General features: G+C 69.7%; 58 protein-coding genes, 1 tRNA gene, 1 pseudogene and 1 riboswitch (2 of these 61 only partly in view). Of the genes and pseudogenes, 28 read left to right on the plus strand and 32 right to left on the minus strand.

Annotated elements, in window-relative coordinates:
• On the plus strand, positions 1-1703 hold the 3' portion of the coding sequence (locus ACIBG7_RS40465) for a LamG-like jellyroll fold domain-containing protein (RefSeq protein ID WP_397339705.1). It extends 6529 nt beyond the left edge of the window; only the last 1703 of its 8232 coding nucleotides appear in the window; the start codon falls outside the window, past its left edge; its stop codon occupies positions 1701-1703.
• Between the two features lie 30 nt (positions 1704-1733).
• Positions 1734-2840 carry a DUF4259 domain-containing protein gene (locus ACIBG7_RS40470; protein WP_357918878.1) on the plus strand — a complete coding sequence of 369 codons (1107 nt, stop codon included), beginning with the start codon at positions 1734-1736 and terminating at the stop codon, positions 2838-2840.
• A 778-nt stretch (positions 2841-3618) separates the two neighbouring features.
• Here ACIBG7_RS40470 and ACIBG7_RS40475 read toward each other — a convergent pair.
• The 6 genes and pseudogenes from ACIBG7_RS40475 to ACIBG7_RS40500 all read right to left on the minus strand — a co-directional run bounded on the left by ACIBG7_RS40475 (position 3619) and on the right by ACIBG7_RS40500 (position 8470).
• A complete protein-coding gene (locus ACIBG7_RS40475; RefSeq protein ID WP_397339706.1) occupies positions 3619-4011 on the minus strand; it encodes a hypothetical protein in 393 nt (130 codons plus the stop codon).
• Between the two features lie 254 nt (positions 4012-4265).
• Positions 4266-5060: pseudogene (locus tag ACIBG7_RS40480) on the minus strand (IS5 family transposase).
• A gap of 408 nt (positions 5061-5468) precedes the next feature.
• Complete coding sequence (locus ACIBG7_RS40485; RefSeq protein ID WP_397339754.1) at positions 5469-6131, minus strand: response regulator; 663 nt, start codon at positions 6129-6131, stop codon at positions 5469-5471.
• Between the two features lie 79 nt (positions 6132-6210).
• Positions 6211-7518 (minus strand): sensor histidine kinase, encoded by a 1308-nt coding sequence (locus ACIBG7_RS40490; RefSeq protein WP_397339707.1) that lies wholly within the window; start codon positions 7516-7518, stop codon positions 6211-6213.
• Positions 7519-7538: 20 nt separating this feature from the next.
• Entirely contained in the window at positions 7539-8126 is a 588-nt protein-coding gene (locus ACIBG7_RS40495; RefSeq protein ID WP_397339708.1) for a hypothetical protein, read from the minus strand.
• 92 nt (positions 8127-8218) lie between these two features.
• Complete coding sequence (locus tag ACIBG7_RS40500) at positions 8219-8470, minus strand: hypothetical protein (RefSeq protein ID WP_397339709.1); 252 nt, start codon at positions 8468-8470, stop codon at positions 8219-8221.
• Between the two features lie 58 nt (positions 8471-8528).
• Between ACIBG7_RS40500 and ACIBG7_RS40505 the strand changes: the two genes are divergently transcribed.
• A complete protein-coding gene (locus ACIBG7_RS40505) occupies positions 8529-8813 on the plus strand; it encodes a hypothetical protein (protein ID WP_397339710.1) in 285 nt (94 codons plus the stop codon).
• Positions 8814-8818: 5 nt separating this feature from the next.
• On the opposite strand, the gene ACIBG7_RS40510 is transcribed toward ACIBG7_RS40505, so the two are convergent.
• A complete protein-coding gene (locus ACIBG7_RS40510; RefSeq protein WP_357918898.1) occupies positions 8819-9790 on the minus strand; it encodes a helix-turn-helix domain-containing protein in 972 nt (323 codons plus the stop codon).
• 71 nt (positions 9791-9861) lie between these two features.
• On the opposite strand from ACIBG7_RS40510, the gene ACIBG7_RS40515 reads away from it, so the two are divergent.
• Positions 9862-11055, plus strand: a complete 1194-nt coding sequence (locus tag ACIBG7_RS40515) for an MFS transporter (RefSeq protein WP_397339711.1) — start codon at positions 9862-9864, stop codon at positions 11053-11055.
• Here the strand turns inward: ACIBG7_RS40515 and ACIBG7_RS40520 are convergent.
• Positions 11052-11411, minus strand: a complete 360-nt coding sequence (locus tag ACIBG7_RS40520) for a hypothetical protein (protein WP_397339712.1) — start codon at positions 11409-11411, stop codon at positions 11052-11054. The two genes, ACIBG7_RS40515 and ACIBG7_RS40520, sit on opposite strands and share 4 nt — an antisense overlap.
• Positions 11412-11454: 43 nt before the next feature.
• On the opposite strand from ACIBG7_RS40520, the gene ACIBG7_RS40525 reads away from it, so the two are divergent.
• Positions 11455-12015: an AAA family ATPase gene (locus ACIBG7_RS40525; protein WP_397339713.1), complete on the plus strand. Its 561-nt coding sequence runs from the start codon at positions 11455-11457 to the stop codon at positions 12013-12015.
• Positions 12016-12061: 46 nt separating this feature from the next.
• Here the strand turns inward: ACIBG7_RS40525 and ACIBG7_RS40530 are convergent, their stop codons facing one another.
• Together ACIBG7_RS40530 and ACIBG7_RS40535 are read right to left on the minus strand one after the other, a co-directional pair.
• Positions 12062-13492, minus strand: a complete 1431-nt coding sequence (locus tag ACIBG7_RS40530) for an MDR family MFS transporter (RefSeq protein ID WP_357918910.1) — start codon at positions 13490-13492, stop codon at positions 12062-12064.
• A gap of 299 nt (positions 13493-13791) precedes the next feature.
• A complete protein-coding gene (locus tag ACIBG7_RS40535; protein ID WP_397339714.1) occupies positions 13792-14559 on the minus strand; it encodes a hypothetical protein in 768 nt (255 codons plus the stop codon).
• 101 nt (positions 14560-14660) lie between these two features.
• On the opposite strand from ACIBG7_RS40535, the gene ACIBG7_RS40540 reads away from it, so the two are divergent.
• The 4 genes from ACIBG7_RS40540 to ACIBG7_RS40555 are packed head-to-tail and all read left to right on the plus strand — an operon-like array spanning position 14661 to position 17455.
• Complete coding sequence (locus tag ACIBG7_RS40540) at positions 14661-15470, plus strand: MBL fold metallo-hydrolase (protein WP_357918915.1); 810 nt, start codon at positions 14661-14663, stop codon at positions 15468-15470.
• A gap of 28 nt (positions 15471-15498) precedes the next feature.
• Positions 15499-16152, plus strand: coding sequence for a PadR family transcriptional regulator (locus tag ACIBG7_RS40545; protein ID WP_397339715.1), 654 nt, complete (start codon positions 15499-15501; stop codon positions 16150-16152).
• Positions 16149-16493: a hypothetical protein gene (locus ACIBG7_RS40550; RefSeq protein ID WP_397339716.1), complete on the plus strand. Its 345-nt coding sequence runs from the start codon at positions 16149-16151 to the stop codon at positions 16491-16493. Before ACIBG7_RS40545 ends, ACIBG7_RS40550 begins: the two co-directional genes overlap by 4 nt.
• A 5-nt stretch (positions 16494-16498) precedes the next feature.
• Complete coding sequence (locus tag ACIBG7_RS40555) at positions 16499-17455, plus strand: GNAT family N-acetyltransferase (protein ID WP_357918923.1); 957 nt, start codon at positions 16499-16501, stop codon at positions 17453-17455.
• A gap of 12 nt (positions 17456-17467) precedes the next feature.
• On the opposite strand, the gene ACIBG7_RS40560 is transcribed toward ACIBG7_RS40555, so the two are convergent.
• From ACIBG7_RS40560 to ACIBG7_RS40570, 3 genes are read right to left on the minus strand one after another with little or no spacing between them, the layout of a single operon-like run.
• A complete protein-coding gene (locus ACIBG7_RS40560) occupies positions 17468-17845 on the minus strand; it encodes a Rieske (2Fe-2S) protein (protein WP_357918926.1) in 378 nt (125 codons plus the stop codon).
• A gap of 44 nt (positions 17846-17889) precedes the next feature.
• The gene (locus ACIBG7_RS40565; protein ID WP_397339755.1) at positions 17890-19128 is read right to left on the minus strand and encodes a sensor histidine kinase; all 1239 of its coding nucleotides are present in this window, start codon (positions 19126-19128) and stop codon (positions 17890-17892) included.
• A complete protein-coding gene (locus ACIBG7_RS40570; protein WP_357918929.1) occupies positions 19128-19799 on the minus strand; it encodes a response regulator transcription factor in 672 nt (223 codons plus the stop codon). Before ACIBG7_RS40570 ends, ACIBG7_RS40565 begins: the two co-directional genes overlap by 1 nt.
• 125 nt (positions 19800-19924) lie before the next feature.
• Here ACIBG7_RS40570 and ACIBG7_RS40575 point away from each other — a divergent pair, with 125 nt between their 5' ends.
• On the plus strand, positions 19925-20404 hold the full coding sequence (locus tag ACIBG7_RS40575) for a hypothetical protein (protein ID WP_357918932.1): 480 nt from the start codon (positions 19925-19927) through the stop codon (positions 20402-20404).
• 16 nt (positions 20405-20420) lie between these two features.
• On the opposite strand, the gene ACIBG7_RS40580 is transcribed toward ACIBG7_RS40575, so the two are convergent.
• Together ACIBG7_RS40580 and ACIBG7_RS40585 are read right to left on the minus strand one after the other, a co-directional pair.
• Complete coding sequence (locus ACIBG7_RS40580) at positions 20421-21494, minus strand: hypothetical protein (protein ID WP_357918935.1); 1074 nt, start codon at positions 21492-21494, stop codon at positions 20421-20423.
• Positions 21495-21569: 75 nt separating this feature from the next.
• Complete coding sequence (locus ACIBG7_RS40585; protein ID WP_357918938.1) at positions 21570-22043, minus strand: hypothetical protein; 474 nt, start codon at positions 22041-22043, stop codon at positions 21570-21572.
• Positions 22044-22190: 147 nt separating this feature from the next.
• Between ACIBG7_RS40585 and ACIBG7_RS40590 the strand changes: the two genes are divergently transcribed.
• Both ACIBG7_RS40590 and ACIBG7_RS40595 read left to right on the plus strand, forming a co-directional pair.
• Positions 22191-22727, plus strand: coding sequence for a peptidylprolyl isomerase (locus ACIBG7_RS40590; protein WP_357918941.1), 537 nt, complete (start codon positions 22191-22193; stop codon positions 22725-22727).
• A gap of 20 nt (positions 22728-22747) precedes the next feature.
• The gene (locus tag ACIBG7_RS40595) at positions 22748-23620 is read left to right on the plus strand and encodes a rhomboid family intramembrane serine protease (protein WP_397339717.1); all 873 of its coding nucleotides are present in this window, start codon (positions 22748-22750) and stop codon (positions 23618-23620) included.
• 34 nt (positions 23621-23654) lie between these two features.
• On the opposite strand, the gene ACIBG7_RS40600 is transcribed toward ACIBG7_RS40595, so the two are convergent.
• Positions 23655-23912, minus strand: coding sequence for a cell division protein CrgA (locus ACIBG7_RS40600; RefSeq protein WP_357918945.1), 258 nt, complete (start codon positions 23910-23912; stop codon positions 23655-23657).
• A 137-nt stretch (positions 23913-24049) separates the two neighbouring features.
• Between ACIBG7_RS40600 and ACIBG7_RS40605 the strand changes: the two genes are divergently transcribed.
• Genes ACIBG7_RS40605 through ACIBG7_RS40615 form a run of 3 tightly spaced genes read left to right on the plus strand, consistent with a single transcriptional unit; the run spans position 24050 to position 25404 of the window.
• Positions 24050-24670: a class E sortase gene (locus tag ACIBG7_RS40605; protein ID WP_357918948.1), complete on the plus strand. Its 621-nt coding sequence runs from the start codon at positions 24050-24052 to the stop codon at positions 24668-24670.
• Between the two features lie 3 nt (positions 24671-24673).
• Positions 24674-24832: a hypothetical protein gene (locus ACIBG7_RS40610; protein ID WP_357918951.1), complete on the plus strand. Its 159-nt coding sequence runs from the start codon at positions 24674-24676 to the stop codon at positions 24830-24832.
• Positions 24829-25404: a gamma-glutamyl-gamma-aminobutyrate hydrolase family protein gene (locus ACIBG7_RS40615; protein ID WP_357918954.1), complete on the plus strand. Its 576-nt coding sequence runs from the start codon at positions 24829-24831 to the stop codon at positions 25402-25404. Before ACIBG7_RS40610 ends, ACIBG7_RS40615 begins: the two co-directional genes overlap by 4 nt.
• 155 nt (positions 25405-25559) lie before the next feature.
• Here ACIBG7_RS40615 and pknB read toward each other — a convergent pair whose 3' ends face one another.
• The 7 genes from pknB to ACIBG7_RS40650 all read right to left on the minus strand — a co-directional run bounded on the left by pknB (position 25560) and on the right by ACIBG7_RS40650 (position 34196).
• Positions 25560-27404: a Stk1 family PASTA domain-containing Ser/Thr kinase gene (pknB, locus tag ACIBG7_RS40620; protein ID WP_357918957.1), complete on the minus strand. Its 1845-nt coding sequence runs from the start codon at positions 27402-27404 to the stop codon at positions 25560-25562.
• An 83-nt stretch (positions 27405-27487) separates the two neighbouring features.
• Positions 27488-28891: a protein kinase gene (locus ACIBG7_RS40625; protein ID WP_397339718.1), complete on the minus strand. Its 1404-nt coding sequence runs from the start codon at positions 28889-28891 to the stop codon at positions 27488-27490.
• Positions 28888-30339, minus strand: coding sequence for a penicillin-binding protein 2 (locus tag ACIBG7_RS40630; RefSeq protein ID WP_357918963.1), 1452 nt, complete (start codon positions 30337-30339; stop codon positions 28888-28890). Before ACIBG7_RS40630 ends, ACIBG7_RS40625 begins: the two co-directional genes overlap by 4 nt.
• Positions 30336-31694 (minus strand): FtsW/RodA/SpoVE family cell cycle protein, encoded by a 1359-nt coding sequence (locus ACIBG7_RS40635; protein ID WP_357920372.1) that lies wholly within the window; start codon positions 31692-31694, stop codon positions 30336-30338. Before ACIBG7_RS40635 ends, ACIBG7_RS40630 begins: the two co-directional genes overlap by 4 nt.
• Before the next feature lie 26 nt (positions 31695-31720).
• Entirely contained in the window at positions 31721-32974 is a 1254-nt protein-coding gene (locus ACIBG7_RS40640; protein WP_357918966.1) for a Stp1/IreP family PP2C-type Ser/Thr phosphatase, read from the minus strand.
• The gene (locus ACIBG7_RS40645) at positions 32971-33438 is read right to left on the minus strand and encodes an FHA domain-containing protein (protein ID WP_357918969.1); all 468 of its coding nucleotides are present in this window, start codon (positions 33436-33438) and stop codon (positions 32971-32973) included. The genes ACIBG7_RS40640 and ACIBG7_RS40645 overlap by 4 nt, the downstream gene beginning before the upstream one ends.
• Before the next feature lie 17 nt (positions 33439-33455).
• Complete coding sequence (locus ACIBG7_RS40650) at positions 33456-34196, minus strand: DUF3662 and FHA domain-containing protein (RefSeq protein WP_357918973.1); 741 nt, start codon at positions 34194-34196, stop codon at positions 33456-33458.
• A 174-nt stretch (positions 34197-34370) separates the two neighbouring features.
• Between ACIBG7_RS40650 and ACIBG7_RS40655 the strand changes: the two genes are divergently transcribed.
• Positions 34371-34453: transfer RNA gene (locus ACIBG7_RS40655), tRNA-Leu, on the plus strand.
• Between the two features lie 294 nt (positions 34454-34747).
• On the opposite strand, the gene ACIBG7_RS40660 is transcribed toward ACIBG7_RS40655, so the two are convergent.
• Both ACIBG7_RS40660 and ACIBG7_RS40665 read right to left on the minus strand, forming a co-directional pair.
• Positions 34748-35764, minus strand: a complete 1017-nt coding sequence (locus tag ACIBG7_RS40660; protein ID WP_397339720.1) for a hemolysin family protein — start codon at positions 35762-35764, stop codon at positions 34748-34750.
• Complete coding sequence (locus ACIBG7_RS40665; RefSeq protein ID WP_397339721.1) at positions 35761-37086, minus strand: hemolysin family protein; 1326 nt, start codon at positions 37084-37086, stop codon at positions 35761-35763. Before ACIBG7_RS40665 ends, ACIBG7_RS40660 begins: the two co-directional genes overlap by 4 nt.
• Positions 37087-37324: 238 nt before the next feature.
• Between ACIBG7_RS40665 and ACIBG7_RS40670 the strand changes: the two genes are divergently transcribed.
• From ACIBG7_RS40670 to ACIBG7_RS40685, 4 genes are all read left to right on the plus strand, one after another.
• Positions 37325-38602 carry an LCP family protein gene (locus ACIBG7_RS40670; protein ID WP_397339722.1) on the plus strand — a complete coding sequence of 426 codons (1278 nt, stop codon included), beginning with the start codon at positions 37325-37327 and terminating at the stop codon, positions 38600-38602.
• A gap of 35 nt (positions 38603-38637) precedes the next feature.
• Entirely contained in the window at positions 38638-39516 is an 879-nt protein-coding gene (locus ACIBG7_RS40675) for a DNA-formamidopyrimidine glycosylase family protein (protein ID WP_357918985.1), read from the plus strand.
• A gap of 10 nt (positions 39517-39526) precedes the next feature.
• Positions 39527-39850: a rhodanese-like domain-containing protein gene (locus tag ACIBG7_RS40680; RefSeq protein WP_357918988.1), complete on the plus strand. Its 324-nt coding sequence runs from the start codon at positions 39527-39529 to the stop codon at positions 39848-39850.
• Between the two features lie 22 nt (positions 39851-39872).
• A riboswitch (TPP riboswitch) is annotated at positions 39873-39985 on the plus strand.
• Positions 39976-41310, plus strand: a complete 1335-nt coding sequence (locus ACIBG7_RS40685) for a purine-cytosine permease family protein (RefSeq protein ID WP_397339723.1) — start codon at positions 39976-39978, stop codon at positions 41308-41310. (Overlaps the previous riboswitch by 10 nt.)
• On the opposite strand, the gene ACIBG7_RS40690 is transcribed toward ACIBG7_RS40685, so the two are convergent.
• Complete coding sequence (locus ACIBG7_RS40690) at positions 41285-41803, minus strand: methylated-DNA--[protein]-cysteine S-methyltransferase (RefSeq protein WP_357918994.1); 519 nt, start codon at positions 41801-41803, stop codon at positions 41285-41287. The two genes, ACIBG7_RS40685 and ACIBG7_RS40690, sit on opposite strands and share 26 nt — an antisense overlap.
• Before the next feature lie 91 nt (positions 41804-41894).
• Here ACIBG7_RS40690 and ACIBG7_RS40695 point away from each other — a divergent pair, with 91 nt between their 5' ends.
• Complete coding sequence (locus ACIBG7_RS40695) at positions 41895-43742, plus strand: PAS domain S-box protein (protein ID WP_357918997.1); 1848 nt, start codon at positions 41895-41897, stop codon at positions 43740-43742.
• Between the two features lie 152 nt (positions 43743-43894).
• Complete coding sequence (locus tag ACIBG7_RS40700; protein ID WP_357918999.1) at positions 43895-44320, plus strand: ATP-binding protein; 426 nt, start codon at positions 43895-43897, stop codon at positions 44318-44320.
• On the opposite strand, the gene ACIBG7_RS40705 is transcribed toward ACIBG7_RS40700, so the two are convergent.
• From ACIBG7_RS40705 to ACIBG7_RS40715, 3 genes are read right to left on the minus strand one after another with little or no spacing between them, the layout of a single operon-like run.
• Positions 44317-44937: a membrane protein insertase YidC gene (locus ACIBG7_RS40705; protein ID WP_357919002.1), complete on the minus strand. Its 621-nt coding sequence runs from the start codon at positions 44935-44937 to the stop codon at positions 44317-44319. The two genes, ACIBG7_RS40700 and ACIBG7_RS40705, sit on opposite strands and share 4 nt — an antisense overlap.
• A 27-nt stretch (positions 44938-44964) precedes the next feature.
• Positions 44965-45198, minus strand: a complete 234-nt coding sequence (locus tag ACIBG7_RS40710) for a DUF6412 domain-containing protein (RefSeq protein WP_357919005.1) — start codon at positions 45196-45198, stop codon at positions 44965-44967.
• On the minus strand, positions 45195-45368 hold the full coding sequence (locus tag ACIBG7_RS40715) for a hypothetical protein (protein ID WP_397339724.1): 174 nt from the start codon (positions 45366-45368) through the stop codon (positions 45195-45197). Before ACIBG7_RS40715 ends, ACIBG7_RS40710 begins: the two co-directional genes overlap by 4 nt.
• Positions 45369-45466: 98 nt before the next feature.
• On the opposite strand from ACIBG7_RS40715, the gene ACIBG7_RS40720 reads away from it, so the two are divergent.
• From ACIBG7_RS40720 to ACIBG7_RS40730, 3 genes are read left to right on the plus strand one after another with little or no spacing between them, the layout of a single operon-like run.
• A complete protein-coding gene (locus ACIBG7_RS40720; protein WP_397339725.1) occupies positions 45467-46156 on the plus strand; it encodes a response regulator transcription factor in 690 nt (229 codons plus the stop codon).
• On the plus strand, positions 46153-47217 hold the full coding sequence (locus tag ACIBG7_RS40725) for a HAMP domain-containing sensor histidine kinase (protein ID WP_357919015.1): 1065 nt from the start codon (positions 46153-46155) through the stop codon (positions 47215-47217). The genes ACIBG7_RS40720 and ACIBG7_RS40725 overlap by 4 nt, the downstream gene beginning before the upstream one ends.
• Before the next feature lie 31 nt (positions 47218-47248).
• Positions 47249-47659 (plus strand): hypothetical protein, encoded by a 411-nt coding sequence (locus tag ACIBG7_RS40730; RefSeq protein ID WP_357919018.1) that lies wholly within the window; start codon positions 47249-47251, stop codon positions 47657-47659.
• A 16-nt stretch (positions 47660-47675) separates the two neighbouring features.
• Here ACIBG7_RS40730 and ACIBG7_RS40735 read toward each other — a convergent pair whose 3' ends face one another.
• On the minus strand, positions 47676-48125 hold the full coding sequence (locus tag ACIBG7_RS40735) for a hypothetical protein (RefSeq protein WP_357919021.1): 450 nt from the start codon (positions 48123-48125) through the stop codon (positions 47676-47678).
• Positions 48126-48335: 210 nt separating this feature from the next.
• Between ACIBG7_RS40735 and ACIBG7_RS40740 the strand changes: the two genes are divergently transcribed.
• Entirely contained in the window at positions 48336-48683 is a 348-nt protein-coding gene (locus tag ACIBG7_RS40740; RefSeq protein ID WP_357919024.1) for an STAS domain-containing protein, read from the plus strand.
• A gap of 78 nt (positions 48684-48761) precedes the next feature.
• Positions 48762-49475: a glycosyltransferase family 2 protein gene (locus tag ACIBG7_RS40745; protein WP_397339726.1), complete on the plus strand. Its 714-nt coding sequence runs from the start codon at positions 48762-48764 to the stop codon at positions 49473-49475.
• A gap of 154 nt (positions 49476-49629) precedes the next feature.
• Here ACIBG7_RS40745 and ACIBG7_RS40750 read toward each other — a convergent pair whose 3' ends face one another.
• Entirely contained in the window at positions 49630-50733 is a 1104-nt protein-coding gene (locus ACIBG7_RS40750) for a threonine aldolase family protein (RefSeq protein ID WP_397339727.1), read from the minus strand.
• Between the two features lie 305 nt (positions 50734-51038).
• Here ACIBG7_RS40750 and mptB point away from each other — a divergent pair, with 305 nt between their 5' ends.
• Complete coding sequence (gene mptB, locus ACIBG7_RS40755) at positions 51039-52538, plus strand: polyprenol phosphomannose-dependent alpha 1,6 mannosyltransferase MptB (RefSeq protein ID WP_397339728.1); 1500 nt, start codon at positions 51039-51041, stop codon at positions 52536-52538.
• On the opposite strand, the gene ACIBG7_RS40760 is transcribed toward mptB, so the two are convergent.
• A protein-coding gene (locus ACIBG7_RS40760) for a hypothetical protein (RefSeq protein ID WP_397339729.1) crosses the window boundary here: on the minus strand, positions 52420-54597 show its 3' portion. It continues 387 nt past the right edge of the window; only the last 2178 of its 2565 coding nucleotides appear in the window; the start codon falls outside the window, past its right edge; it ends in the stop codon at positions 52420-52422. The genes mptB and ACIBG7_RS40760 overlap by 119 nt on opposite strands.

Consider the following 54597-nt stretch of genomic DNA (forward strand, 5'->3'; position numbering starts at 1 on the left):
ATGGAGACAGCCTCTACAGCTACGACGCCCTCGACCGGGTGACAAAGCGCACCAGGGGTACGGCTCAGCAGGTCTTCTCCTATCTCGGCGTGTCGAACTCGCTATCCGCGTTGTCTTCTAGCGAAGGGCCCGTGGCGAAGTATGGCCGCGATGCCATTGGCAACATCATGAGCCTGCAGGAGGGCGCCGCATCTGCGGTAACAACAATTACTGACCTTCACAACGATGTTGTCGCTACTTTCAACACTAGCGGGTTGACGAGCTCGACTATGTTCAGCCCCTTCGGTGAGATATTGCAGCAGACAGGAGTAAAAGCCAGCCTCGGCTATCAAGGGTCATACACCGATCCGGATACTGGGAAAGTCAACATGCACGCACGTTGGTATGCACCTGAACTGGGTGCGTTCACTAGTCGCGACAGCATGTCCCTCGACCCAAGCCCTAGCGTCCAGGCCAACCGGTACGCATATGCAAACGCTGGGCCAATGACAGGCATCGATCCGACCGGCCACAATCGGGTAGCGGTCGGGGCTGGAGCTGTGAAACCGCTTGGCGCAACGGGCGGGCACGGGTCGATTGATTATTCATCTGCTGCCACGGGCGGCGGTATTTCTGCTGGCTGTCAGTACGCAATGTGTATAGGCGGAGGCGGAGGTTGGGATAGGCATCCTGTAGGAATGGCTGCTCACTGCCCTTGTGAGAGTTCTGGGCCCTACCTGTCGGATGAAGAGGCTAAACGGATTGATTATATGCCAAATGGACGGCCGGCGCCAAAGGGCTACTGGGATAATCCCAAAGCAGGTAAGTCCTACATGGCAATGTACGATCCGACCGCCCCCGACGCTGCATTGGCGAATCTTTGGAAAATCCTCACCCACAAGGGCAGCTCAAATGGTAAGGGCGTAAGGTCCTCCGCCCCTCCCGCCGAAGACAGGCCCAACAAAGGTTATAAGGTCTGGTGGAATGGGAAAGAGATTACATTCCCCTCAAAGGCCGCTGCGAAGAAATATATACAAGGGATGGCTGACTCTGGAAAAATAAATACCGGAGGTGCCGGGTATTGGTACTGGTCCCTGGACGCGGAAGAGAAGCTTCAGAAAGACATTTGTAGCAAGAACCCGACTTGGTGTCAGCCTGCCGACACTACTCGCTGGGTTCAGGAAGCATCCGTCCGGATGGCCCTCGGCGCCATTGGAATCCACGGCGTTGACACTCTCTTGTATAATGGGGACGTCGGTCTCGGCATGCAGCCTAAAAACGCAAGAGGAGGAATTTATCTGATTGTCGATCCAGATGGAGAAATATTAAAGGTCGGTAAAGCTTTCACGTTCTCTGTACGTGTTAACAACTATCAAACGAAAGGCCCCTATCGAGACCTAAATAAGCCCGGCGGTCATCGCATGATGATTCTCTGGCGCACGGGTGATTCAAACGTTGATGATGGTGGAGAGCACATCATGTATCATGCGCTTAAGAACGCTGCGCACCTGGAGTTGCCGCACAACCGCAATGAGCCACTCTCTGATCCTTCTAAGCTTAAGAAGGGGGCAGATGTGACCGAGGACTACGCTCATTCGCGAGAGCGTGCTCTCAAAGCTGCATATAGATTCTTCATGAAATACAACTATCCGATTGTGGGTACTGGCACTCCACAGCTCGGCATCAAAATGCAGATCGCTGGACAGACTATCTATCGGCGATAGGCGTTCGCCTGTCGCCTCCTGGAGTGTTGCATGTCATCGTGGGGCGTTGGTCCGTTTGAAAGTGACGTCGCACTAGATTTTCTAGCCCTCCTGGAAGGATCGCCACAACCAGGGGCGGTAATTGAATCTGTTCTAGACGCAATCTTGTCTGAGGATAACTATATTCCCGACATGGCGTTGGTGTTTGGACTAGCAGCTGTGGGAGCTATTGGGTCGTCGTTTGACAGCAAGCGAGGGAGCATTTCTCTGCTGCTATCAAATCGCGTCAGGAGCTATTCTGGGTCGCAGCGGCTCAAGTGGAAGGCGGCCAATGTAGTGGAGTGCGCACGCCACCCCTGGGGGCTCCATACTGGTTGTAACAGTCTCTATTGGAGTCATTGGCAAACTGGGGATTTGGCCGCCTATCTCGACGTGCTGCACAGCATGGCGATCAAGTTCTCAGATTTGCCACCGCCGGCATCTCCGCCATGGATACCGCATCCGAAACCGCCATCAGTGCTGGGTCGGTTCGATGATCACCTGGCTTCGTTTCCAGTACCTCCCGTCGCGCCTGCTTTTCGGATACGCTACGGAAGTGAGGACGTCGCAAAAGCAGTACACTACGCAATACTTTCGGTCATTGAGGGGATTCATCATGACGCAAAGTCTCTTGCTTGTGATGAAACAGTCCTAAGGTCTGATCTGACTCGGCTTCGGCAGTTGAACGAATTGCCATGGCGATACGCATCAATGTACGATCAAAACTTTGCCTTGAAGATGCTTTCTGTCGCTTCGCTGAGGGCAGATAGCGTCCTGCGCGGGTTGGCCAGAAGGCCGCGTTGTGTTGCCGAGCAGCTCGTCGATATACTATTTTCCACCGCAGGCGTTCGATTTATAGCTGAGCGAAGCAATCTTTCGGGGAATGAGTTTTCAGAGGCCTGCACTGCAGTTCGCGAGATATTCAACGTCACTACTCGGCGCCATGGGCTGCGCGCTTTGTTGGGTTCGAGTTGCATTCGCCAAATATCTGAGATAACCTCCCTCGTTCCCTCCAGCTTGCTTCCTCTGCCAGGAGATTTTGCGCAGGCATTTGATCGTTGGTTCCGGGCGTTTGAGGAGAGGCCGGGTCTATATTCATCGCTTAGCGATATTTGGTGACTCTGCCGAAATAAGACTTCTTCTGACGAATGCTTATATCCGTGCAATCTCGAGTGACGGTGGACTTAGTAGCCTGGTCGCGAGCTTGGACTCGATCCCGGTGCCTGTTGGTCCAATTTCATTACCAGGTTCTGGCTGGTTGGGTGCCCTATGCTCCCGGGAGTGGTCGCTGAAGTCAGCGGGCCTGCAACCAAAGCCTCCGGCCGGGCGCTCCAGCTTGGGGATGATCAGGCAGCGTGCGTGCGTTGCGTGGAGGATCAGTGGGTCAGGAGCTCACGTCGTGCCATCAACGTGCCATGGGGAGCAGTCAGTAGTGGTCAATCACGGTCACTCGAGGACTGTCTTCCACGGCCATGAAGCCGCCCGGAAGGGGCGCCTGATTTAGTGCGGTGACTCGGCATGGTTCACCGGGTTGATCGCCTGGCACAGGCATCGGTCGGCCATGTAGGTGAGTCGGCCAGGATCTCGATCCCAGCAGTTGCACGCAGGCCGGCCGACCCTCCGGGCTGTTTTAGCACCGGCTTCGACGCCCGGGTCAGGGCAGGCGGGGCGCCCGGGGTGGCCGTGGGCGGTCCACGTGACTCCAGGGATCGTCGCGGGGAGGACTCGCCTAGCCGCCGCGACGAACCTGCTGCTTCTGGAGGTCAGGCAGCGGGGTGGACGTGGAGGTCGAAGGGCTGCCTGTTGTTGGCCGGGTACGCGTCGCGGCGGCTGTACACCTGGACGCAGCCGCGCAGCGTCGTCGGGGCGCCGATGCGGAGGTCAACCCGTACCGGGATCAGAGCGGTAGCGGTCCGGAACTTGCCCAGTCCGGACGGGAAGGTGCAGCGCACCTGGTTGAGCTGGGGGAGCCCTGGCAGCTCGTCGGGAAGAACGGCCCGGCCGAGGCGACTCCTTCGGGCAGGGTGATCACGACATAGAACGGTGAGGTCAGGGGGTCAGGGCCCTTGTTGGTGACGAAGCCGCGCACGGTCGTGACACCGCCCGGCGTGGTGGCGTCCGGATCCATCCTGACCACTGCCAGGTCGGAGCGGGGGACGGCGGCGAGGGCCGTTCCGGCCCCGAGGAGGGAGAGGGCGAAGCCCACCGCGACAGCTCTGACGATAAGGCCCGAGCGTGACATTTCGATCGCCTTGCTTTCTGGGTTGTGCCTAATCAACGGCTTGATCACTTCTCCTCGGGTGATCTTCGATGCTTGGCATGGCGATCCCAGGCTTGATGCTGGTTGATCTTTGGCAATTGGCGGATGTCGATGGCTGTTCGGCATGCTTGGGGCTGGTGGGGCGGGCCCGAGTGGCGAGTCTGCTTCGCCGTACCGCATGTGCGTCGGTAGCGGACCACCTGTCGAGCTGAGCCGGTCCGGTGCTTCCAACCACGGATGATGCTCGGGGTGGGATGGCAATCGTGCTGGTGCCCTAAGAGCTCCTAACGCAATGACGTCAGACGTCGCCAGCAGATGAGCGCGCAGGCCAGTCTAAGAAAGGCCTCGTGGATGTCGGCGTGGACTTCCCAGCGGATGCGCAGGCGGCGGAAGGCGTGCAGCAGGGCGAAAGGTCTGCTCGACGACCCAGCGTTGTGTGCCCGGGCCGGAGCCGTGTGCAGTGCCGCGACGGGCGATGAGTGGGCGGATCTGCAGCTCGCGGACCAGGCGGTGGTACTTGTCGTGGTCGGCGAGTACGGCGTCGGGACGCTGGCGGGGACGGCCGCGCTTGCCGCGCACCTGGGAAATAGCCTCCAGGAGCGGGCGGAGCTGAGTGACGTCGTTGCGGTTGGCGCCGGTCAGGATAACCGCCAGTGGGATGCCGCCGGCGTCGGTGATCAGGTGGTGCTTGCTGCCGGGACGTCCCCGGTCGACCGGAGACGGACCTGTCTGCGGCCCCCTTTAACGCTCTGATCTGCGAGGAGTCCACCGCGGCCTGGGAGAAGTCGAGCGCGTCAGCGGCCCGCAGCCGATCGAGCAGCACCTCGTGCAGGCGCTGCCACACGCCGGCCTTGTTCCACTCGGCCAGCCGCCGCCAGCAGGTCATGCCTGAGCCGTAGCCCAGTTCTTGGGGCAAGAGCTCCCAGGCGATCCCGGTGTGCAGCACGAACAGGATGCCCTGCAAGGCCAGCCGGTCATCCAGCCGTCTGCGTCCCGGACGCCGGAAACGCCGCTGACGCTGCGGCAGCAACGGTTTTGATGACCTCCCACAGTTCGTCGCTGACCTCCCACGGCCTCAGCTTGGCCACTCGCGCTCCTCTCGCCCGGTTACAGCGAGAGATCAAAGCACAACAAAGATCATTCTGTGAGGAGCTCTAAGCCGTCGTCGGCAGGTCGGTGATCACTGCGTCGGGCTGCAGGGGCTGGTGAAGTGCGTGCAGGTGGGTCGAGCCGGCCGGCCTTCTTGGTCGCGTGGGGCTGCGCATTTCTCGCGTAGTGGGTCGGATGCCCGTCACTCACACTCCAGGCAGCGGGCCGTACACCCCGCCGACGTGCGCGCAAGCTGTCCATCATCGGCAGTCGTTGATCTCGAATGGCTGCTGAATTCGCCGACTTCGGGATGGCCGCATGGGGGCGCTCCGTCGTCCTGGCGGTGCCTTACAGCCGCGGAGGTCGTTCTGCGCCCGGGAAACCGTTGAAGCAGTCGTTCACAGCCGGCCTGGGACCGCGAGGCCGCCCTCGTAGGCGGCGATCACTGCCTGAACGCGGTCGCGCAGGCCGAGCTTGGTGAGGATGTTGCTGACGTGCGTCTTCACCGTGTGCTCGCTGAGGACCATGGATGTGGCGATCTCGGCGTTGGACTGGCCGAGGGCGATCATGCGCAGGGTCTCGCGTTCGCGGGTGGTCAGTACGGAAAGTTCCCGCGAGAGCGGTCTGGCGGGGGAGCGGGAGGTGAACTCGGCGATCAAGGTGCGGGTGACGGAGGGGGCCAGGAGTGACTCGCCGGCGGCTACGACGCGGACGGCGTGGATGAGGTCGGCGCGGCGGACGTCCTTGAGCAGGAAGCCGCTGGCTCCCGCGCGGAGGGCTTCGAAGACGTAGTCGTCGAGGTCGAAGGTGGTCAGCATGAGCACGCGGCAGCTTGTTTCGGAGGAGACGATGCGGGCTGCCTCTATGCCGTCCATGTGGGGCATGCGGATGTCGAGGAGGAGGACGTCCGGGTGGTGGGTGCGGGCGGCGTCGACGGCTTCGAGGCCGTTGGCGGCTTCGGCGACGACCTCGATGTCGGGCTGGGCGTCGAGGATCATGCCGAAACCGGCCCGGACGAGTTCCTGGTCGTCGGCGATGACGACACGGAGGGGGCTGTTCATGCTGGTCACTCCGTTGGTTCCGCTCAGGCCGTTGATCTCGCCCAGCTCTCTCATGCCGCGACCCCGAGGTCCTTGCCGCTCAAGCCGTCCAGCCCACTCGTGCCGCGACCCCCACAGGTAGCCGGACGACGACCTCGAAGCCGGGGCCGTCAGTTCGGGGGCCCGCAGAGGCCGTGCCGTGACAGGCGGCGGCACGCTCGCGAATGCCGATGAGACCATGGCCGCCGTGGCTCCCAGGACTGCCAAGGCCAGCAGAGCCAGCGGGACTGCCATGACCGCTGTGGTCACCGGGACCTGCAGGATTGCCGTGATCTCCGGCGTTCCCAAGAGCGCCGGAACCCACAACATCGCTGGGGCGACCGCGGCTGCCTTGGCCGCGGTAGTCGGCCGCGGGCAGCAGGTGGGCGGCGCCGCGGCCGTTGTCGGTGATGCGGATCATGAGCTCCCCGTCCGACCAATCAACGCAGACCTCAGCCCGGCTAGCACCGGAGTGCTTGACGACGTTGGTCAGCGCCTCCTGCGTCACCCGATACGCCGCGACCTCCACATCGCCAGGAATCGGAACAGGGGAACCGGTGACGGCGTAGGTGACGTGCACACCGGAGACCTGAGCAACGAGCCCGGGCAGGTCAGCCAAGGTAGGTTGCGGCGCACGCGGCCCCTCGCCCTCCTTGAGCACCCCGAGCAGCCGCCGAAGCTGCACCATCGCATCCCGCCCCGAGGCCGCGATGGCGTCGAAGGTGGCCTCAGCCCGGTCGGGGTCGGTGCGGACGACGACGGGGCCGGCTTCGGCCTGGACGACCATGAGGCTGACCGCGTGGGCCAGGATGTCGTGCATGTCCCGCGCGATCCGCGCCCGCTCCCGCTCGGCGGCCCGCTCGGCCTCGACCTGGCGTTCCCGCTGGAGCTGGACGGCACGCTCCTCCAGCGCGGCGGCGTGGCTACGCGAGATGGCGGCAGCCCGGCCGACGGCGTAGGCGGCGACGAAGAGCACGACGCCCCGCACCGCCGTGTCGGAGGAGCCGGTGACCAGGAGCCCGCCAGCAGCGGCCACGGCCAGCGCGACGAGGCGCGCCGACCGGGTGGCATAGGCAGCGGTGGAGTACATCGCGACCAGCGCGCCGTACCAGATGGGCTGGTCCGCCACCCGGTCGGACAGGTCGTACAGCGCGACCGCGACAAGGGTGGCCATGAGCACGAGCACCGGCGCGCGCCGCCGCCACACCAGGGGTACGGCTGCCGCGACCACGACCGCGTACCCCCACCAGCTCCACCACCCAGCCCGGTCGGCGAGGAGCGGCCAGAGCTGGACCGCCAGGACGAGTGCGACGAGCGCCAGGTCCAGCCGGCGAGCCGGAATGGCACGCAACCGTTCGAGAAGGGGCACAAGGCGGCATTCTGCCCGCATCACACAGCAGCCGGTACGGCAGGCCGTACCGCCGGGACGGAGACCCGGGCCACGGCCAGGTAGGAGATCAGCAGGAAGGCGGCGCCGACCGGCATGAAGTCCTTCTCCACGAACGGCACGAGCACGTCGGCGATCACCAGGACCGGCGTCCACGCCTTGACCCGGCGCTGTACGGCAAGCTGCAGGACCAGCCCGATCTGGGCGACGAAGAACAACGCCGGCCCGAAGTCGTAGATCACCTGCTGCACCCCGGGAATCGCCTGGACCTGGTCGAACTGCACGCCCATCGCGGCGTGGTCGACGGACCGGAACCCGATGACGATGTCGATGGCGAACTGGGTGATCAGCGTGGTGATGCCGACATATCCGGTCCAGGCCAGCCCGGCCGCCAGCCGCCCGCCCCCGGCCATTCGCCGCATTTCATGAAAGGTCACGGCGAAGAACACGAGCGCCCCGATGAAGGCCAGGTGCCCGGTCGTCCAGGCCAGGCCGGGACCGCGGCTGCCGTCCAGCCCGTCGAGCAGGCGGATCACGCCGTAGGCGAAGGTGAGGACAGGGGCGGCGACGAAGGCGAATTTCGGGGACATCTCGGTAGCTCCTTGGCTGCGGTGACGTCCCCAATCCTGGTTTCGCGCGGCCTTCCGGACATCGCCGAGCCGAGCGAACTCTCGTATCCCTCTTAAGAGCGATATGCGGATGCGGGCCGGGTCTCGGCCCACCAGGTGCGGATGGCGTCGAAGTAGTCGTCATCGCCCGGGTTGCAGCTCGCGATCGACGTCTCGCCCGGGTTGTCCCACGCGCCCTCGTCCCCGTAGTAGCCGCGAGGCCGCAGGCAGCGGATGACGACGCGGTGCTGGAGGCCGGTGGCGCCTTCGGCGCAGGTGGAGATCGCCTGCTTCTCGTTGATCTTCGTCGCGGTGCGTCCGTACAATAATGTGAAGTACTACATACCACAAGGCGTTGTCGGAAGCGCGTGACATCCTGGCCTCATGACTACCGCACCGACGCAGGCCGACATCGAAGCCCAGTTCACCGGGCTGCTCGACGGCACTATCACCAGGGAAGACGCCAATCGCTGGGCGGCCCGGTGGGTGAACGCCGACAAGCCCGGCGTGGACGACGAGCTCGTGTGGTGGGGCCTGATGCACCTGTACGGCATCGACCTCCGGCCCGGGCCCGGCGAGCCGTACCTCTCCAGTGACGAGCAGATCGCCGAATGGCTCGAAGAGTTCCGCGGCAACGGCAAGAACCTGCTGTTCGACGACGAGTCCTGACAAGCTCAGCGGAATGAGCGCCGGTAGGCGGCAGGAGTGGTGCGCAGGGCGGTGTGAAAGCGGCGGCGGAGGTTGACCGCCGAGGAGAGGCCGACGCGGGTGGCGATGGTCTCGACCGGCAGGTCGGTGTCCTCCAGCAGGGCGCGGGTGGCCGCGAGGCGGCGTTCGAGCAGCCAGCGGGCGGGTGGCACGCCCAGTTGCTCGGTGAACTGCCGCGTCAGCGTGCGCGGGGATACGCCCGAATAGGCCGCCATGTCCTCCACGGTGACCGGCTCGGGAAGCCGCGCGAGCAGCCATTCCAGCAGGGGAGCCAGCGAGTCCGGCATCGGCCCGGTGGTCGGCAGTGGCGGATATTGCCGCTGGCAGCCCTCCCGGTGCGGCCCGGCGGCGAGCTGGCGGCCGATGCGCATGGCGTGCGCCGCGCCGTACTCCTGGAAGACCTGGTGCAGGCAGAGGTCGAGGGTGGCCGCCGACGCGCCGGCGGTGGCGACGTCGCCGTGATCGACGTAGATGACCGTGTCGTCGGGGATCACGCGCGGATACCGGGCGGCGAGCTCGGCGGACAGCTCCCAGTGCACGGACGCGCGACGGCCGTCCAGCAGCCCCAGCGCCGCGGGGATGAACACCCCGGCGGCGACGGCGACGATGCGGGCGCCACGCGCATGCGCTGCGGAAACCGCATGCAGTACGGCAGGCGAAGGGGTGAGCGTCCAGCCGGCGATGACGACGGTGTCGGCGTCGTCGAGGGCGTCGAGGCCACGATCCACCTGGATCGGCACACCCAGGGTTGTGGGCAGCGAACCGGGCGTTTCGCTGCACAGTGTGAAGCTGTAATGCTGGGGAATGTCCGGCCCGTGATAGCCGAAGACGGCTGACGCCGAGGTGACCGGATAGAGCTCCTGGTTCGGGGCGACCAGGGCGACCACGCGGTGGGGATCGACGGGCGCGGGCGGGGTCTCCGGGCAGTCCAAGGCCATGGCGCAAATGTACCCAATGATGTCATTCAGGACACCGGTGCTCTGATCTGGAGAAATCCAGAATGAAGGGCATGTGGACGAGGAGCTTCAGCCTCTACTTCGGGGCCCGCACGATCTCGCTGCTCGGGGACGCGATGATGCCCGTCGCCTCGGCGCTGGCGATCGGCAAAGTGTACGGGATCGCCGGAGTCGGCTACGTGCTGGCGATCTGGACCGCGTCGGCGGTGCTGGTCATGCTGTTCGGCGGGGTGGTCGCCGACCGCATCGGCGCCCGGCGGTTGATGATCGGCGCGGACGTGGTCCGGGTCTTCACCCAGGGCATCGTGGCGCTCGCCTTCCTGGACGGGGCTCCGCCGTACCCCTTGTTGCTGGTGATGGCGGGTTTGTCGGGCATGGCGGCCGGGGTGTTCGAGCCGTGCGTCAACGGCATGGTGCCCCTGGTGGCGAAGGACCCGCAGCGAGCCAACGCGACGCTGAAGATCGCCGAAGCGGTCACCCACCTGGCCGGGCCCGCGCTGGCCGGTGTGCTCATAATGGTCGCCGGGCCGGTCTTCGTCTACACCGTGGACGCGGCGACGTTCCTGGTCAGCGGGGTGTGCCTGCTGCTGATCCGGGTCGCCGTGCCGAAGCCGGAGCCCTCCGACGTGCTGAGCGACCTGCGGCGCGGGTGGGAGGAGTTCAAGGCCAGGAACTGGATGTGGTCGGTCATCCTGGTCTGGGTGTTCTGGGGCGTGCTGGTGGTCGGGCCGTACGTGCCGCTGTCCTCGCAGGTCATCGGGGCCGACTACGGCTGGGTGATGACCGCGCTCGGCCTCGGCACGGTGCTCGGCGGCGTCGTGGCGATCCGCCTCCGACCGCGCCGCCCGCTCGCCGCCGGCGCGGTGGCGCTGAGCCTGTACGTCGCCGTGCCGTTGACCGTCGCGCTGGGGCTGCCGCTGCCCGCGCTGATGATCGGCCACCTGCTCGGCGGCTGCGCGCTGGCCTTCTGGTCGGTGATGTGGTCCACGACCGTGCAGACCCAGGTCGCCCCGGACGTCGTAAACCGGGTCAACGCCTACCAGGTGGCCGGCTCGGTCGCCGGCATGGCCGTCGGCCAGGCCCTCGCCGGCCCGATCAGCCTGGTGATCGCTCCCCGGGACTTCATGCTCGGATCCGCCCTGGTCACCCTGGGCGTGGCGGCGGCCTTGCTGTTGATCAAGCCCATCCGCAACCTCCCCCGAGCCGCCCCCACCCCCACCACGGAACCAGCACCGATCCCGGCCTAGCCATGGAGGCCTTGCGCAACCAGCGCCCGCTCCAACAGACCCGCGTCGAAGCCGTGCGTCGCGAAATGATCGACCAGAGGTTGGTAACGGTCGGCCCGGTCGCGCACGAGCTCGGTGGCCAGCCGCAGTTCGAGGCGGACGACCGGCACCTGGAACGGACCGCAGGGGACCAGCACGCAGTGCTCCCACGGGCCGCGGCCGACGCACTCCATGCTGTCGGAGCCGGTCTCGACCTCGACGGTGCTGAACTCCACCTGCACCCCGCCGACCATGAAGCGGGCGAAGTACTGCGCGGTGGCGGGGAGCCAGGCGGGCGGGTGCAGGCAGGGAAAGCCCGCCAGGGCGGCGGTAGCCACCGCGCCCGCGCCCCCGTCAGTGCCGAAGTGCCAGTATTCCCGAATGCCGCCTGACCATCGCCTCGTCGTCCTCGTCAACGGCCTGCCCGGAGCCGGCAAGTCCACCCTGGCCCGGCCCCTCGCCCACGAACTCGCCTTGCCGCTCTTCAGCAAGGACCAGATCAAGGAATCCCTCGCCGACCACCTCGACCCGCCCGACGGCCTCGCGCCGCGCGAGTGGAGCCGCCGCCTGGGCCGGGCCGCGGGCGAGACCCTGTGGCGGCTGCTCGCCGACTCCGCCCGCGGAGCCGTCCTCGACAGCTACTGGCCCGCCACCCTGCGCCCGGTCGTGGCCGCCGGCCTGACCCAGGCAGGCGTGCACACCGCCCACGAGATCAGGTGCACCATCCCCACCGACCTCGCCCGGCAGCGCTACGCCGAGCGAGAGCCGACCCGGCATCCCATCCACCACGGCGTCCCCCTGGACGAGCAGTCTTGGAAGGAGATGGAGTCCGGCTCAGCCCCACTCGGCCTCACCCACACCCACCAGATCGACACCACCGAGCCGATCGACCTGCACGAACTGGCCGGCCGCATCCTCGGCACACCGAACCCGGCAGCCTGAACGGGACGCCGAAAGGCGCCTGCCGGTCAGGGCAGGCGCCTTGGGGTCAGTGACCGGCGTGGGCGCCCATCTCGTTGTCCGCCCGAGCCGGCAACAGCAGAGCGGTGATGACCACAGCCACCGAGATAACCGCACCGATGATGAACGCCAGCCGCATCCCGTCAAGGTCGGCGACCACCTTCACGACGCCCTCATGCTGGAGCGCCTCGGTGCGGGCGCTCATGACGGTGATCACCAGCGCGGTGCCGAAGGCCGCCGAGACCTGCTGCAGCGTGCTGAGGATCGAGCTGCCGTGCGAGTAGAGCGACGGCGGCACGGCGCCGAGGCCGAGGGTGAACACCGGCGTGAAGGTCGCCGCAAGGCTGATCATGAGCAGCGCGTGCAGGCCGAGGATCTGCCAGTACGGCATGGTCATCGTGACCTGGGTGAAGCCGACCAGGGCGAGCATGATCCCGACAGCGCCGGGGATGACCAGGACCCGGCCGCCGAAGCGGTCGAAGAGCCGGCCCACGGTCGGGCCGAGCAGACCCATGGCCAGACCGCCGGGCATGACCAGCAGGCCGGTCTGGAAGGCGGTGAGGCCGCGGACGTTCTGCAGGTAGAGCGGGAGCAGGATCATCGAGCCGAGCATCGCCATGAAGGCGACCGCCATCAGGATGAGCGCCACGGTGTAGGTGCGGTGGCGCAGCGTGCGCAGGTCCATCAGCGGGGCGTCACGCCGCGCCGACCGTGAGCCGGTCGCGGCCGAGCGGTCGCTGCGGCGCTGCAGGACGAGCTGGCGGAAGACGAAGACGCCGATGGCGAGCACGCCCGCGCTCACGACGCCGATGGCCACGCCCAGGTCGCTGCTCTCGAAGAGGCTGAGCCCGTAGACCAGGCCACCGAAGCCGGCCGCGGCGGTGAGGACGCTGAACCAGTCGATAGTGCTGAACTCGGGCTGGCCGACGTTCTTGAGCCGCTTCAGGCCGCCCCAGGTGATCAGCGCCGCGATGGGGAGGACGACCGCGAACAGCAGTCGCCACGAGCCGAACTGCAGGATCACGCCGGAGATCGCCGGGCCCATGGCCGGGGCGACCGAGATGGCCAGCGTGACGTTGCCCATCACCCGTCCACGGTCGGACTCGGGCACGACCTGCATCAGCGTGGTCATCAGCAGCGGCATCATCACGGCCGTGCCGGACGCCTGGATGATCCGGGCGGCGAGCAGCACCTCGAAAGTGGGGGCAACGGCGGCCAACGCGGTGCCGAGCAGGAACAACCCCATCGCGGTGGTGTACGCGCTGCGGGTGGAGACCCGCTGCAGGAACCAGCCGGTGATCGGGATGACCGCCGCCATCGTCAACATGAACGCGGTGGACAGCCACTGCGCGGTCTGACCCGTGATGTCCAACGCGCTCATCAGATTGGGGATCGCGTTGATCATGATCGTCTCATTGAGGATGACCACGAACGTCGCGAGCACGAGCAAGCGGATCACGGCCGGGGTGCGGCCGGACGGAGCGGTAGCGGATTGCTCAGGTGATTCAAGCTTAAGGGCGGACACGATACCTCGATCGGGGTTGACGGGCAGAAGCTGGTCACGGCCGCTGGCTTCGCAGCCGTCGCTCTCACGAATCGTCGTCGTGGACATGCCCATGCTGACTTGCGGTACCGACAAAACTCATCGGCCCGATCTACACTGCGACATCCGGAAGGCGGCTGTCATCTGGTTTTCCGGTGAATTCGCAGGTCAGCTCGCGCCCAATTTCCTGGAACCCCAGATCCGGCCGGCCCCGGTCAGGTGGAAGGCCGGCGGGCGCCCCAGAGCGTGACGGCCGCGTACAGGGTCAGCAGCACCGACATGGCCAGCGTCCACCCCGACCCGCTCTCGCTCCACCGCCACCACGCCAGCGCCGCCAGGGGCGCCAGCACCAGCGCGAAGGCCAGCGACCCCATCCGGTACCACCGAGGCCGCGTCCGCGAGGCCGCGACCAGGGAGGTCATCCACCGGGGCTCGTCCGGGTCGGGCCGGGTGAGCACCCGTCCCCAGCTCTCCTTCTCCACCAGCGACTCGTCGCCGGGCGAGTAGCCGCCGCCCAGGAAGCGGGAGGCGTCCGGCGTCCGGGTCACCCGGGCGAGCAGCCCGAGGACGCCCTCCACGCGCGCGGCGGGGATGGCGTGCAGGGCGGTGAGGGATTCGACGTTCATGGGCCCGCCGAGCGCGCGCACCCAGGCGGCCGGCTCGGTCCCGTCCGCCTCGGCGCCCCAGATGTGGTGCGTCTGGAGCTTGCCGGCCTGGAAGAGCCAGTAGAAGGCGTGCCCGCGGAAGTGCCCGACGGAGATCGCCACCCGCTTGCCGGCGGACAGGGCGGCGGTGAGGCGCAGGTAGCCGTAGCCGTCCTCGCGCGGGGTGGCCGGCACGACCAGGGTCCAGGTGTCGTCGACCCGCTCGACCCAGGCGGGGGTACGGCTCAGCCGTACGGCGTGGCGGGCCTGGTCGAGGCCGGCCCGGAGCAGGATGATCTCCCGTTCCGCGCGCACGTCGAGCTCCCTGTCCACAAACACCGACATATCATGACAAAAATGCTGGGCGGCGAGTCGTCCGGGGGGCCGGTTCGCCGAGTCCGGCCGCCACCGGTCGGGGCGCCGGGTCCTACGCTGGCTCGATGAGCGAAGAAGCCCCCTGGCAGGAGGTCGGCGACCGGGTCTACGTGCGCCGGCACCGGTCCTACGACCTCAACGTCGGCCTGGTGGTCGGCGACGACCAGTGCCTGGTGCTCGACACCAGGATGTCCCACCGCGAGGCCGCCGACCTGATCCAGGCCATCCGGCGCATCACTCCCTTGCCGTGGACCGTGGTGAACAGCCACGCGCACTTCGACCACCACTTCGGCAACGCGATGTTCAAGCCGGCCGAGATCTGGGCGCACGCCCGCGCCGCCGCCGAGATCGAGCGCATCGGCGAGGAGCAGAAGGCCGCCGTGCTCGGCTTCATCGAGGAGGAACGGCGCGCGGAGGTCGAGGAGGTGGAGATCGTCCCGCCCGACCAGGTCTTCACCGACCGGGCCACGCTCGACCTCGGCGGCCGGCTGGCCCATCTGCGCTACTTCGGCCGGGGCCACACCGACAACGACATCGTGCTGCACGTCCCCGACGCCGAAGTGATCTTCGCCGCCGACCTGGTCGAGGAGGGCGCCCCGCCGTCCTTCGGCGACGCCTTCCCGCTGGACTGGGCGGACACGACCACCGCGATGCTGGCCGAGCTGCCCGGGGACACGGTGGTGCCGGGCCACGGCGCGGTGGTCGACCGCGCCTTCGTCGCCGCCCAGGCCGCCGAGCTGCGCGAGATGGCCGACCTGGCCCGCCGGGCGCACGTCGAGGGCCTGCGTGACCTGATCCGCAAGGCGCCCTTCCCCGAGGACTTCGCGAACACCGCCATCCAGCGGGCTTTCCTCCAGCTCGACGGCGACCTATAGTGCAAAGTGCACTATAGAAGGAGTCACTATGGCGCGACGCCCTGATCTGGTCGGCCTGACCGTGCTGGCCGTGCTCACGGTTCGCGCCGCACATCCTTACGAGCTGCACCGCTTCATCGTCGACACGCACAAGGACCACGTCACCGGCCTGCCGCGGAGCCTCTACCACGCGGTCGAGCGGCTGGCCCGGGACGAGCTGATCGTCCCGGTCGAGACCAGCCGCGAAGGCAGGCGGCCCGAGCGCACCGTCTACGAGATCACCGACGCCGGCCGGCACGAGGTCGCGCTGCGCGTGCGCGCCCTGCTCGCCACCCCCGACGCCGACCGGCGGGCCTTCCTGGCCGCCGTCTCGCTGCTCGGCGTGCTTCCCGCCGCCGAGGTGGCGCGTGCCCTCAGATCCCGTACGGCCGGCCTCGAAGGCCGGCTCGCCGGGCTGGAGGCGCACCTGCGGGAGGCGGCCGCGTCCGGGCTGCCGCCGCTGCTCACCCTGGAGACCGAGGGCGAACTGGCGCTGACCCGGGCGGAGCTCGACTGGGTGCGTGAGGTCGTGCGCCGGGTGGAACGCGGCGAACTGGCCTGGCCCGACACGCTCAAACGAGCCGCACTCGACGACCTCCACCGAGCCGCACCGCACGACGCGCACCCAGCTCCGCCCGACGACCACCTGGAGTCGCCGCCATGAAGAAGCTGATCCTCGAGGTGTCCGGCGTCGTGGAAGCCCCGCCGGCCGCCGTGCTCCGCGAGCTGAACGCCTCCATCCCCGACCACGGCACCACCGAACGCACCGCCACCGGCCTGTCCGTGCAGGGCGGCTGGTGGTATCGCGGCGAGTGGCACGCCGAGCCGCACGGCACGGGCACCCTGGTGGTGCACCGCGTCTACAACGTCGCCACCGTCGCCCGCTGGGGCGTCCCGCTGGCCAACCGGCTGTTCATCGGCTACGAGCGGACCACGCGGGAGAGCTTCGCCGACGGCCTGCGCAAGATCGCAAATCGCCTCAACACCTCCGCCCGTCTTAAATAGGAGCCATGAGTATCACCTGGGGGACACTCGGCGAGGACGACGCCGAGGCAGTGGCGCGGCTGGTGGCCGACATGGACGCGGTCGACCGGCTCGGCGAGACCCCCACGGCCGGCGACATCCGCTACACCCTCGGCGACCCCCTGCTCGACCTGGCCGACGGCACGCTGGCCGCGCGGGACGGCGAGCGGATCGTGGCCTACGGCTACCTGCCGATCCGCCAGTCCGCCGCGCCCAAGCACCAGATGCGCCTGTCCGGCGGCGTGCACCCCGACTTCCGCCGCCGCGGGTACGGCAGGCGCATCCTCGACTGGGCGCTCGACGCCGCCCCGCGCCTGCACGAGCGCCACTACCCGGGCCGCCCCCTGGAGCTGCACGTCAGCGCCGACGACCGGAGCGCGGGCACGATAGCGCTGCTGCAGGGCGCCGGGTTCGAGCGCATGCGCTGGTTCCTGGAGATGCGCGCCGACCTGCGCGAGCCCGCCCCGCGAGTCGAGCCGCCGCCCGGCATCGGGATCGTTCCATGGTCGCCCGACCTGGACGAAGGCGCTCGGGCGGTGCGCAACCTGGCCTTCCGCGACCACTGGGGGAGCATCGAGCACACCGCCGAGAGCTGGCGGCACACCATGACCGGGATCCGCTCCTTCCGGCCGGAGGCCTCCTTCCTCGCCCTGGACGGCGAGCGGGTGGTCGGCATCCTGATGACCATGCACTTCGCCGGCGAGGCGGCCGCGACGGGGGAGAAGGCCGCCTGGATCGCGATCATCGGCACCCTGCGGGAATGGCGTGGCCGTGGCGTGGCCGCCTCCCTGCTCTCGCACGCGCTCGGCGAGTTCAGGGCGCAGGGCTACACCACGGCCGGGCTGGGGGTCGATGCCGACAACGGCACGGGCGCGGTCGGCGTCTACGAGCGGGCCGGTTTCCGTGCCGTGCACCGGGGCTCGGTCTTCGTCCGCAAGTTCTAGGCGGCCGGGGTGTCAGGCCAGCCGGATGACGCCCTTGGCGACGGTGATCTTCCGCCGGGTGAGCTTGCGCTCGGCCGGCCCCCGGACCACGGCGCCGGTGGCGAGGTGGAACTTGCTGCCGTGGCACGGGCAGTTGATCGTCCCGCCGCTGACCCCCGACAACGTGCACCCCTGGTGGGTGCACTTGGCGGTGAAGCAGCGGAAGACGTCCTTGCTCGGCCGGGTGACCACGTACTTGCCCTTGATGACCTTCCCGCCGCCGACGGGGATGTCCTTGGTCTTGGCCAGGATCGGCCCGGCGGCGGCCTCGGCCGCGGACGGCCACAGGAACACCACCCCGCCCCCGGCGGCGGCTCCGCTCCTGACGATCAGCGCGCGGCGTGAGAGCACGTTGCCTCCATCGATCTTCCTCGCGTACGGCATGCGCTGATCGTTCACCTTTTTCCGGCGAATGTCTGCAGGGGAAAGGCAGCGAAGAATCCGCCGTCCCCCGCGACCAGCGTCCCGCCGTGCAGCACCGCGATCTCCCGCGCGATCGACAGCCCCAGCCCGGCCCCGCCCGCGTCCCGCGCCCGCGCCTCGTCCAGCCGGGTGAACCGGTCGAACACCGCCTCCCTCGACTCCACCGGGATCCCCGGCCCGTCGTCCAGCACCTCCAGGCTCGCCAGGCCCTCCGGCGTGGCCCGCACCCGCACCACGACCTCGGAGGCCGCGTGCCGTACCGCGTTGGAGACCAGGTTGGCCACCAGCCGCTCCAGGTGCCCGCGCACCCCGGAGACCACCACGTCGGGCTCGATGTCGAGGGTGACCCGTTCGCACCAGCGCAACGCCGTCTCGGCCGCGACCTGCCCGAGGTCCACCTCGGAGGTGCGCAACGGCTCGCCGGCGTCGAGCCTGGCCAGCAGGAGCAGGTCGCCGGCGAGGGTCTGCAGCCGGTCGACGTCGGCCAGGGCCTCCTCGGCCAGGCCGGGCGGCGCGGTGAGCTCCAGCCGGGCCCGGAGGGTGGCGATCGGGCTGCGCAGCTCGTGCGCGGCGTCGGCCACGAACCGTTTGTGCTGCTCGACCGCGCTCTCCAGGCGGTCGAGCGTGGAGTTGACGGTCATGGCGAGCGCGGCGATCTCGTCGCCCGACTCCGGCACGGGCACCCGCTGGTGCAGGTCGCTGGCGGTGATGTCGGCCATCTTGCCGCGGATCGCGGCGACCGGCCGCAGCGAGCGCCCGACCGCGAACCAGGTCATCCCGGCGACCACGAAGAGCAGGAGCGGCACGCCGGGCAGCAGCACCTGGGTGAGCGTCCGCAGGGCGTCGTCGGCGACGTCCAAGGAGGCCCGGCCGACGATGACGGTCTCGCCGCCCTGCGGCGCCTCGACGACCACCTGGGCCATCGCGTAGTCGTCGGCGGCGGACAGCCAGGCGGGCGGCGCCTCGCCGGGGGTGAAGAAGGCCACGTCCGGGTCGAGCAGCGCACGCTGCGCGGGCACCGCCTCGACCACGCCCAGGCTCGTCGTCGTGGCGGCGGCGGTGAGCGCCTTCTGGGTCGCCGCGGCCGAGGCGTTGTGGAAGAGCGTGCCGCGCAGCGAGAAGGCCAGCACGAGCGTCACCACGACCAGCGCGAGCGCCACCACCAGCGTCGCGGCCAGGGTGGCGCGCAGCCGGACCGACGCCGTGCGCATCACGCCGCCTCCAGCCGGTACCCGGCCCCGCGCACGGTCACCAGCGAGCTGCGCCCGAACGGCACGTCGATCTTGCGCCGCAGCGCGCTGATGTAGACCTCGACGATGTTCGGGTCGCCGTCGTAGGAGAAGTCCCAGGCCTGGGCCAGCAGGTCGCTCTTGGAGACCACCTCGCCGGCCCGCCGCGCCAGGCCGTGCAGCACGGCGAACTCCTTCGGCGTGAGCGCGATCTCCCGGTCGCCACGGCTGCACCGCAGGCCCGCGGGGTCGATGACCAGGTCGCCCACGGTGAGCGCGACCGGCCGCTCCCGCCCGCCGCGCCGGATCAGCGCGCGGAGCCTGGCCAGCAGCACGACGTAGGAGAAGGGCTTGGCCAGGTAGTCGTCCGCGCCGGTGTCGAGCGCCTCGGCCTCGTCGTAGGCGCCGTCCTTGGCGGTCAGCATCATGATCGGCGTCCAGTTGCCCGCCTCGCGCAGCCGGGCGCAGACCGCGTAGCCGTTCAGCCGGGGGAGCATCACGTCCAGGACGATCACGTCGTACGGGTTCTCGGTGGCCAGCCACAGCCCCTCGCGCCCGTCGTGGGCCACGTCCACCGCGAAGCCCTCACCGGCCAGGCCGTCCTTCAGCAGGAGAGCCAGGCGTTCCTCGTCCTCAACCAGCAGTACTCGCACGGGGTCCAGCGTGCCTCAGGTCACCTAAAGCCAACCTGAAGAGGATTTCGGCCGCCTTCAGGGTGGGTTCAGGTTCCGGGGGCCACGCTCTGCCCATCGGAACGAACGACCTTGGAGGTATCCCGATGCGCAAGCGACGGACAGCACTGCTCGGTGCGGCCGCGGCCGTCCTGGTCCTGATGACCGGGCTGACCGGCTCCGCCCTCGCCGACCCCGGCGCCGAGGCGGGCCCGGGCGAGACGGTGGCGATCTGCCGGACGGGCGACGGCAAGGAGGTGGAGGTGAAGCTGGGCGTGCCGGTCAAGATCGAGGGCGAGGGCGGCCCGACCCTGACGGTGACCAAGGCCACCACCGCGACCGTGATGGCCACCGCGGTCGCCCCGGGCGCCGAGGGCTCCGAGGGCGCCCCGCCGCCCGAGGGCGCGACCAAGGTGGAGAGGGCCGAGGTCGGCGGCAAGATGGAGGGCAAGCTCGAGGCCGTCCCGGCCCTCCCGGCCGTCGGCCCCGACGGCAAGCCGCTCCCCGCCCCGGTGGGCCCCGACGGCAAGCCGCTCGACCTGGCCAACGCCGAGACCCTGCACTGCACCACCACCGCGGCCAAGTAGGCCGAGGAGCCCGGTCTCAGCCGAACGAGGGATGCGGCCCGAGGGCCCAGTATTCGAACAGGCCGTATCCCACGTTCCCGTCGTACTCGAACCGGCCGGCCGCGTCGACCAGGCCCCACATCCGGGCCTGGTCCTCCGGCAGCCGGTAGGTCACGCCCTGCACCACCGGTCCCGGCCCCTGGTACATGCCGTGCTTCCAGTCGGCCTCCAGGCCGTACCCGGTCCCGGCCATCAGGTGCACCGGCAGCAGCAGCTCGCACCGCACGTCGAACGGCTTGCCGCGCGGCGGGGCGAAGGAGAGGGTCGCGGAGAGGACGTCACGGGTGCCGGGCGCGTAGACGGGGTGGTACTCGGGCCGGCCGAGGTACTCCTCCTCGCGCCCGTCGTTCCAGACCCGCACCGCCTCCTCCAGGACCCGGCGGCCCTTGTCGTCCTCCTGGACGATGCACAGGATCGCGTGGTCGGCGAACTGCATGGGCGTGTACAGCCAGTAGAAGGTGCCGGGGTTCTTGACCTGGATGCCCGGCGGTTCGGGTTCGCCTACGGGGCGGATGCCCCACGAGCGGTCGCGGGTGCCGAACCAGGCGTCCGGGGTGATGTCCGTCACGGTGTCGCCGACGCTGATGGACCCGGTCCAGCGGCCGGTCTGCGCCAGCCGTACCGAATCGAAGACGACCCGCTCCTGCCAGCGCACGAAGTGCCGCGGTTCGAGCGTCGCCGGGATCGTGCCCGCCCAGGTGAGGTCGAAGGACAGGCCATGCTCGTTCGGCTCCAGCACCACCCGGAGCCGTTTGAGCCCTTCGAGGACCTCCACCCGGAAGGGCCCGATCGTGGTGTCCATCCGGTCCGCGCCGAGCTCGCGCGAGGCGCGGACCACGCGGTGCAGGTCGCCGCGCCGGACGCAGGCGAAGGCGTCGGTGACGCCGAGGTTGGGGTACTGGCCGAGCCCCACGATGAGCATCAACTCGCCGGAGCGGTCGTGGCAGTTGAAGTAGTACCGGTCGTAGAAGTTGCGATCGGAGGTCGCGACGTGCCGCATGACCTGGGCGGCCTGGTGGACCGGATAGTCGTCGAGCGGGGACAGCGTCATGCCTCGTTGTAGCAAGCGCTTGGTTACACGTCAACGCCCCCGGAGCCGGCGGCTCCGGGGGCGGCGACGTCTTCCCTACTTCTTGGACGCCTCGTCGGCCAGGTCGGACGTCTTGTCCGAAGCCCGGTCGGCCTTCTCGCTGACCCACCGCGAGGCGTCGGCGGCCGAGTCCTTCATGTGATCGGTCCACTGCTGGGCGTTGCGACGGTAGAACATGTAGCCCATCGCGCCCAGGGCGAGACCGGTCATCAGGACTGCCACCGGCCACCGGCGCGAACGCGCCGGGGACGGGTCGACCCGCTTCGCGGCCTGCGTCAGCATGGCGCTGACCCGGGGCGCGAACTGGTCTTCCACCCGATGAGCGGCATCCTCCAACTTAGGAGCCGCCCAGTAACGGGCGTCTTCGATACGGGACGAGGCGACTGTTCTCGCCTGGTCCGCCATCGGCGCGAGCCGACCACCGGCCCGCTTGGCCTGGACCTTCATTCGGCCCATCCACGTGCTCGGGACTTCGATGACCACGCGGCGCTTTCTGAGTGTCAGGGACACGTCAACCTCCCCTGTCGATGGGGCCCCGCAGCCTGACCTTCCCGGTGGAAGGCGGCTCAATCATCCGCTCCCGTGGGAGGATGCTTGTGACGGCCTCACGGCCATACCTTTCAGACCTGGACAAATCGCAGAGGGGGCGGCTTTCTCGTGGCTGAGAAGCTGATCGCAAACCTTCAGACAAACCACGGCACGATCCGCATCAAGCTCTTCCCCGAGCTCGCACCGGTCACCGTGGCCAACTTCGTCGAGCTCGCCGAGGGCACGCGCGAATGGACCCACCCGGAGAGCGGCGAGCGGACCAACGCCCCGCTCTACGACGGCACGATCTTCCACCGCGTCATCAGCGGTTTCATGATTCAGGGCGGCGACCCGCTCGGCCGGGGCATCGGCGGCCCCGGTTACGACTTCGACGACGAGATCCACTCCCAGAACAACTTCAACCGCCCCTACCTGCTCGCGATGGCCAACGCCGGCCGCCGCATGGGCAAGGGCACCAACGGCTCGCAGTTCTTCATCACCGTCAGCGCGCAGCCGCACCTCAACCAGGGCCACACCATCTTCGGTGAGGTCATCGAAGGCCGTGACGTGGTCGACACCATCGCGAAGGCGCCGACGGCGCGGGGCGACCGCCCCGTCAACGACGTCGTCATCGAGAAGGTCACCATCGACCGCGTGCCTGCGTAAGTGGCTTTAGGCTGGCTCGTATGACGAGCCAGCCTGCCCAGCCTTCGCAGCCGGTGGTGCCGCCCACCTGCTACCGGCACACCGACCGCGAGACCTGGGTCCGCTGCCAGCGCTGTGACCGGCCGATCTGCCCCGACTGCATGCGCGACGCCGCGGTCGGCTTCCAGTGCCCCGACTGCGTGGCCGAAGGCAACCGAGGGGTACGGCAGGCGCGCTCCGCCTTCGGCGGCGGCGTGGTGACCAAGCCGATCGTGACCTACGCGATCATCGGCCTCATCGCGCTCATGTTCGCCGGCCAGTACCTCACCAACGACGCGCTCACCGGCGAGCTGGCGATGAACGTCGTCGCGGTGGCCGGGCTGGGCGAGTACTACCGCCTGATCACCAGCGCGTTCCTGCACTTCGGCGTCATCCACATCCTGTTCAACGGCTACGCCGTCTACGCCATCGGCCCCTACCTGGAGCGGGCCTTCGGGCACGTGCGCTTCGCCGCGCTCTACCTGCTCAGCGCGCTGGGCGGCGGCGTGCTGAGCTACTGGCTCGACCCGGCCAACGTGTGGAGCGCCGGCGCGTCGGGCGCGGTCTACGGCCTGTTCGCCGCGGTCTTCGTGGTCGGCCGCAAGCTCAACATGGACGTGCGAGGCGTGGTCGTCCTGATCGCCATCAACCTGGCGATCACCTTCCTGCCGCGGCTCATCCCCGGTGGCCTGTTCGGGGTACAGCTCAGCTGGACGGCGCACGTCGGCGGTCTGATCACCGGCGCGCTCGTCTCGGCGGCACTGGCCTACGCCCCCCGGAACCGCCGCACAGTGGTGCAGACCGTGGCTCTCGTGGGGACGCTGGCCGTCCTCGTCGTCCTCGTCATCCTCAGGACCGCACAGCTTGTGGGCTGACATCCCCAGGGTGTGGAAAAACTTGTGGAAAGAACTAACGCCAGCGGGTGGAAAGCACCACACCGAAGATGATGAAAGCGAACCCGATGCCGAGATTCCAGTTCTGGAGGTCGGTCATGAGGGGCACGTCGACACCCGCGACGTTCGTGACGTAGAACACCGCGATCCACAGGATGCCGATGATCCAACAGGCCACCATGGTCGGCGCCAGCCAGCGGGGGCTGAGCTTGACCTCTTTGGCCTTCTGCGGCGGCGTGTAGACCGCCTTCTTGCGCGAACTCGACTTGGGCACGGGTAACTCCTGCTGAGGGCCTGGGCTTCCGGATCGTCCAAGGCTCTTTGTTAAGCGTAATTGAAGCCTGGCCAAGGATAGTCGCCACGCGCATGTCGTGGCGATCCCGTGGAGCTGCAGTTTCTAGGGTGGAGCCCGTGAGAGCGTTCCTGCGGGCCTTCGGCGAGCTGAGCATCACGGCCGGGCTCGTGCTGATGCTCTTCTGCGCGTACCTGCTGTGGGGAACCAGTTCCTACACCCTTCGCCAACAGGCCCTGCTGCAGCAGGAACTGCGTGAGGACGCCGACGGCGGCGACCGGAAACTCGACAAGATCAAGCTCGGCAAGGCCATCGCCCTGCTGAAGATCCCCAGGCTGGGCCGCGAGTACCAGTACGCCGTCGTCGAGGGCGTCGACGCCGACCACCTCAAGCGCGGCCCCGGCCACTACCCGGGCAGCGCGCTCCCCGGCGAGGTGGGCAACTTCGTCCTGTCCGGGCACCGCACCACCTACGCCGCGCCCTTCAACGAGCTCGACCGGCTCGAACGCGACGACGAGATCGTCGTCGAGGCCCGCGAGGCGCGCTACACCTACCGGGTCACCTCCCAGGAGATCGTCGAGCCGGACGAGGTCGAGGTGCTGGCCCCGGTGCCGCGCAAGCCGGGACTGCGGCCGATCCGCGCGATGATCACGCTCTCCACCTGCCACCCCGAGTACTCGGCGGCGCAGCGGCTGATCGTGTACGGCGTGCTCAAGAACACCGAGGCGAGGAAGGTCTGACGCATGTACGGCTGGCTCTGGCGGCGGCTCCCCGGCGGGTTCACCCTGCGGCTGCTCCTGGCCGGGGCGCTGGCCCTCGGCGCGGGAGCCGTACTCTGGTATTTCGTCTTTCCGCTACTCGAACCGGCGATCTCGCTGGATGAGGTGACCGTCCGACAGTGAGCCCCCGTGTGCTGGTCGTGGACAACCACGACAGCTTCGTCCACACCATCGTGCAGTACCTGCGCCAGCTCGGCGCCGACTGCGACGTACGGCCGCGTGACGTGGTGGCCGTGCACGACGCGGACGGCTTCGACGGCGTGCTGGTCAGTCCCGGCCCCGGCACCCCCGAGGCGGCCGGGGTGAGCGTGCCCCTGGTCCACCACGCCATCGAGCACGGGCAGCCGCTCCTGGGCGTCTGCCTCGGCCACCAGGCCATCGCGGTGGCCCTCGGCGGCACCGTCGGCCGGGCGCCCGAGCTGATGCACGGCCGCACCAGCGAGATCAGCCACGACGGCCACGGCGTCTTCCGCACGCTCCCCAACCCGGTGCGGATGACGCGCTACCACTCGCTGGCCGTACAGCCCGCCACCGTGCCGCAGGAGCTCCAGGTGACCTCCCAGACCCCCGACGGCACCATCATGGGCCTCAGGCACCGTACGGCGCCCGTGGAGGGCATCCAGTTCCATCCGGAGTCGATCCTGTCCGACCACGGGCACCGGCTGCTGGCGAACTGGCTCGACGAGATCCTGTAACGCCGGCGCGACTCGCACCGACATCCAAGTGACGTCCCCGCCATCGCCCCCGAGTGGCGGGGACGTTCCATGTCCGGGACACGGCGACAAGGCGACACGGCGAAGCCCCCGGGGGCCGTCCCCCGGGGGCTTCGCCGGTGCTCTACGGCCGGTGATCAGCCGCCCTGGTCCTCAGGGTTCTCCTCGGTCGGCACCTCGTTCGGATCCGTCGGCTCCTCGGTGGGATCCGGATCGTCGGTCGGGCCGAGCGTCGGCTCCTCCGTCGGCTGCTCGGGGCCGGACGAGACGATGATCGTCACGGTGCCCTTCGGCGGCAGCTTGGTGCCGGGCGGCGGGTTCTGCTGCATGACCGTGCCGAAGGCGATGACGTCGCTCGGCTGCTCGACGATCCGGGCCTTGAAGCCGGCGCGCTTGATCTCCGCAGCCGCCTCGTCCTTGGTCCAGCCCTGCACGTCCGGCACCTCGGCCCGCGCGAACGGCACGAACAGGGTGACCGTGCCGCCCTCCTCGACCTCCTCGCCCGCCTTGGGATCGGTGTCGAAGACCTTGCCCTCGGCCTTGCTGGAGTTCTTCTGCTGGATCTGCGCCTTCAGCCCGGCCGCGTCGAGGATCGACTTGGCCTCGTCGGCGGACTTGCCGACCAGCCCCTCCGGCACCGCGATCTTCTTCGCGCCCTTGGAGACGACGAGCTTCACCTCGGCGCCCTTGTCCAGCTCGGTGCCGTCCTTGGGGTCGGTGCTGATGACCATCCCCTCCTCGTACTCGGCGCTGAAGTCCTCGGTCTCGGTGTACTTCAGTCCCGCGGAGTCGAGCTCGGTGCGCGCGTCCTTGATGGTCATCCCCACGACCGCGGGAACCTTCACCTTGCTCGCCGCCGGGTCGGCGCCGCCGCCCGAGCGGTCCACCAGGAAGAAGTAGCCGACGCCGATGAACGCGCCGATGATGAGCAGCGGCACCAGGATCCAGGCGAGCGTCTTGGCGACCTTGCCGCCGCCACCGCCGCCGCCGGCCGCGCGCCTGCGCCCGCCCCGGCCGCCGCCGCCCTCGTCGTACTCGTAGGCGGGGATGGCCGAGGTTCGCTGCGTCGAGGGACCGCCCTGCGTCGAGGTCATCATCCGGGTGCCGGAGGAGGCCAGCGCCATGGTCTGCGCCTCGGTCTGCTGCCCGGACATGGCGCGCGCGATGTCGGCGCGCATCTCGGCGGCGCTCTGGTAGCGGTGCGCCGGGTCCTTGGCCATCGCCTTCAGCACGATCGCGTCGGCCCACTTGGGGATCTCGGGGTCGATCTGCGACGGCGGGATCGGCTCCTCGCGCACGTGCTGGTAGGCGATCGCGACGGGGGAGTCGCCGGTGAACGGCGGCTGCCCGGTCAGCAGCTCGTACAGCACGCAGCCGGTGGAGTAGATGTCGCTGCGGGCGTCGACGCGCTCGCCGCGCGCCTGCTCCGGCGAGAGGTACTGGGCGGTCCCTATGACCTGCGCGGTCTGCGTCATCGTCGCGGCCGAGTCGGCCATCGCGCGGGCGATGCCGAAGTCCATCACCTTGACGTCGCCCGCCCGCGTGATCATCACGTTGGCCGGCTTGATGTCGCGGTGCACGATGCCGCCGCGGTGGCTGTAGTCGAGCGCCCGCAGGATGCCGTCGACCAGCTCCACCGCGCGCTCGGGCATCAGCCGGCGGTCCTGGCGCAACAGGTCGCGCAGCGTGCGGCCGTCGACGTACTCCATCACGATGTACGGCACGGGCGCACCCTCGGCGGTGTCCTCGCCGGTGTCGTAGACGGCCACGACCGCGGGGTGGTTCAGCGACGCCGCCGACTGCGCCTCACGGCGGAAGCGGGCCTGGAAGGTGTGGTCGCGCGCAAGATCCGACCTCAGTGTCTTGATCGCGACAATGCGGTCCAGCCGGATGTCCCTGGCGCGGTAGACCTCGGCCATGCCGCCGCGCCCGACGACTCCGTCGAGCTCGTAGCGACCTCCGAGTAGCCGAGGCTGAGTCATTTCCTGCACTGTCCCTTACCGTTCATCTTGGGTACCGGCTTTACGCACCGGTGTCCATCATCGGCCCCGCGCCGCATCAAGTCTCACCCTTCCGGCGGATTTGTGTCGCCCGGGTCCGGGGAGTCCGACGGTGCCGGTGTGGTCGGCGTCGATGTGGGGGTTGTGGTTGGTGTGCGAGTCGGGGTTCGGGTCGGGGTCGGGCTCGACGTCGTCGGTTTCCGCGTGGGCGAAGCCGTCTTGCTTACGGTAGCTGACGGTGAGGTTACCGGTTTCGTCGGCGTGACCGGAACCGGCGACGGGCGCCGGGTCGAGGGCTTCTTCTTCGTCGGCTTCACCGAAGGCTTGCTGGTCACGCGTTCGGTCGGGTCGGCCACGCTGGGTGGCGGGCCGCTGTTGAGCGTGATCACCGCGACCGTGCCGAAGCCCACCGCCGCCGCCGCGCCCGCCGTGGCCACCAGCACCGTGGTGCGCCGCCGCCGTCGCGAACGGAACCGCGTCGTGGGCACCGGCTCGACGAGGTCGCCGTCGGTCTCGGCCGTGCCGTACGCGCCCGTGGACCCGGCCGGTACGGCGGAGCCGTACGAGCCGGTGGCGCGCCCGACGCGGAAGCCCGACGGGTCGGTCAGCATGCTGAGCTCGGTGACCGGAGCCGCGGCCCCCGCCAGCGTCTCGCGCAGCACACCCGCCCGGTCGGCCAGCTCGGCCGCAGTGGCCGGCCGCCGCTCGGGGTCCTTGGACAGCAGCCGCATGACCAGGTCACGCACCGGCGCCGGCACGTCGGCCCCCAGCGGGGGCGGCGGCTCGTTGAGGTGCAGCAGCGCGATGGCCACCTGCGTCTCGGCGACGAAGGGCGCCCGCCCGGACAGGCACTCGTAGGCGACGACGCCCAGCGAGTACAGGTCGGTGGACGGGGTGAGCGGCAACCCCTGGGCCTGCTCGGGGCTGACGTACTGGGCGGTGCCGAGCACGGTGCCGGTCATGGTGACCGAGGGCGACTCCATGGCACGGGCGATGCCGAAGTCGGTGACCTTGATGGCGCCCTCGGGGGTGACCAGCAGGTTGCCCGGCTTGATGTCACGGTGGATGATCCCGGCCGAGTGCGCCGAGTGCAGCGCCCGCGCGGTCTGCTGGAGCACGTCGAGCGTGACCTCGGTGCCGAGCGCGCCGTGCCGGGCGAGGATGGCCGAGAGCGACTCGCCCTGGACCAGCTCCATCACCAGGTAGGCCAGGTCGCTCTGCTCGCCGTAGTCGAAGACCTGCGCGATGCCGGGGTGGGTGAGGCCCGCGGTGATGCGGGCCTCGTTGCGGAAGCGGGCCACCCAGCCGGCCGGGCCGTGGTCGGCGCCGGAACCCGGGCCGTCCTTGCGCAGCAGCTTGACGGCGACCTCGCGGCCGAGCAGCTCGTCGCGGGCACGCCAGACCTCGCCCATGCCGCCCCGCGCGATGCGGGACACCATGACGTAGCGTCCGCCGAGCTGCGTCGTCACTTGCCGAGCACCGCTTCCAGCACGGCCTTGGCGATGGGCGCGGCCACGCCGCCACCGGTGGCCTCGTCGCCGACGCGGGCGGCGCCCGACTCGACGATGACGGCGAGCGAGACGTTCTCCGCGAAGCCGATGAACCACGCGTGCGGCGCCTGGCCCTGGGCCGTCTCGGCGGTGCCGGTCTTGCCGCCGACCTGCACGCCGGGCACCTGCGCGGCGCGGGCGGTGCCGTTGGCCACGACGCTGATCATCATCTCGCGCAGCTTCCGGGCGCTGTCGGGGCTCATCGCCTCGGAGAGCTCCTGCGGGTCGGCCGCCTCGATCTCGTCGTTCTTGGCGTCGGTGATCTTGTTCACCAGGTAGGGCCGCATGACCGTGCCGTCGTTGTTGATGCCTGCGGCGATCAGGGCCATCTGCAGTGGCGTCATCTGGTTGCTGCGCTGGCCGATGGAGGCCTGGGCGATGGCCGCCGGGTCCTCCTTCGGGCCGATGGAGCTCTTGGCCACCGCCATCGGGATGCTGAGCGGCTCACCCACGCCGAACTTCTGCGCCTGCTCGGCCATGCGCTCGTACCCGAGGTCGAGGCCGATCTTGCCGAACGGGGTGTTGCAGGACTTCTCCAGCGCGTACACCATCGGCACGTTGCCGCCACCGCACGCCGAGCCGCCGTAGTTGGGCAGGTCGGCGGTGGTGTTGGGCAGGTCGAGCTTGGTCGGCGCGTCGACGGTGGTGTTGCCGTCGCGGCTGCTGTCGTCCTCCAGCCACGCGGCCGTGGTGACCACCTTGAAGGTGGAGCCGGGCGCGTAGGTGCGGTCGATGTTGCGGTTGAGCAGCGGCTGCGACTTGTCCTTGGCCAGCTCGTCGTACCGCTTGAACACCGGGCCCTTCTCGGGCTTGGACAGCTCGGCCGGGTCGTAGGTGGGCAGCGACACCATGGCCAGGATCGCCCCGGTCTTGGAGTCGAGCGCCACCACCGCGCCGCGCTTGCCGCTCTGGCGCAGCGCGTCGTAGGCCGCCTTCTGCGCCTTCGGGTTGATCGTCACGTCGACGTTGGCGCCGCGGGTCGGCTCGCCGGTGAACAGGTCGATGCTCCGGCGCAGCAGCAGGTCGGCGCTGGAGCCGTTGAGCAGCTTGTTCTCCGAGCGCTCGATCTGCGACTCGCTCTCCGGCGAGAAGAAGCCGGTGACGTGCGCGTAGAGCACGCCTTCCGGGTACTCCCGCAGGTAGCGGAAGGCGCCCTGCTTCTTCTCCACCGACTGGGCGAGGATGACCTTCCCGCCCGCGGTGATGCGGCCGCGCTCGACCGCGTACCGGTCGTAGTAGTTGCGCTTGTTGCGGGCGTCGGGCTTGAGGTCCTCGGCCCTGACCGCCTGCAGGTAGTTCACGTTGATCATGAGAAGCGCGAACATGGCCAGGCAGGCCACGGCCACGCGCTTGAGGGTGCCGTTCATCGCTGGAACACCTGCGTCAATCCTTCGTTCTGGATCGCCTGGGGTGGGGGGCGCCGGGCGGCATCCGACATGCGTACCAGCAGCGCGATAAGGATCCAGTTAGCCAGGAGCGCGGAGCCGCCCTGCGACATGAAGGGGGTGACCAGGCCGGTCAGCGGGATGAGGTTGGTCACGCCGCCGACGATGATGAAGACCTGCCAGGCCAGGATGAACGACAGGCCGCCGGCCAGCAGCTTGGTGAAGGGGTCGCGGGCCGAGAGCGAGGTGCGCAGGCCGCGCTCGACGATCAGTGCGTAGATCATCAGCAGCGCCATGAGCCCGGTCAGGCCCAGCTCCTCGCCGGTGGCGGCGAAGATGAAGTCGGAGAAGGCCAGCGGGATCAGGTCGGGGTGGCCCTGGCCGAGCCCGGTGCCGAGGATGCCGCCGTAGGACATCCCGAACAGGCCCTCCATGAGCTGCCCGCTGCCGCCGATCTTGTCGAAGAGCGCCGGGTTCTCCGGGTCGAGGAAGACCTCGAAGCGCTGCTGCACGTGGTTGAAGATGCTGCCGGCCAGAACCGCGCCGCCCACGAAGAGCAGGATGCCGATGATCACCCACGAGCTGCGCTGGGTGGCGATGTAGAGCATCGCGATGAAGGCCCCGAACAGCAGCAGCGACGAGCCGAGGTCCTTCTGCATGACCAGGATGCCGATGCTGATGCCCCACAGGATGAGGATCGGCCCGAGGTCGCGCACGCGCGGCAGGTCGATGAAGAGCAGCCGCCGCCCGGCCAGCGCCAGCACGTCGCGCTTGGCGACCAGGTAGCCGGCGAAGAAGATCACCAGGGCGAGCTTGGCGAATTCGGCGGGCTGGATGGAGCCCAGGCCCGGGATGCCGATCCAGATCCGCGCGCCGTTGATCTCCTGTCCGAGCCCCGGGATCAACGGGGAGATGAGCAGGAAGAGGCCGGCGGCGCCCATGGTGTAGGTCAGCCGCTGCAGAACCCGGTGGTCGCGCAGGAAGATCAGGGTGAGGCTGAACAGGGCGACCCCGACGAAGGTCCACATCAACTGCGTGGTGGGGTTGGACAGCTCGCCGGTCTTCGAGTCGGACTCCGACAGCCTGTAGATCATCACCAGGCCGAGCCCGTTGACCAGGGTCACCAGCGGCAGGATCAGCGGATCCGCCCAGGGCGCCCACTTGGCCAGCACCAGATAGGCGGCGAGCATGAGCCCGCCGAGGCCGAGACCGTAGGTGAGCATGCCCGAGGGCACCTGGTCGTGCATGGCCAGGCCGACGTTGGCATAGGCCCCCATGACGATCAGCACGGCGACGGCCAGCATGACCAACTGCGCGACCCGCCGTTTGGCGGGCATGGGGACGGGGGCTACCACCAAGTCGGTCACCTACCGGATTTCTTCGGGGTCGAGGAGACGGACGGCGTGGGGGAGGCGGAGGGCTTGACCGCCGTGGTGAAGGTCAGCGTGTTCACCTTCTCCAGGCCCTCGTCGACGCTGTCGACCGGGATGCCGTCCACGACTGAGGCCTTCTGCGCGTCGGAGAGCTCGTTCAGGTTGCGCCCGGTGCCGCGCTCCAGGGAGTACAGCTTGAACGGCCCGAGCTCGGTCTGGATGCCGCGGAAGACCACCACCTGGTTGCCCTCGGCGCCGACGAAGAAGTTCTCCTGGGTCTTGTTGTAGGCGAAGTAGCCGCCCACGCCGACGGCCACGACCAGCGCGGTGACCAGCACCGGCCACATCCGGCGACGACGGACCGCCGCGGGAGCGGGGTCGTAGTCGTCATCGGTGAGGATCGGTTGGGGAGCGGTCACCGCGCTCACTCGCCCCGGCGGGCCGCCCTGGTTGCTGCTCCGCAGCCGGTTCATGCCGGCCGCGCCCACCACGGCCGCCTCGTGCGGCACCTGGTAGCCGTCGGTCAGCTCCACGACGTCGGCCACGACACAGGTGATGTTGTCGGGGCCGCCGCCGCGGTTGGCCAGGTCGATGAGCTGGCGGACCGCCTCGTCCGGGTCGTCGAGGTTGGTCAGGGTCGAGTGCAGCGTCTCGGCGCTCACGACGCCCGACAGCCCGTCGGAGCACAGCAGGTAGCGGTCGCCGATCTGGGCCTCGCGCAACGCCAGGTCGGGCCGTACCTCCTCGCTGCCGTCGAGCGCCTTCAGCAGGATCGACCGCTGCGGATGCGTCGCGGCCTCCTCCGGCGTGATGCGGCCGTCGTCGACGAGCTGCTGCACGAGGGTGTGGTCGTGGGTGATCTGGTACAGCTCGCCACGGCGCAGCAGGTAGGCCCGCGAGTCGCCGACGTGCACCAGCGCGACCTGCGTGCCGTTCCACAACATGGCGGTCAGGGTGGTGCCCATGCCCTTGAGCGTGGGATCCCGTCCGACCATCTCGTGCAGCTTGCGATTGGCGTCGTGAACCGCTGTCTCGATGGCGTCGAGCAGGTCAGAACCCCCGGGGGCCTCTTCCAGGGAGGCCATGGCGGCGATGGCGACCGAGCTGGCCACCTCGCCGTGTGCGTGCCCGCCCATGCCGTCCGCGACGGCGAGCAGGCGGCCGCTGGCATACGCCGAGTCCTCGTTCCCCTCGCGGAGGAGGCCGACGTCCGAGCGGGCTGCGTAGCGGAGTGCGATGGTCATTTGCGCAATTCAATGACTGTCTTGCCGACCCGGATCGGAACTCCGAGCGGCACGGGGGTTGGGCGGGTCACTTTCGAGCGGTCGAGGTACGTGCCGTTCGTCGATCCAAGATCTTCCACGATCCACTGACCGTCCTGGGGAAAGAGCCGCGCGTGCCGGCTGGAGGCGTAGTCGTCGTTGACTACCAGCGTCGCGTCGGTGGCTCTGCCGATGGTTATGGGCGCTTCTGAGAGGGTGATGGTGGTTCCCTGCAGGGGGCCGCCGGTCACGACGAGCTGCTTGGGCTCGCCCTTCTTGGGCTTGGCCACCGGCTTGGGCGCCTTGGGTGCTTTACGGGGTGCCGCGGCGGGAGCCGTACGGGAGCCGAACAGATCCGTGCGGATCACACCGACTGCGGCAATGACGAAGAACCACAGCACCGCCAGGAAGGCGAGCCGGATCAGCAGCAGCGTGAGCTCGGACATGGACCGTTTGTCTACCCCTAATCGCGCCGGAACACCAGAGTCGTACGCCCCAACGTCACCCGAGTGCCGTTTTGGAGTTCGATTCTGCGTACCGGCTGGCCATTGACGAAGGTGCCGTTCGTGGAGCCGAGATCGACGAGGACCACCAGAGGGCCTTCGACGCGCAGCTCCGCGTGGTGGCGCGAGACGCCTGGATCGACCAGGCGAAGATCGCAGTCGGTGCCGCGGCCGAGCAGCGTCACCGGGGTCGTGAGCTCGTAGGAGCGGTCGCCCTGCGGGTCGTCCTGGGTCGAGACCAGGAGCCGTGGACGGCCGCCGAAGGCGTGCGAGCGGGCGGGCGGCAGATCACTGGCCGGCTGCCGGATCTCGTCCTGCTCCACCGTGGCGCCACGGATGACGCCGGAGCGGATGCGGAAGAGCCCGACGGCCAGATCCGCCGCGGTCTCGAAACGGACCCTGACCGGTCCCACGAAGGAATAACCCTGCTCCTTCGCGTACTCCCGGGCGAGCTCGGCCAGCTCGTGGCTGATGCTGTCGGCGTAGACCTCCAACCGCTCGCTGTCGGTCGTGGACAGCTCGACCACGAAGTCGTTGGGCACGAGCGTGCGTCCCTGAGCCACGATCGCCGCGCGCTCGTCCATTTCACGCTGGACGGCGCTGGCAACCTCGACCGGCTGCAGGTCTGACTTGAACGCCCGCGCAAAGGCCCCCTCAACCAAGCCTTCGAGCCTTCGCTCGAAGCGCTGAAGGACTCCCACCGGGTGTACCTCCCTCTCGTGCAAGCAGAGGCCATTTTGAAGTGCCCGCGACTGGCACACCGCCTCCTCCACGGCTGCGGTGACCCTGTTCCTCCGCTTCCGTGTCTGATGCGATCGTATCCGGGTTCAGTACTACCGGCAGTTCCGTGCTACTGTTTCTCCGCACCCAACAAAGGGCGGGTGGCGGAACGGCAGACGCGCACGGTTCAGGTCCGTGTGTCCGAAAGGACGTGAGGGTTCAAATCCCTCCTCGCCCACTTCGAGTCACCACAGTGACGAAAGAGGCCCCGGCTCGCAAGAGCCGGGGCTCTTTTCGTTTGGCGACATTCTCGGCGGTACGGCTCGCGCTCCGCACGGAGACGGTAGGCCTCGCCCCTTGCAGGCCGCTTGCCACCCACTTGCCGGGGTTCGCTCAGAGCGAACACCCCTCAGGCGTGTCCCCTCGCGATCGATGAGCCGGCTGCTCGCCGGCCGGGCGACGGCTCAGGGTGATACATGTCACACAACCCGACCCCGGCGTACGGTGGGAGCCGTACGCCGGGGGTCGGTTGTCAGACGGCGACGCGGGTGTTGAGCAGTTCGCCGACCAGGTCGGTGAGGCTGACCATGCCGATCGGCCGCCCGTCGCCCCCGGTGACCAGCGCCAGGTGCGCACGGGCCTCCTGCAGCCCCGCCACCGCCTCGGGGACCTGCGTCACGCAGGCCAGCCGCGGCAGAGGACGGGCGAGCTCGTCGGCCTTGGCCGTAGGCCGCAGCACGGCGTCACGGGCGTGCAGGACGCCCTTGATGTCCCGCGGGTCGCCCACGAGCAGCCGCAGGTGCCCGCTGCCGCCGGCGATCCGCTTGATCTGCTCCGACCCGGCGTCCGCCGGGACGAAGACGATCCGGTCCATGGGCACCATGTGCCGCTCGATGCCCTCGGCCTCCAGCCGGAGCGCGCGGGTGAGCAGGTCGTGCTCGTCGCGGTCGAGCAGGCCCATCCGCCCGGACTCGCCGACCAGCATGGCGAGCTGGTGCGGCGTCCTGGTGGTGGCCAGCTCGTCGCGGGCCCGCACGCCGAAGGCGCGCAGCAGCAGGTTGGTCAGGCCGTTCAGCGCCGACAGCAGCGGCCGCATCAGCCAGGTGAACGCCCGGAAGGGCACGGTCAGCACCAGCGCGGCCAGTTCGGGGTGCGTCAGCGCCCACGACTTGGGCGCCATCTCGCCGACCACCATGTGCAGGAAGGTCACCAGGGCCAGCGCCAGGGTGAGCGCGATCGGCACGCGCAGCCCCTCGGGCACCCCGGCGGCGGCGAAGACCGGCTCCAGGAAGTGCTCGATCGCGGGCTCGGTCACCATGCCCAGGCCCAGCGTGCACAGCGTGATGCCGAGCTGGGCGCCGGCCAGCATGAGGGAGAGCTGCCGGCTGCCGCCGACCGCCGAACGGGCGACCACGCGGGTCAGCCGGCTGCCGCCCGAGGCGATCTCCTCCAGGCGGTGCCGGCGGGCCGAGACGAAGGCGAACTCGGCCGCGACGAAGAGCGCGTTGGCCACGAGCAGGCCCAGGCTCAGCAGCAACATGCCGATCATTGGGTGACCTCCACCCGGACCGGCGCCAGCCGTACCCACTCGGGAACGCGGCGGTGCAGCGAGAGGACGGTCAGGACCGCCTCCTGCTCCGGGGAGTCCTCGTCGAACAGGTCGAGCTCGGGAGTGAGCTCGACGGTGACCGTGTCGCCGGGCTCGGGCATGCGTCCCAACCTGGCCAGGACGAGGCCGGCGACGGTGTCGTAGTCGTCGCTCTCCGGCAGGGACAGGCCGGTCGCGCGCTCGATCTCGTCGAGGCGCAGCGTGCCGGGCACGTCCCAGACGCCGTCGGGCTGCTGGACGGCGCCCAGCGGCTCGGGGTCGTTCTCGTCGACCAGCTCGCCCACGAGTTCCTCGGCGAGGTCCTCGATGGAGATGACGCCGGCCAGGTCACCGTACTCGTCGATGACGCAGACCAGGTCGTCGCGGCCCTGGCGCATGCGCTCCAGGACGGCGGGGAGCGGCAGGGAGTCCGGCACCAGCACGGCGGGCCGGGTGATCTCGGTGATCGAGCCCTCGCTCAGGCCGGAGGCCAGCAGCTCGCGCACGCCGGTGACGCCGATGACGTCGCCGTCGGCGCCGACCACCGGGAAGCGGGAGTGTCCGCTCTCGCGCATGCACTCGATCAGGTGGGAGATGGGCCGGTCGGCGCGCAGAGCCACCACGCGGGGGCGCGGGACCATGGCCTCCTCGGCGTTGCGGTCACCGAACTCCAGGGCCCGGGCCAGCAGCTCGGACAGCCGGGGCGGCAGCTCGCCGGCCTCGGTGGACTCGGCGATGATCCGGGAGAGCTCCTCGGGCGTGGCGCCCTGCTCGACCTCCTCGACCGGCTCGACGCCCACCGCGCGCAGCAGCTTGACCGCGGCGGTGTCGAACAGCCGGATCAGCGGGCCGGCGACGGCCAGGTAGACGAGGGTCGAGCGGGACAGGAACTTGGCGACCTGCTCGGGCTTGGCGATGCCGAGGTTCTTGGGCATCAGCTCGCCCAGCACCATCTGCACGATGGTGGCGACGATGACGCCGATGGCCACGGAGAAGCCCGCGGGCAGGTCCCCCAGCAGGGGTCTGACCAGCGTGGCGATGGCGGGTTCCGCGAGGAAACCGACGATCAGCGCGGTCACCGTGATGCCGAGCTGCGCGCCGGAGAGCATGAAGGACAACCGCGAGGTCACCTTGAGCGCCCGCTCGGCGGCTGGATCGCCGGCGGCGGCCTGGTCTCGGAGGATGCCGCGGTCGGCGGCGACGAAGGCGAACTCCTGGGCGACGAAGTATCCGGTCGCCGCGGTGAGGAGGAACAGGGCGGCCAGCCCCAGATAGGCGCTCACCGGGGCGAGCCTTCAGAAAGTCCCGTGCAAGCGCACGGGCACATACTCCACGGGTCGGGAGCGGACACGAGCTTCCTTTCGCTGGTTGACGTCGATAAAGGTAACGGTCGAGGCAGGTGTGATTGTTTCCGAGGGTCGCTGTGCGTACTTATCCCTAGGAAAACCTTGGCCGGTTGTCTGCGATGGTCAAAGAGGCGACGTAGCGTCTAATGCAAGCAAGGGGGAGGAACAGACCAGCATGTCCGAGGACGACCGAACGCGGGCGGTCCGCTCACCGCAGGACCGCCGCCCGCTCCCGGGCCAGGGCGCTCCGCGAGGCGTGCCCGCACATCCGCTGCCCGGGAGCGTGGCACCCACCGCGCGGCACGAGCAACCCCCAGCGCCGCGTACCGCGGCCTACGAGCAGCAGCAGGAGCAGCCGAAGGGCCGCTCCAAGGTCTACGGCAAGGTGCGGGAGGGGAAGAGCCCGGTGCGTCCGCTGAACTCGCCCGCGCCGCCGCCGAAGGGCCCCAAGCCGCCGCGCGGCCCCAGGACCGGCGGCGGCTTCCGTTTCCGCTGGAAGATCGTCGGCGGGGTGCTGGCCGGCCTGCTGGCCGTGCTGCTGGTGCTGGCGGTGGTCGGGTTCTTCTGGATCGACGGCCGGATCAACACCATCGCCGGCGTGCTCGACGACTACGAGGGCCGTCCCGCCGACGGGCCGGGCACCAACTGGCTGCTGGTCGGCTCCGACAGCCGCAAGGGCCTGACCGCGGCGCAGCGCCGCAAGCTGGCCACCGGCCGCGCGGTCGGCCGGCGCACCGACTCGATGATGTTGCTGCACGTCCCCGACGGCGGCGGCCGGTCCACGCTGGTCAGCCTCCCGCGTGACTCGGCGGTCACCATCCCCGGCAACGGCCGCAACAAGCTCAACGCCGCCTACTCCGACGCGATCAAGGGCGGTGGGCCGCAGTTGCTGGTGCGGACCGTCGAGGGCGCGACCGGGCTGCGGATCGACAACTACATGGAGATCGGTTTCGCCGGGTTCGTCGGCATCGTCGACGCGGTCGGCGGCGTCGAGATCAACGTGAGCGAGAACATCAACGACCCCAAGGCCGGGCTGAAGCTCAAGAAGGGCAAGCAGGTGCTCAGCGGCGGCGAGGCGCTCGGCTACGTGCGCACCCGCTACAACGGCGCGCTGCCCGACTTCGAGCGGACCAAGCGGCAGCGGCAGTTCCTCGGCGCGGTGGTCAAGAAGGCCGCCAGCCCGGGCGTGCTGATCAACCCGTTCACCGCCATCCCGCTGGCCACCGCGGCGACCGACTCGGTCGACGTCTCCGAGGGCACCGGCGCGTTCGACCTGCTCTCGCTCGGCCTGGCCATGGGCGACAGCCCGGTGACCACGGTCGTGCCGTTCGGCGGCGTCGAGCAGGTGGGCGGCGGCGAGGGCGTCAAGTGGGACAGGGAGAAGGCGCTGCGGCTGTTCGACGCGCTGGCCGACGACAAACCGGTGCCGAAGGACCTGCTCAGCGCGGGCTGACGTTGTCCACAGCCTGTGGACCGTACTCTGGACGCATGCCGGAACTACCCGAAGTGGAATCTCTCGTCGAGTTCCTCCGCGACCGGGCCGTCGGCCACACGGTCCTCGGCGTGGACGTCGTCGCCTTCCAGGCGCTGAAGACCTTCGACCCGCCCGTCACGGCGCTGGGCGGGCTGGAGATCACCGGCGTGTCCCGGCACGGGAAGTTCCTCGACCTCGACTGCGACGGCCTGCACCTGGTCATCCACCTGGCGCGGGCCGGCTGGCTGCGCTGGCGTGAGGACCTCTCGGGCGCGAAACCGGTCCGTCCCGGCAAGGGGCCGCTGGCGGTGCGGGTACGGCTGTCGCCGAACGAGCTGGGCCTGGCGCCGGGCTTCGAGCTCACCGAGGCGGGCACGCAGAAACGCCTGGCCGTCTACGTGGTGAAAAATCCGGACGAGGTGCCGGGCGTGGCCGCCCTCGGCCCCGACCCGCTCGACCCCGCCTTCACCGTCCAGGCCCTCCAGCAGATCCTGGGCGGCTCCCGCACCCAGATCAAGGGCCTGCTGCGCGACCAGAAGGTGATCGCCGGCATCGGCAACGCCTACTCCGACGAGGTGCTGCACGCCGCCCGGATGTCGCCCTTCAAGATCGCCTCGTCGCTGACCGAGGCCCAGGTCGCCGACCTGCACGAGGCCATCGTCACCACCCTGCGTGACGCGGTGGAGCGGGCGCACGGCCTGGCGGCCAAGGACCTCAAGGCGGAGAAGAAGTCCGGCCTGCGCGTGCACAACCGGGCGGGCGAGCCCTGCGACGTGTGCGGCGACACCATCCGCGAGGTCTCCTTCGCCGACTCCTCGCTCCAGTACTGCCCCACCTGCCAGACCGGCGGCAAGCCCCTGGCGGACCGGCGGATGAGCAAGTTGCTCAAGTAGCCTGGTGGGCATGACGGTTCCCGAGATTCAGGCCCGCGAGGTGCCTGCCGACGCCTACCTGCTCGACGTGCGTGAGCAGGTCGAATGGGTGGCCGGCCACGCCCCCGCCGCGGTGCACATCCCCCTGGGCGAGTTGCAGATGCGGGTCGAGGAGGTCCCGGCCGACCAGACGCTCTACGTGCTCTGCCGGATCGGCGGGCGCTCCTACAACGCCGCCGCCTGGCTCAACCACATCGGCCGCAAGGCGGTCAACGTCGAAGGCGGCATGCAGGCGTGGGAGGCCGCCGGCCGGGAGATGGTCAGCGAGACCGGGCAATCCCCTTTCGTGGCCTGATGTGACATAATCCGGTCGAAAATTTCAGACCCGCGGGAGCTTGGGGCAACCAGGCTGAGAGGGCGACTACCGCTGTCGCCGACCGCATGAACCTGTCCGGGTAATGCCGGCGTAGGGAGTGTGTGATGGCGCATGTCGCCGATCCCCATGCAGAAGTGCCGCTGACGCTGGACGAGGCGCCCCCGAAGGTCCTGGGGGTGCTCGACCAGAGCGCGTTCTGGGCCAACCTGGGCATGAGCCTGCTCGGGTTCGCCTTCGCGTTGTTCATGATCGACCCGCTGGTCAGCGGCACGCCGCTGAGCGTGCCCGCGGCGATCACCGCCACCGTGGTGGGCAGCCTGATCGGCACCGCCATGGTGGGCCTGGCCGCGGTGCCCGGCGCGCAGACCGGGCGGCCGGCCATGGTGCTGCTGCGCGGGCTGTTCGGGGCCAAGCTGTCGTACGTCCCGACCCTGCTCAACGTCATCCAGATGCTCGGGTGGGGCGCGTTCGAGCTCTGGGTGATCTCCAAGGGGGCCCAGGCGATCTTCGGGACGGCTGTGCCGTACGCGGTGTGGGTGATCGTGGCCGGGGTGCTCACCGTGGTCCTGACGATCTACCCGCTCGGCGCGATCCGGCTGATCCGTCGCGTCGTGACCGCCGGCGTGATCATCTCGACGGTGTGGTTCGCGGTGGTGCTGGTCGGCGAGGCGCCGCCGGTCTCCGGCACGTGGGACGCCTTCGTCCCGGCGGTCGACTTCGTGATCGCGCTGTCCATCTCCTGGGTGCCGGTGGCGGCCGACTTCGCCCGGCACTCGCGCTCCAGCGGCGCGGCCTTCGGCGGCGCGGTGATCGGCTACAGCCTGGCGCAGGTGGCCTGCCTGGTGATCGGCGTCTACGCGGTGGCCATCGCCGGGCACCAGGCGGTGCTGGCCGACTCGACCGCGGTGTTCGCGCCGTTCGTCGCGGCCCCGCTGGGCGCGTTCTTCTTCGGCATCCTGGTGCTGCGCGAGACCGACCAGTCCTTCGCCAACAACTACTCGACCACGATGTCCCTGCAGAACCTGCTGCCCAAGGTGGACCGGCGGATCCTGTCCGTGGCGATCGGCGTGCTGACCATCGGCGTCGCCCTGGTCGTGGACGTCAACTCCTACGGCGCCTTCCTCAGCATCATCGGCGCCGTCTTCGTCCCGATGTTCGCCGTGCTGACCGTCGACTACTTCCTGCTCGGCGGCCGGGCCCGCTGGAACACCGCCGACGACGCGCCGAGCCGCTGGCTCATGGTCGTGCCGTGGGTCCTCGGCTTCGTCACCTGGTGGATGCTGGCCGCGCCGCCGAAGGTGGCGTGGTGGGCGGCGATCTGGAACGGCGCCCGCGAGGCGATCGGCTTCACCCCTCAGCCGTGGATGAGCGCGGCCCTGGGCGCCTTCGTCGTCTCGGCCCTGGTGACCTGGCTCATCGGGCTCGGTTCTCGACGGTGAGCAGATGCCGCTTGGCGGCTGCGCCCCCCGCGTAGCCGCCGTCGTCGGCCACCCGGTGGCACGGCACGATCACGCAGACCGGGTTGGTGCTGAGCGCGTTGCTGATCGCATGGAGCGCCTGGGGCCGCCCGATGCGTTCGGCGAGCTCCGCACGCGTGGTCGTGCTCCCGTACGGCACCGCCGCCACCATCTGCAGCACGGTCCGCGAGAACGGCGTGGCGAGCTGCAGGTCGGCGGTGACGGTGAAGGCGCGCAACCGCCCGGAGAAGTAGGCGTCGAGCTCGCGCCGCACCGGGTCGAGCCGGCGCGCGTCCGGCCCGATCGACCCCCCGGCGGTACGGCTCAGCCGCTCGAAGACGACGTGCTCGTCCTCGTACCCGCAGGAGGCCACGCCCCGCGCGGTCACGGCCAGCACCAGCCGGCCGACCGCGCCGTCGTAGGTGCCGAAGGCGATGTCGGGCGGGCCTTCGCCCCGATAGTCGGGAGAGGTCACTCTAAGCAGTGCGTCCAGGTCTGACATGGTGAGCGCAGCGTATCGGACGGATCGGCCTGCGGAGCGCCCGTGACGTCGGCACTATGGAGAGGTGAGTGGCGACTGGGACGACAGCTTGGCAGAGGCCGTGCTCGCCAGCTCGCCCAACGCCGTGGTGGCGCTCGACCGCGACCAGACCGTGCTGGCCTGGAACCCGGCCGCCGAGCGGCTGTTCGGCTGGAGCGCCGAGGAGCTGGTGGGACGGCGCGCCCCGATCGTGCCGGGCGAGCTGACCGCCGAGCACAACGCGGTGCTGGAGCGGGTGCGGACGGGCGGGCAGGTCTCCCTGCGCACCAAACGCTTCCGGCGCGACGGCACCCTGCTCGACCTGCGGGTGGACACCAGCGCGTTGTGCCAGGGCGCCTCGGTGGTCGGGTACGTGTGCGTCCATCACCTGGTCCGTGACGACATCGCCGCGCGCAGCCGCGGAGCGCGCCGGGCGCAGCTCGTGCGCAAGCTGACCGACGTGGTCGGCGACATCAACGCCGCGCTGGAGCTGCCCGCGGTGCTCGACCGGATCGCCGCCAGCCTGAGCGAGCTGACCGGCGCCGACGCGGGCGGCTTCGTGCTGATCGAGGGCGACCGGCTGCGGCTGGTCTCCTCCCACCGGCTGCCCGAGCACCTCAAGGGCTCGACGGCCGACCTCAACGCCAGCCTGGTCGGCAAGCTGATGCGGACCGGCAAGACCGTGCTCCTGGAGAGCCACCACCTCGACGACCTGATCTGGGCCGAGCTGCCCGGCCTGCACACCATCGCGCTCGGCCTGGCGGCGGTGGGCGGCCGGCCGTACGGCGGGCTGTACGCGCTCTTCGCCGACCGCAAGCCCGGGCATGTCGAGCTGGAGCTGCTGGAACTGCTGGCCGGGCACGCCGGCATCGCGGTGAGCAACGCGGTGGCCTACCAGGACGCGGTGCGCCAGCGGGCGCACGAGCGGGCGGTCTTCGACGCCAGCGCGGACGGCATCGCCGTCCTGGACAGCGCGGGCGGGGTGCTCCAGTGGAACCCGGCGGCCGGGGAGCTGACCGGCTTCACCGCCGAGGCCGTGCTGGGCGGGCCGCCGCCCTTCCCGCTGCCCGAGCCGGGGGAGAAGCTGACCGTGCAGCTCGACACCGGGCGCTGGATGGACATGGTGGCCGCCCGCATCGAGGAGACCGGCGAGGTCGTGGTCGACTTCCGCGACGTGACCGCGGCCAAGGAGCTGGAGGAGGCCAAGGACCTGTTCCTGGCGACCACCAGCCACGAGCTGCGCACCCCGATCACCATCGTGCGCGGCTTCGCCAGCACGCTGGACGCGCGCTGGGACAAGATGACCGACGCCGAACGCCGCAGCGCGGTGCACACGATCGCCGAGCGGGCGCGCTCGCTCGGGCAGCTCATGGACCACCTGCTGCTCGGCGCGCGGGCCGGGGCCGACGAGTTAGCCGTGCGGATCGAGACCTTCGACCTGGCCGAGCGGGTCCGCGCCGCGACCCTGGGCCTGCCGGTGCTGTCGGACCGGCACCGGGTCGAGGTCTCCCTGCCGGCGGAGCTGCCGCTGGTCAGAGGCGACGCGCTGGCCACCGACATCATCCTGGGCCAGTTGCTGGAGAACGCCTTCAAGTACTCCCCGCACGGCGGGCTGATCTCCGTGGAGGCCTGGGCCGAGGAGGACACCGTGGTCGTCGTGGTGGACGACGAGGGCCTCGGCATCAGGCCGGACGACCGTGAACGGATCTTCGAGCGGTTCGTCCAGGTGGACAGCGGCGACCGGCGCAAGTTCGGCGGCGTGGGACTGGGCCTGTACATCGTGCGGTCCCTGGCCCGCGCGCAGGGCGGCGAGGTGACCGCCCACCCGAGGCCGGGGGGAGGGACCAGGATGCGGCTGGCGCTCTTTATCGAACCCGACACACCGGTGCAGTAACGATGTGGTCACGGATCTGCTGATCTATCGTCCAATGTAGACAAGCCGTAATCGGTCGCCGGTTTCTGTGACCGTGCAACGGGGCATTTCGGTCGTACCGGGGTGTGTTCCCACTGTGGGTCCACGGGGGGACTGGGATCGGGGAGGTGGGTGTGTCGAGCGTGGTGCTACTGCCCTACGCACCGTCCAGCGTCGCCGTCGCACGCCAGCGCCTGAGCAGCGAACTGCAGGAGTGGGGGATCTTCTCCGGGGCGATCGACGATGCGGTGCTGGTGGTCAGCGAGCTGCTCAGCAACGCCCTCCGGCACGCCCATCCTCTGCCGTCCGGCATGGTCCGGGTGGCCTGGCTGCTGAGTGACGATCTGGTGGAAGTGGCGGTCAGTGACGGGGGTGCGGCGACCGAGCCGAGGGCGGGCCGACCGGCCCTGTCCTCGCTGGGGGGCCGGGGGCTCGGAATCGTGGAGTACGTCGCGGAGAAGTGGGGTGTTCGCCATGAAGGCGAGGTCACCACGGTCTGGGCCGTCGTCCCCGCGCCGCACGTCGTAGCTGCTGAGCCGGCGTTGAAGGAAGCCGGTTAGGCGTAGAGGACTGCTCGTTCTCCGTAGGTCCACGCTGCGGAGATCAGCAGGTAGAGGCCGGCCGCCATCGGGAGGAAGAGGGCGGCCACGGCCGAGCCGAAGGAGAACATCGGCAACATCTTGCGCAGCATTTCGGGCTGGTCCTCGGGTAGCTTCGCCTTCACCTTGCGTGAAGTCAGCCAGGCCACCACGACAATGGCCGCGACCAACACCACAAAGACCAAAAATGGCCCGCTGATCAGACCGTAATTGGCGACCACGCCGGCCAGCGTCAGTCCGAGCGGGTCGTACCCGACCAGAGCGGTCGGGTGCGTGGCGACCTGATACATCAGCCACAGGAACGGCATCTGCGCGAAGGCCGGCAGGAAGCCCGCGAAGGGCGAACTGCCCTCCTTCGCGTAGAGCTCCCGCACCTCCTTCGTCATCCGCTCCGGGTTCTTGGCGTACCGCTTCTGGATCTGCTTCAGCCGCGGCGCGAGCCGCTCACGGATCTTGGCGGTGCGGGCCTGGCGGATGCTCAACGGCAGGAGCAGCAGCCGTACGGCAAGCGTGAACCCGACAATGACGACGGCCGGGTGCGCGAGCCCGGTGATAAGCGCGACGAACGAATCGATCATGAGCCCTTCTCAAGGAGTGTCCTGCTTCTAGGCGAAAGCAGGGCACCCTGAAGGCGCTCTCGGTTTGGGCCGTCCCGCGGCGTCGGGGTCGCTCTGGCGCAGGAAGGCCGTGCGCCGGCCGTAGACGCGTGCGAAGACGGGCACCCCGGTCTCGGAGACCGGCTGCGGCCTGCTGCCCACCCAGAAGGCGAGCAGCAGTCCCGCGACGATGACCAGGCCGGCCGGATCGTGCAGAAGGGCCAGCGCGAAAAGGAAGGTCACCGGTAGGAGGAGGACCCGCTGACCATGCGGACGACCAGGAAGACCACCAGGCCGATGACGCCGATGATGAGCGCGATCTTCACCAGTCCGAGGACCATGGGGACGACGAAGTTGAACAGCACGAAGATCGCGAGCAGCGTGCCCGCGACGAGCATTACCAAACGACCCATGCGCCCACCGTACGTCGTGAAGGGCCCGACTGCGACGGGTCTTACGAACCCGTGACGAACGTGCCGCTTTCGTGTTGCGCCGCCGTACCGTGAGACGGGTGAACTCCCGCATCCTGGTCGTCGAGGACGACCCCACGGTCGCCGAGGTCGTGGCGAGGTACCTCGAACGCGACGGCCACCGGGTGGAGTGTGTGGGCGACGGCGCCGAGGCCCTGCGCCGCGCGCTGGCCGAGCCGCCCGACCTGGTGGTGCTCGACCTGATGCTGCCCAGGATGGACGGGCTCCAGGTCTGCAGGAAGCTGCGCGAGCGCTGGCCGGTTCCGGTGATCATGCTGACCGCGCTGGGCGAGGAGATCGACCGCGTGGTCGGCCTGGAGACCGGCGCGGACGACTACGTGACCAAGCCGTTCAGCCCCCGCGAGCTGGCCCTGCGCGTGCAGTCGGTGCTGCGCCGCGCCCGGGGCGCCACGGTGATCGCCGGCACCGGCGTCCTGCGCGACGAGGACCTGGTGGTGGACGTGGGCGCCCACGAGGTACGGCTCGGCGGCCAGGACCTGCCGCTGACCGCGCGGGAGTTCGACCTGCTGGCCTACCTGATGCGCAACCCCCGCCAGGCCTTCAGCCGCGCCGCCCTGCTCTCCCAGGTGTGGGGCTGGTCGTTCGGCGACACCTCGACCGTCACCGTGCACGTGCGCCGGCTGCGGGAGAAGGTGGAGCCCGACCCGACCACGCCCCGGCGGATCGTCACGGTCTGGGGGGTCGGCTACCGGTACGAGCCGCTGTCATGATCGCCGCGCTGCTCGGGATCGCCGTCGCGCTGGTCGGCGTGCTGGTGATGCGGCGGCTGCGCACCCTGCGGGCGATGGTGCTGCTCGTGGTGGTCGTCGCGGTGCTGGCCACGCTGGCGGGCGTGGTGACCGGGATCTTCGAGATGACCCTGGAGGGCTCGGCGCGCAACACCGCCCTCGGGTTCGTCGCCGTCGGCGGGCTGGTCGGGCTGGTGGTGGCGATGATCCTGGCCCGGCGCGTGGTAGCCGAGAGCCGGCGGCTGGCGGAAGCCGTACGGACCGAGGGGGAGTTCGTGCCGCCGGAGTCGTTGCCGAGCGAGCTGCAGGCCATCGCGCACGCGCTGTCGGAGTCGTACGCGCGCGAGCGGGCACTGGAAGGCGCCCGGCGCGAACTGGTCGCCTGGGTGAGTCACGATCTGCGCACGCCGCTGGCGGGGATGCGGGCGATGGTCGAGGCGCTGGAGGACGGCGTGGTCGACGACCCGGCCACGGTCAGCCGCTACCACGCGCAGATCCGCATCGAGGTCGAACGGCTCTCGGCCATGGTGGACGACCTGTTCGAGCTCTCCCGCATCCACGCCGGCGCGCTCAAGCTGACGCCCGTGCCCCTCGGGCTGGGCGATTTGGTCGCCGACACCGTCGACCAGTTCGAGCCGCTGGCCAGGGCCAAGGGCGTGCGGCTCGACTACTCGGCGGTGGCCGGGATCCCGCTGCGGGCCGACGCCGGCGCACTCGGGCGGGCGCTGGGCAACCTCGTGGTCAACGCCATCCGGCACACCCCGGCCGACGGGGTCGTCTCGGTCAGCGCCTCGGTGTCACCCGACGGCGGGACGGCGTGCCTGGCCGTACGCGACTGCTGCGGCGGCATCCCCGACGCCGACCTGCCCCGGCTGTTCGACGTCGCCTTCCGCGGCGAGAGCGCCCGCACCCCCGGTCGCGACGGCGGCGCCGGGCTCGGCCTGGCCATCGCCCAAGGACTCGTGGCCGCCCACGACGGCCGGATCGGCGTCGTCAACGAGGGGCCCGGCTGCCGGTTCGAGATCCGGTTGCCCCTCGCGTGAGCCGAACGCCGCTCCCATCCGTCAAAGAGGCATGAAGGTGTGGCGAATCCTCATCGTGTCCCTCCTCGCGGTGGCGCTGACCCCCGTCGCGGCCACCGCGGCCCCCGCCCCCAAGACGCTCGTCCAGCTCCGCGAACAAGGCGGCTTCGCGGGCCTCGACAACCGGGTGATCGTCTACAAGAACGGGTGTGTCCGTCTCAGCAGACGAACAGGCCCCACGATCGACAAGTGCCTGACCCGCGGCGAGTGGAAGACGCTCCGGCACCGGCTCAAGGCGCTCAAGCTCGGGCGCTCGGAGCAGCCGCCGCAGGGCGCGGACTTCATCAAGTACACCCTCACCTACAAGGGCCACCGGGTCAGCCGCTACACGCTGACCAAGACCTGGCAGCCGGTGGTGGCGCACCTGCAGAAAGTCCTGGTGAAGTACTGGGCGCCGGACTGATCCGGCGCCCCGCACCTCACGCCGTTTCCTGCAGCGTCCCCTGCGGCGCTTCCTGCGGGGCCTCCTCCGGAGCCTGCGGCTTCGCCGGCAACGACTGCGTGCCGAACGACTCCGACATGGCCCTGAAGGTCGGGCACGGCCAGCGCCACATGCAACTCCGGCACCGAAGGATCGGATGCGCGGTGTCGCTGGTGATGCCGCCCGCGTCCCGGGGCTGATGCAGGTCGAGCAGCCTCAGCCCGAGCGCGGCGAACGTGAGCAGGTTGTCACGCGCGCCTTCGAGGAAGTCGAGATCATCACTCGCCAGGCGGGTGCGGATCGGGACGTACCCCTCGTGGTTGACCAGTTCCCGCAGATGGGCCGCGTCCTCGTGCCACGAGGTCGCCTTCTCCGCGCGGATCTGGATGCCCTCCAGCCGCTCACGGAGCCGCTGTCGTTGAGGTTCTTCAGGTCGCTCAAGGTTCATCTGTCAAATGGGCCCAACTCGTCGCCCGTCATCCTTCTGGGAGCGGTGACCGGACTCGGAGGCATGGGCCTACCCCCTTCCCGGCCTTGCCGGTTTCACACAGTTAAGCTTCGCGTACTCCGCGTTTTCGTGATGCCCAAACGGGGGACAAAAACCTGACACCCGCGGATCAACGTGACCCGGGGCGCTCTCGCCGATAGCCTGCCTTCTGTGGAGCTGAAGGTCTCGACTCGATCACATGCCGGCCACGCCCTTGTGGAGATCGCCGGTGAAATCGACCTCTATACGGCGCCCCGCCTGCAGTCGGAATTCACCCGGCTGCTCCAGGACGGGCCCCAACGAGTGGTCATCGACATGTCCCAGGTGGAGTTCTGCGACTCCACCGGGATGAACGTGCTGCTGTCGGCGCTCAAGCGCATCAAGGAGCAGGGCGGCGTCCTCGACGTCGCCGCGCCCCGGCCGGCCGTACGCAAGATTCTGCAGGTCACCGGGCTCGACTCGGTGTTCACCGTGCATGAGTCCGTCCCGGAGGAGTTCCTGATCTCCGAGGGCTCATGACCCAGCCAGTAGCCGCCGACACCCAGGGCGAGGGCTCATGACGCAGCCTGTCGCCGCCGTCATCCAGGGCAAGGGCTCATGACGCAGCCAGTAGCCGCCGTCATCCCGGCCAAGGACGAGGCCGAGCGGATCGGCCCGACCGTCGAGGCGGCGCTCGCGCTGCCCGGCGTCGACCTCGTCGTGGTCGTGGACGACGGCTCGACCGACCAGACCGGCCGGGTCGCGCGGGCCGCGGGCGCCCGTGTCGTACGGCACAGCCGCAACCGCGGCAAGGCCGCGGCCATGGAGAGCGGCGCCGAAGCCGTCCGGCTGCTCGACGACGCCGGCACCACCCGGCACCTGCTCTTCCTCGACGCCGACCTCGGCGCCACCGCCGCGGCGGCCTCCGCGCTGATCAAGCCCGTGCTCGCGGACGAGGCGGACATGACCATCGCCGTCTTCGCCACCCGGGTCAAGCTCGGGGGGCACGGGATGGTGGTCAAGCTCTCCCGTGAGGGCATCCGCCGGGCCACCGGCTTCGAGGCGGTCCAGCCGCTCAACGGGCAACGGTGTCTCACCCGTGCCGCCTTCGAGGCCGCCCGGCCGCTGGCCCACGGGTTCGGGGTGGAGACCGGGCTCACCATCGACCTGCTGCGCAAGGGCTTCCGGGTGCTGGAGGTCGAGGTCGACATGGCCCACCGGGCCACCGGCACCGACCTGGCCGCCCAACTGCACCGGGCGCGCCAGCTCCGGGACGTGGCCCGGGCGCTCCTGGCCCGCGAACCGTCCCTGCGCGACCTCACCCGCCGCTGACCCCTTGGGGGTACGGCGGGGCCGCGCGGCCGGGTGGCTTGGTCCGGTGGGGTGGCTGGTCCGGCGGGCTTCCGGCCTGCCCGGGTTCCAGCCATGGGGCCAGCTCGTCACGCCCAGGTGCTGCGGCGGGAAGTGGCCGGCTCGGCGGTTTCCGTCAAGTGGACATGCTTTGGGCCAGGTGGGCGAAGCGGGCGCCGACCTCGGCCACCTGCTCGGCCGTCCACTCCAGCGCATGCTCGGCCACCATGATCTCGGCCATCGCCATGCCCGGCACCTCATCCTCGACCCACCCACCGGCGAACCACACCCGCTCATCCTCCGCCAGCACCAGCGCCGCCCGGTTGAGCACCTCGGCGCGATACGGCAGAAACAGCCGAAACTGGTGCGTGTGCGGCGGTTCCGGAAAAACCCTCGCACCCTTCACCCTGGCCAGCCCTTCGGCAACCGTCCGCGCATGCCGGACGAATCCGGGAAGCCGAGGCAACTCCCGCTCCAGCCCAGCCAACGCGGTCAACGCCGCCGGCCACTGCTGGAACACGTTCCCGCCGTACCGATGCCGCCAAGCCCGCGCATAGGCCGCCAGCTCCGCGTCACCCACCAGCGCGGCCCCGCTCAGACCACGGACGGTCTTGTAGAACGACACGTACACGCTGTCGGCCAGCCCGGCGATCTCGCTCAGCGAGTGCTCCAGGAAGGTGGTCGACTCCCAAAGCCGCGCCCCGTCGAAGTGCACCCGCGCCCCCTTGGCCCGCGCCGCCTCCGCCACCGCCGTCAGCTCGTCCCAGGTCGGCAGCACAAACCCGGCGTCCCGCAACGGCAGCTCGATCACCACGCTCCCGACCGGCTCCTCCAGCCTGGCGATCTCGGCCGCCGTCGGGTTCCGGGGCGCCGTCGTCGGCCACACGCTCCTCAGCCCGGTGAGCTGGGTGTGGGCCTGCCTTTCGTGGAGCTCCTGATGCCCCAGCCGGTGCAGTGCCACCGCCGTCCGCCCCGTCACCCCCGCGCCGTACCGCAGGGCCACCTGCTGGGCCATCGTGCCCGTGGGGAAGAACACGGCCGCCTCCTTCCCCAGTAGCCCGGCCACCTTCTCCTCCAGCTCAGCCACCGGCCCGTCGCCGTAGAAGTCGGGATCTCGGTCCAGGTCCGCGCCCGCCTCGAGCTCGGCCAGCCGCCCCCGCATCGTCGCCGGGGGATACCCGGACAGGATCCGCTCACAGTTCCGCAGCGCATCCAACCGCCGCCGCCTGTCATCCACCACGGGCCGATCCTGACACACCCCTCCTCTCCCAACCCACCCCAAACCGGACATCGCATATCTCGGCGCCCCCGACCCGCGTCACCCTCGGACCGCCTCGGGTTCCCCGCGCCTCGGGTTCGTCTCCGCCCCAGGTCCCACCCCAGGTCCCGCCGCCCCGGGGTTCCCGCCTCCGTGTCAAGGCCCACCGCCCAGCCCAGCCACCGTCTCCCGGCACCCCGGGGCAGCCGCCCTCCCCAGGTTCCGGGCAACCCCCTCCCTTCCGGTCCCGGGCGTCGGTGGTGGAGTGGGTGTGCTGGAATTTGCGGGTGAGAGGTGAGCCGGGAGGGACGTGGGCGGTCAAGGCCGCCTTGCTGGCGTCGGCGGCCTCCGTCCTCCTGACCCTGACCATCGGCCTGCTGGGCCCTTCAGCGGTCGTCCCCGCCCTGACCGGCGAGCCGTGGCAGCCGCCGTACTCCCTGCAGGCCACCCCCAGCCCCCACCTGGTGATCGGACTCGCCGCCGCAGCGCTGGTGCTCGGCGGGATGGGGCTGGTCGGAGGGCTGCTGGCGATCCGGACAAGCCCGACGAGGGTGGCCGAGTGGGCCACGGGCAAGGTCCGCTGGGTGGTGGCCGCGGGCTACGCCGCCGCCGCAGCGCTGGCGTTCGTGCCGCCCTCGGGTTCGGCCGACCACCTGAACTATGCGGCCTACGGACGCATGGTGACCCTGGGCCTCGACCCCTACGTGCTGGGCGCGGTGGATCTGCCAGGCGATCCCGTCGCCGCCGCGGTCGAGAGCCCCTGGAGGGAAGAGCCGAGCGTGTACGGCCCGGTCGCCACCGCGGTCCAGGCGCTGGCGAGCTGGATCGGTGGGGACTCGGTCAGGTTGACCGTGTTCGTCCTGGCCGTGGTGAACGTGGCGGCGTTCGTCGGCACCGGGCTGCTGATCGACCGGTTCACCAGGCACGATCCCGTCCGCCGGCTGCGCGGGGCGATGTTGTGGACCGCCAACCCGCTGCTGATCTACCAACTGGTCGCCGGGATGCACGTGGACACCCTCGCCATCGCCTGCATGGTCGCCGCGCTGCTGGCTCGCGACCGCCCCGGCCGGAGCGGGGTGTTGCTGGGGCTCGGGGTGGCGGTGAAGCTCAACGCCGGCCTGGTCGCGCTGGGCCCGGCGTGGGAACTGCGCCGACGTCCCGGACGGCTGGCGCTGGTGGCCGGGGTCGCGCTGGCGGTGGTCGTGGCCGGGTACGCGATCGTCGGGGTGGCGGCCTTTAACCAGGTGGGGCAGACCAGCAAGGCGATCTCGCACGCGTCGTTCTGGAAGCTGGTCCAGGGCTGGCTGCAGTCCGTCATTGGGACGGGCAGCGCCTATCGCGGTGAGATCCAGGTGGGGGCGATCCTGCTGATGGTCGTCCTCGCCTGGGGGCTGCTGCGGCGAGTGTCGCGCGCCGCGGACGCGCCGGGGGCGGGCGCGTCGACGGTGGATGCGCCGATGGTGGCGGCCATGTTGGCGGTCGCCTACCTGTTCGCCACGCCGTACATCCTGCCCTGGTACGACGGGCTGGCGTTCGGGGTGCTGGCGCTGGTCGTGGCCTCGGAGGTGGAGGTCTTCGCGGCGCTGCACCTGGCGATCCTGTCCCTGGGCTACCTCCCGGCGCGGGTGCAGGAGCAGCCGCCGGACCTCGCCTGGCTGGTGTCGGTGGTCAGGCAGCAGGTGGTGCCGTGGAGCCTGCTGGTGCTGACGGCCGCGCTGGCGTGGTGGGCTTGGCGAGCTGGAGGGCGCGTACGGCAGCGGCCAGCGCCAGAGGCACCGCGACGGTGAGCGCCATCGCGGGGATGGCGATGCCGGAGTCGTTCATCAGGAAGCCGATGAGCGCGCAGGTGAGCGCGCCGAACAGCCCGGCTCGCAGCGGCGGGGCGAGGGCGTAGGCCTGTCCGAGTGCGGAGGCGCCCCAGCGGGACGGGCGGTTCAGCACGAAGAACAGGAAGGCCAGCGCGACCAGCGACAGCAGGGTCAGCGACCAGTTGCCCACCGTGACACCGACCATGGCGCTGAACTTGCGGCCGACCACGGTCAGGGCGGTGCCGTCGAGGATCTGCTGAACGAAGGTGCCCAGGTGGGTGCGTTGCGTGGCTGGACGTAGCCAGTCGAAGAAGGCCAGTGCGCCGATCAGCGCGGCGCCGGCCAGGCCGACCAGGAGCAGCTTGACCAGGGACACCTTCTGGCCGGTCAGCAGGATGAGGAAGACCGCCAGGCCGACCACGAAGGCCGGTACGCCGCCGAAGTCGGCGCCCCAGGCCGGCCAGCCGTCCGCGAACACGGCCAGCCCGCCGTACGCGGCGCAGACGAGCAGGGTGACCAGGCGGGGGACCCCGCGGCTGAGCAACCACTGGGCCACGCCGGCCAGGGCGAGGATGGTGCCGGTGGCGTAGACGGCGAAGGCGATGTTGCTGAAACCGTAGAACCGGCCGCCGGTCACCGGCTCGTAGCCGGTGACGGCGTTGATCTGCAGGGCGGAGCCGGTCATGACGTCTATCAGCAGGGTGAGGGACGTTATCCCGGCGACGATCGTCAGCGGGCCGAGCACCGCGCCTCGCCACGGGCCGGCGAAGGCCAGCAGGGTCACCAGGCCGGCGAAGCCCAGGATGGTGGCGATCACGCCGAGCATGGGGGCGGGGAAGTTCCACCAGGGGACCAACTGGGCCAGGAAGGTGGCTACGGCGATCGAACCACTGACCACCGCCACCACTTGGACGGTCCGCAACACCCCCGCCCCGGCGATACCACTGTCCACGGCGCCGGCCCCGCCCATGACACGGGCCCCAGTCACGTGGCCGCCCTCGTCTGCGGCACCCGCATCCTCCATGGGGGCCGCGCCGCCCGAGGGACCGCCCGCGAGATCGGCCCCACCCATGGCACGGGCCGGGTCGGTGGGACCCACCCCTCCCACGGCTCCGCGGTCGGCCGGGCTGGGGTCCCCGGGGGCGTCGGCGGGCGAGATGGAGGCCTTCCGGGGAGTGGTGCGGCGGCGGAAGGCGATGGCGGCGAGGACGTAGAAGAGCAACTGCACCGTGACGAAGACGGCGAAGAACGGTCCGCGGACGTCGCGCAGCACCTGGCTGGCCAGGTCCTGGTCGGCCAGGCCCGAGGCGGTTTCGGCGGCGGTGGCCGGGGCCGGGCCGCCGTTTTCCCAGACGCGGCCGACGACGCTGGAGGGCTGGTCGACGCCGAGCAGGTGGAGGACGGTGGCGGTGAGGTCGGTGATGGTGACCAGGCCGTCCTGGCGGGTGGAGGAGGCCGTCAGGTAGGCGTGCTTGTACGGCGGGCCGGAGGCCAGGGCGACGTGGAGGTGAGCGTTGACGCTGGTGTCGGAGACACCGGCGACGAGCACGGTGGTGCCCTGGGGCAGGCGCTGGAGCAGGGCGGCGATGCGCTGGTCGGCGGCCACGACGGCGGCTCGGCGGGCGTCGGGGGTCAGGCCGGCGGGGAAGCCGAGCTCGTCGCGGGGCTGGGCGATCCAGGCGGTGGACAGCTCGGGGGCCTCCATGACGATCAGGCGGTAGGGGGTGAGGTCGCCGGCTTGGTCGGGGGAGGCGGCGTAGGAGTCGACCGTGCCGGTGGTGTCGGCCGCACCCAGGGCGGCGCCGGGGCCGATGGCCAGGACCTTGGCGCCGGCGTCGCGGGTGAGCTGGCCGAGGGTGCCGAGGCGGGCGTCGTAGCCGGTGGTGCTCTGGTAGGTGGACAGCTCGGCCCAGCCTGGGACGGTGGTGCCCGTCGGGGTCGGGGGGAGGGCGCAGCCTCGGCCGGGTGAGCCGGCGCGCTGGCCGGCCGAGACGGTCAGCCAACCCTGGACGGGGCAGGTCACGCCCCGGTCGGGGGG

Source organism: Nonomuraea sp. NPDC050328, from assembly GCF_044459405.1.
In the GTDB taxonomy this organism is placed as follows: domain Bacteria; phylum Actinomycetota; class Actinomycetes; order Streptosporangiales; family Streptosporangiaceae; genus Nonomuraea.

What these genes read in the sequence shown, in the direction of transcription:
- ACIBG7_RS40670 (WP_397339722.1), top strand. Translation starts at nt 37,325, where the DNA reads ATGTCCGAGGACGACCGAACGCGGGCGGTCCGCTCACCGCAGGACCGC.
- ACIBG7_RS40470 (WP_357918878.1), top strand. Translation starts at nt 1,734, where the DNA reads ATGTCATCGTGGGGCGTTGGTCCGTTTGAAAGTGACGTCGCACTAGAT.
- ACIBG7_RS40485 (WP_397339754.1), bottom strand. Translation starts at nt 6,131, where the DNA reads ATGAACAGCCCCCTCCGTGTCGTCATCGCCGACGACCAGGAACTCGTC.
- ACIBG7_RS40565 (WP_397339755.1), bottom strand. Translation starts at nt 19,128, where the DNA reads ATGCGCACGGCGTCGGTCCGGCTGCGCGCCACCCTGGCCGCGACGCTG.
- ACIBG7_RS40660 (WP_397339720.1), bottom strand. Translation starts at nt 35,764, where the DNA reads ATGATCGGCATGTTGCTGCTGAGCCTGGGCCTGCTCGTGGCCAACGCG.
- ACIBG7_RS40745 (WP_397339726.1), top strand. Translation starts at nt 48,762, where the DNA reads ATGACGCAGCCAGTAGCCGCCGTCATCCCGGCCAAGGACGAGGCCGAG.
- ACIBG7_RS40545 (WP_397339715.1), top strand. Translation starts at nt 15,499, where the DNA reads ATGGCGCGACGCCCTGATCTGGTCGGCCTGACCGTGCTGGCCGTGCTC.
- ACIBG7_RS40630 (WP_357918963.1), bottom strand. Translation starts at nt 30,339, where the DNA reads ATGAACGGCACCCTCAAGCGCGTGGCCGTGGCCTGCCTGGCCATGTTC.
- ACIBG7_RS40550 (WP_397339716.1), top strand. Translation starts at nt 16,149, where the DNA reads ATGAAGAAGCTGATCCTCGAGGTGTCCGGCGTCGTGGAAGCCCCGCCG.
- ACIBG7_RS40645 (WP_357918969.1), bottom strand. Translation starts at nt 33,438, where the DNA reads ATGTCCGAGCTCACGCTGCTGCTGATCCGGCTCGCCTTCCTGGCGGTG.
- pknB (WP_357918957.1), bottom strand. Translation starts at nt 27,404, where the DNA reads ATGACTCAGCCTCGGCTACTCGGAGGTCGCTACGAGCTCGACGGAGTC.
- ACIBG7_RS40510 (WP_357918898.1), bottom strand. Translation starts at nt 9,790, where the DNA reads ATGGCCTTGGACTGCCCGGAGACCCCGCCCGCGCCCGTCGATCCCCAC.
- ACIBG7_RS40705 (WP_357919002.1), bottom strand. Translation starts at nt 44,937, where the DNA reads ATGATCGATTCGTTCGTCGCGCTTATCACCGGGCTCGCGCACCCGGCC.
- ACIBG7_RS40735 (WP_357919021.1), bottom strand. Translation starts at nt 48,125, where the DNA reads ATGAACCTTGAGCGACCTGAAGAACCTCAACGACAGCGGCTCCGTGAG.
- ACIBG7_RS40515 (WP_397339711.1), top strand. Translation starts at nt 9,862, where the DNA reads ATGTGGACGAGGAGCTTCAGCCTCTACTTCGGGGCCCGCACGATCTCG.
- ACIBG7_RS40580 (WP_357918935.1), bottom strand. Translation starts at nt 21,494, where the DNA reads ATGACGCTGTCCCCGCTCGACGACTATCCGGTCCACCAGGCCGCCCAG.
- ACIBG7_RS40640 (WP_357918966.1), bottom strand. Translation starts at nt 32,974, where the DNA reads ATGACCATCGCACTCCGCTACGCAGCCCGCTCGGACGTCGGCCTCCTC.
- ACIBG7_RS40575 (WP_357918932.1), top strand. Translation starts at nt 19,925, where the DNA reads ATGCGCAAGCGACGGACAGCACTGCTCGGTGCGGCCGCGGCCGTCCTG.
- ACIBG7_RS40685 (WP_397339723.1), top strand. Translation starts at nt 39,976, where the DNA reads ATGGCGCATGTCGCCGATCCCCATGCAGAAGTGCCGCTGACGCTGGAC.
- ACIBG7_RS40715 (WP_397339724.1), bottom strand. Translation starts at nt 45,368, where the DNA reads ATGGGTCGTTTGGTAATGCTCGTCGCGGGCACGCTGCTCGCGATCTTC.
- ACIBG7_RS40525 (WP_397339713.1), top strand. Translation starts at nt 11,455, where the DNA reads ATGCCGCCTGACCATCGCCTCGTCGTCCTCGTCAACGGCCTGCCCGGA.
- ACIBG7_RS40595 (WP_397339717.1), top strand. Translation starts at nt 22,748, where the DNA reads ATGACGAGCCAGCCTGCCCAGCCTTCGCAGCCGGTGGTGCCGCCCACC.
- ACIBG7_RS40635 (WP_357920372.1), bottom strand. Translation starts at nt 31,694, where the DNA reads ATGCCCGCCAAACGGCGGGTCGCGCAGTTGGTCATGCTGGCCGTCGCC.
- ACIBG7_RS40555 (WP_357918923.1), top strand. Translation starts at nt 16,499, where the DNA reads ATGAGTATCACCTGGGGGACACTCGGCGAGGACGACGCCGAGGCAGTG.
- ACIBG7_RS40675 (WP_357918985.1), top strand. Translation starts at nt 38,638, where the DNA reads ATGCCGGAACTACCCGAAGTGGAATCTCTCGTCGAGTTCCTCCGCGAC.
- ACIBG7_RS40725 (WP_357919015.1), top strand. Translation starts at nt 46,153, where the DNA reads ATGATCGCCGCGCTGCTCGGGATCGCCGTCGCGCTGGTCGGCGTGCTG.
- ACIBG7_RS40610 (WP_357918951.1), top strand. Translation starts at nt 24,674, where the DNA reads ATGTACGGCTGGCTCTGGCGGCGGCTCCCCGGCGGGTTCACCCTGCGG.
- ACIBG7_RS40730 (WP_357919018.1), top strand. Translation starts at nt 47,249, where the DNA reads ATGAAGGTGTGGCGAATCCTCATCGTGTCCCTCCTCGCGGTGGCGCTG.
- ACIBG7_RS40540 (WP_357918915.1), top strand. Translation starts at nt 14,661, where the DNA reads ATGAGCGAAGAAGCCCCCTGGCAGGAGGTCGGCGACCGGGTCTACGTG.
- ACIBG7_RS40505 (WP_397339710.1), top strand. Translation starts at nt 8,529, where the DNA reads ATGACTACCGCACCGACGCAGGCCGACATCGAAGCCCAGTTCACCGGG.
- ACIBG7_RS40680 (WP_357918988.1), top strand. Translation starts at nt 39,527, where the DNA reads ATGACGGTTCCCGAGATTCAGGCCCGCGAGGTGCCTGCCGACGCCTAC.
- ACIBG7_RS40495 (WP_397339708.1), bottom strand. Translation starts at nt 8,126, where the DNA reads ATGTCCCCGAAATTCGCCTTCGTCGCCGCCCCTGTCCTCACCTTCGCC.